The 57671-nt window shown below is 64.2% G+C and carries 47 protein-coding genes and 1 pseudogene (1 of these 48 running past the window's edge); 34 read left to right on the top strand and 14 right to left on the bottom strand.

Features of this window, described 5'->3' with window-relative positions; genetic code table 11:
- Positions 1 to 142 carry the 5' end (the start) of a hypothetical protein gene (locus AC1Q7H_RS31425; protein ID WP_492316461.1) on the bottom strand. The gene continues 398 nt to the left of window position 1, outside the view, so the window shows 142 of its 540 coding nt (coding positions 1–142); it begins with the start codon at positions 140 to 142; its stop codon lies off the left edge, out of view.
- A 698-nt stretch (positions 143 to 840) separates the two neighbouring features.
- On the opposite strand from AC1Q7H_RS31425, the gene AC1Q7H_RS31420 reads away from it, so the two are divergent.
- The 7 genes from AC1Q7H_RS31420 (at position 841) to AC1Q7H_RS31390 (ending at position 7553) form a co-directional block, all read left to right on the top strand.
- The gene (locus tag AC1Q7H_RS31420) at positions 841 to 1164 is read left to right on the top strand and encodes a DUF7696 family protein (RefSeq protein WP_479944758.1); all 324 of its coding nucleotides are present in this window, start codon (positions 841 to 843) and stop codon (positions 1162 to 1164) included.
- On the top strand, positions 1116 to 2441 hold the full coding sequence (locus AC1Q7H_RS31415) for a recombination directionality factor (protein WP_492316462.1): 1326 nt from the start codon (positions 1116 to 1118) through the stop codon (positions 2439 to 2441). The genes AC1Q7H_RS31420 and AC1Q7H_RS31415 overlap by 49 nt, the downstream gene beginning before the upstream one ends.
- A gap of 139 nt (positions 2442 to 2580) precedes the next feature.
- The gene (locus AC1Q7H_RS31410; protein ID WP_492316463.1) at positions 2581 to 4002 is read left to right on the top strand and encodes a metallophosphoesterase family protein; all 1422 of its coding nucleotides are present in this window, start codon (positions 2581 to 2583) and stop codon (positions 4000 to 4002) included.
- Between the two features lie 160 nt (positions 4003 to 4162).
- Positions 4163 to 4681 carry a hypothetical protein gene (locus AC1Q7H_RS31405; protein WP_492316464.1) on the top strand — a complete coding sequence of 173 codons (519 nt, stop codon included), beginning with the start codon at positions 4163 to 4165 and terminating at the stop codon, positions 4679 to 4681.
- Positions 4669 to 6993, top strand: a complete 2325-nt coding sequence (locus AC1Q7H_RS31400; protein WP_492316465.1) for an SMC family ATPase — start codon at positions 4669 to 4671, stop codon at positions 6991 to 6993. The genes AC1Q7H_RS31405 and AC1Q7H_RS31400 overlap by 13 nt, the downstream gene beginning before the upstream one ends.
- A gap of 83 nt (positions 6994 to 7076) precedes the next feature.
- The gene (locus AC1Q7H_RS31395; protein ID WP_492316466.1) at positions 7077 to 7352 is read left to right on the top strand and encodes a hypothetical protein; all 276 of its coding nucleotides are present in this window, start codon (positions 7077 to 7079) and stop codon (positions 7350 to 7352) included.
- Between the two features lie 9 nt (positions 7353 to 7361).
- Positions 7362 to 7553 carry a cell division protein ZapA gene (locus AC1Q7H_RS31390; protein WP_492316467.1) on the top strand — a complete coding sequence of 64 codons (192 nt, stop codon included), beginning with the start codon at positions 7362 to 7364 and terminating at the stop codon, positions 7551 to 7553.
- Positions 7554 to 7745: 192 nt separating this feature from the next.
- Here AC1Q7H_RS31390 and AC1Q7H_RS31385 read toward each other — a convergent pair whose 3' ends face one another.
- The 4 genes from AC1Q7H_RS31385 to AC1Q7H_RS31370 all read right to left on the bottom strand — a co-directional run bounded on the left by AC1Q7H_RS31385 (position 7746) and on the right by AC1Q7H_RS31370 (position 10423).
- Positions 7746 to 8177 carry an HU family DNA-binding protein gene (locus tag AC1Q7H_RS31385; protein WP_115213685.1) on the bottom strand — a complete coding sequence of 144 codons (432 nt, stop codon included), beginning with the start codon at positions 8175 to 8177 and terminating at the stop codon, positions 7746 to 7748.
- A gap of 109 nt (positions 8178 to 8286) precedes the next feature.
- The gene (locus tag AC1Q7H_RS31380) at positions 8287 to 9222 is read right to left on the bottom strand and encodes a tyrosine-type recombinase/integrase (protein WP_492316468.1); all 936 of its coding nucleotides are present in this window, start codon (positions 9220 to 9222) and stop codon (positions 8287 to 8289) included.
- Between the two features lie 104 nt (positions 9223 to 9326).
- Positions 9327 to 9659 carry a hypothetical protein gene (locus AC1Q7H_RS31375; protein ID WP_492316469.1) on the bottom strand — a complete coding sequence of 111 codons (333 nt, stop codon included), beginning with the start codon at positions 9657 to 9659 and terminating at the stop codon, positions 9327 to 9329.
- The gene (locus tag AC1Q7H_RS31370) at positions 9656 to 10423 is read right to left on the bottom strand and encodes a DUF6884 domain-containing protein (protein WP_492316470.1); all 768 of its coding nucleotides are present in this window, start codon (positions 10421 to 10423) and stop codon (positions 9656 to 9658) included. The genes AC1Q7H_RS31375 and AC1Q7H_RS31370 overlap by 4 nt, the downstream gene beginning before the upstream one ends.
- 75 nt (positions 10424 to 10498) lie before the next feature.
- Here AC1Q7H_RS31370 and AC1Q7H_RS31365 point away from each other — a divergent pair, with 75 nt between their 5' ends.
- The 7 genes from AC1Q7H_RS31365 to AC1Q7H_RS31335 all read left to right on the top strand — a co-directional run bounded on the left by AC1Q7H_RS31365 (position 10499) and on the right by AC1Q7H_RS31335 (position 14141).
- Complete coding sequence (locus AC1Q7H_RS31365; protein ID WP_492316503.1) at positions 10499 to 11320, top strand: DNA-binding protein; 822 nt, start codon at positions 10499 to 10501, stop codon at positions 11318 to 11320.
- 314 nt (positions 11321 to 11634) lie between these two features.
- The gene (locus tag AC1Q7H_RS31360; protein WP_492316471.1) at positions 11635 to 11892 is read left to right on the top strand and encodes a toxin HicA; all 258 of its coding nucleotides are present in this window, start codon (positions 11635 to 11637) and stop codon (positions 11890 to 11892) included.
- Complete coding sequence (locus tag AC1Q7H_RS31355; protein ID WP_492316472.1) at positions 11882 to 12211, top strand: type II toxin-antitoxin system HicB family antitoxin; 330 nt, start codon at positions 11882 to 11884, stop codon at positions 12209 to 12211. The genes AC1Q7H_RS31360 and AC1Q7H_RS31355 overlap by 11 nt, the downstream gene beginning before the upstream one ends.
- A gap of 325 nt (positions 12212 to 12536) precedes the next feature.
- Positions 12537 to 12785 carry a DUF4160 domain-containing protein gene (locus AC1Q7H_RS31350; RefSeq protein ID WP_115214734.1) on the top strand — a complete coding sequence of 83 codons (249 nt, stop codon included), beginning with the start codon at positions 12537 to 12539 and terminating at the stop codon, positions 12783 to 12785.
- Positions 12772 to 13197, top strand: a complete 426-nt coding sequence (locus tag AC1Q7H_RS31345) for a DUF2442 domain-containing protein (RefSeq protein ID WP_035868910.1) — start codon at positions 12772 to 12774, stop codon at positions 13195 to 13197. Before AC1Q7H_RS31350 ends, AC1Q7H_RS31345 begins: the two co-directional genes overlap by 14 nt.
- Before the next feature lie 376 nt (positions 13198 to 13573).
- On the top strand, positions 13574 to 13870 hold the full coding sequence (gene relB, locus AC1Q7H_RS31340; RefSeq protein WP_492316473.1) for a type II toxin-antitoxin system RelB family antitoxin: 297 nt from the start codon (positions 13574 to 13576) through the stop codon (positions 13868 to 13870).
- The gene (locus AC1Q7H_RS31335) at positions 13857 to 14141 is read left to right on the top strand and encodes a type II toxin-antitoxin system RelE/ParE family toxin (RefSeq protein ID WP_492316474.1); all 285 of its coding nucleotides are present in this window, start codon (positions 13857 to 13859) and stop codon (positions 14139 to 14141) included. The genes relB and AC1Q7H_RS31335 overlap by 14 nt, the downstream gene beginning before the upstream one ends.
- Positions 14142 to 14384: 243 nt before the next feature.
- On the opposite strand, the gene AC1Q7H_RS31330 is transcribed toward AC1Q7H_RS31335, so the two are convergent.
- Both AC1Q7H_RS31330 and AC1Q7H_RS31325 read right to left on the bottom strand, forming a co-directional pair.
- Positions 14385 to 16379: a GSU2403 family nucleotidyltransferase fold protein gene (locus AC1Q7H_RS31330; protein WP_492316475.1), complete on the bottom strand. Its 1995-nt coding sequence runs from the start codon at positions 16377 to 16379 to the stop codon at positions 14385 to 14387.
- A gap of 832 nt (positions 16380 to 17211) precedes the next feature.
- Complete coding sequence (locus AC1Q7H_RS31325) at positions 17212 to 17922, bottom strand: metallophosphoesterase family protein (RefSeq protein ID WP_492316476.1); 711 nt, start codon at positions 17920 to 17922, stop codon at positions 17212 to 17214.
- A 421-nt stretch (positions 17923 to 18343) separates the two neighbouring features.
- Between AC1Q7H_RS31325 and AC1Q7H_RS31320 the strand changes: the two genes are divergently transcribed.
- Positions 18344 to 18718 carry a PHA-granule associated protein 4 gene (locus tag AC1Q7H_RS31320; RefSeq protein ID WP_492316477.1) on the top strand — a complete coding sequence of 125 codons (375 nt, stop codon included), beginning with the start codon at positions 18344 to 18346 and terminating at the stop codon, positions 18716 to 18718.
- 226 nt (positions 18719 to 18944) lie between these two features.
- Positions 18945 to 19823, top strand: coding sequence for a hypothetical protein (locus tag AC1Q7H_RS31315; RefSeq protein ID WP_492316478.1), 879 nt, complete (start codon positions 18945 to 18947; stop codon positions 19821 to 19823).
- A 1544-nt stretch (positions 19824 to 21367) separates the two neighbouring features.
- Here the strand turns inward: AC1Q7H_RS31315 and AC1Q7H_RS31310 are convergent.
- From AC1Q7H_RS31310 to AC1Q7H_RS31300, 3 genes and pseudogenes are all read right to left on the bottom strand, one after another.
- Positions 21368 to 21558: pseudogene (locus AC1Q7H_RS31310) on the bottom strand (H-NS histone family protein).
- A gap of 715 nt (positions 21559 to 22273) precedes the next feature.
- Positions 22274 to 22462, bottom strand: coding sequence for a hypothetical protein (locus AC1Q7H_RS31305; RefSeq protein ID WP_492316479.1), 189 nt, complete (start codon positions 22460 to 22462; stop codon positions 22274 to 22276).
- Positions 22463 to 22854: 392 nt separating this feature from the next.
- Positions 22855 to 23160 carry an HNH endonuclease gene (locus AC1Q7H_RS31300; protein WP_492370395.1) on the bottom strand — a complete coding sequence of 102 codons (306 nt, stop codon included), beginning with the start codon at positions 23158 to 23160 and terminating at the stop codon, positions 22855 to 22857.
- Positions 23161 to 23681: 521 nt separating this feature from the next.
- On the opposite strand from AC1Q7H_RS31300, the gene AC1Q7H_RS31295 reads away from it, so the two are divergent.
- From AC1Q7H_RS31295 to AC1Q7H_RS31270, 6 genes are all read left to right on the top strand, one after another.
- Complete coding sequence (locus tag AC1Q7H_RS31295) at positions 23682 to 27347, top strand: ATP-binding protein (protein WP_492382124.1); 3666 nt, start codon at positions 23682 to 23684, stop codon at positions 27345 to 27347.
- Positions 27344 to 27991 carry a condensin complex protein MksE gene (locus AC1Q7H_RS31290; RefSeq protein ID WP_492316482.1) on the top strand — a complete coding sequence of 216 codons (648 nt, stop codon included), beginning with the start codon at positions 27344 to 27346 and terminating at the stop codon, positions 27989 to 27991. Before AC1Q7H_RS31295 ends, AC1Q7H_RS31290 begins: the two co-directional genes overlap by 4 nt.
- Positions 27984 to 29204, top strand: a complete 1221-nt coding sequence (locus AC1Q7H_RS31285; protein WP_492316483.1) for a hypothetical protein — start codon at positions 27984 to 27986, stop codon at positions 29202 to 29204. The genes AC1Q7H_RS31290 and AC1Q7H_RS31285 overlap by 8 nt, the downstream gene beginning before the upstream one ends.
- Entirely contained in the window at positions 29201 to 30028 is an 828-nt protein-coding gene (locus AC1Q7H_RS31280) for a DUF7281 domain-containing protein (RefSeq protein WP_492316484.1), read from the top strand. The genes AC1Q7H_RS31285 and AC1Q7H_RS31280 overlap by 4 nt, the downstream gene beginning before the upstream one ends.
- Before the next feature lie 335 nt (positions 30029 to 30363).
- A complete protein-coding gene (locus tag AC1Q7H_RS31275; RefSeq protein ID WP_492316485.1) occupies positions 30364 to 31407 on the top strand; it encodes a 5'-nucleotidase in 1044 nt (347 codons plus the stop codon).
- 154 nt (positions 31408 to 31561) lie between these two features.
- Complete coding sequence (locus tag AC1Q7H_RS31270) at positions 31562 to 31882, top strand: high-potential iron-sulfur protein (RefSeq protein ID WP_492316486.1); 321 nt, start codon at positions 31562 to 31564, stop codon at positions 31880 to 31882.
- 252 nt (positions 31883 to 32134) lie between these two features.
- Here AC1Q7H_RS31270 and AC1Q7H_RS31265 read toward each other — a convergent pair whose 3' ends face one another.
- Both AC1Q7H_RS31265 and AC1Q7H_RS31260 read right to left on the bottom strand, forming a co-directional pair.
- Complete coding sequence (locus AC1Q7H_RS31265; protein ID WP_492316487.1) at positions 32135 to 32677, bottom strand: hypothetical protein; 543 nt, start codon at positions 32675 to 32677, stop codon at positions 32135 to 32137.
- 642 nt (positions 32678 to 33319) lie between these two features.
- Positions 33320 to 33637: a hypothetical protein gene (locus tag AC1Q7H_RS31260; protein WP_492316488.1), complete on the bottom strand. Its 318-nt coding sequence runs from the start codon at positions 33635 to 33637 to the stop codon at positions 33320 to 33322.
- A gap of 296 nt (positions 33638 to 33933) precedes the next feature.
- Between AC1Q7H_RS31260 and AC1Q7H_RS31255 the strand changes: the two genes are divergently transcribed.
- Positions 33934 to 34950 (top strand): helix-turn-helix transcriptional regulator, encoded by a 1017-nt coding sequence (locus AC1Q7H_RS31255; RefSeq protein WP_492382123.1) that lies wholly within the window; start codon positions 33934 to 33936, stop codon positions 34948 to 34950.
- Between the two features lie 18 nt (positions 34951 to 34968).
- Here the strand turns inward: AC1Q7H_RS31255 and AC1Q7H_RS31250 are convergent, their stop codons facing one another.
- On the bottom strand, positions 34969 to 35754 hold the full coding sequence (locus AC1Q7H_RS31250) for a hypothetical protein (protein WP_492316490.1): 786 nt from the start codon (positions 35752 to 35754) through the stop codon (positions 34969 to 34971).
- A 126-nt stretch (positions 35755 to 35880) separates the two neighbouring features.
- Between AC1Q7H_RS31250 and AC1Q7H_RS31245 the strand changes: the two genes are divergently transcribed.
- Positions 35881 to 36090: a hypothetical protein gene (locus AC1Q7H_RS31245; protein WP_492316491.1), complete on the top strand. Its 210-nt coding sequence runs from the start codon at positions 35881 to 35883 to the stop codon at positions 36088 to 36090.
- 127 nt (positions 36091 to 36217) lie between these two features.
- On the opposite strand, the gene AC1Q7H_RS31240 is transcribed toward AC1Q7H_RS31245, so the two are convergent.
- Positions 36218 to 37849 (bottom strand): ATP-binding domain-containing protein, encoded by a 1632-nt coding sequence (locus tag AC1Q7H_RS31240; RefSeq protein WP_492316492.1) that lies wholly within the window; start codon positions 37847 to 37849, stop codon positions 36218 to 36220.
- Positions 37850 to 38001: 152 nt separating this feature from the next.
- On the opposite strand from AC1Q7H_RS31240, the gene AC1Q7H_RS31235 reads away from it, so the two are divergent.
- From AC1Q7H_RS31235 to AC1Q7H_RS31190, 10 genes are all read left to right on the top strand, one after another.
- A complete protein-coding gene (locus tag AC1Q7H_RS31235) occupies positions 38002 to 40095 on the top strand; it encodes an AAA family ATPase (protein ID WP_492316493.1) in 2094 nt (697 codons plus the stop codon).
- A gap of 58 nt (positions 40096 to 40153) precedes the next feature.
- Positions 40154 to 41650, top strand: a complete 1497-nt coding sequence (locus AC1Q7H_RS31230; protein WP_492316494.1) for a DUF2779 domain-containing protein — start codon at positions 40154 to 40156, stop codon at positions 41648 to 41650.
- A gap of 17 nt (positions 41651 to 41667) precedes the next feature.
- Positions 41668 to 42639: a helix-turn-helix transcriptional regulator gene (locus AC1Q7H_RS31225; RefSeq protein WP_492316495.1), complete on the top strand. Its 972-nt coding sequence runs from the start codon at positions 41668 to 41670 to the stop codon at positions 42637 to 42639.
- 123 nt (positions 42640 to 42762) lie between these two features.
- Positions 42763 to 43590, top strand: a complete 828-nt coding sequence (locus AC1Q7H_RS31220; RefSeq protein ID WP_492316496.1) for an SIR2 family NAD-dependent protein deacylase — start codon at positions 42763 to 42765, stop codon at positions 43588 to 43590.
- A 124-nt stretch (positions 43591 to 43714) separates the two neighbouring features.
- A complete protein-coding gene (locus tag AC1Q7H_RS31215; RefSeq protein WP_492316497.1) occupies positions 43715 to 46393 on the top strand; it encodes a PD-(D/E)XK nuclease family protein in 2679 nt (892 codons plus the stop codon).
- Positions 46390 to 49836, top strand: coding sequence for a UvrD-helicase domain-containing protein (locus AC1Q7H_RS31210; RefSeq protein ID WP_492316498.1), 3447 nt, complete (start codon positions 46390 to 46392; stop codon positions 49834 to 49836). Before AC1Q7H_RS31215 ends, AC1Q7H_RS31210 begins: the two co-directional genes overlap by 4 nt.
- 692 nt (positions 49837 to 50528) lie before the next feature.
- The gene (locus AC1Q7H_RS31205) at positions 50529 to 50675 is read left to right on the top strand and encodes a hypothetical protein (RefSeq protein WP_492316499.1); all 147 of its coding nucleotides are present in this window, start codon (positions 50529 to 50531) and stop codon (positions 50673 to 50675) included.
- A gap of 466 nt (positions 50676 to 51141) precedes the next feature.
- Complete coding sequence (locus tag AC1Q7H_RS31200) at positions 51142 to 52413, top strand: DUF6361 family protein (RefSeq protein WP_492316500.1); 1272 nt, start codon at positions 51142 to 51144, stop codon at positions 52411 to 52413.
- A complete protein-coding gene (locus tag AC1Q7H_RS31195; protein ID WP_492316501.1) occupies positions 52406 to 54283 on the top strand; it encodes a phospholipase D family protein in 1878 nt (625 codons plus the stop codon). Before AC1Q7H_RS31200 ends, AC1Q7H_RS31195 begins: the two co-directional genes overlap by 8 nt.
- Positions 54284 to 54291: 8 nt before the next feature.
- Positions 54292 to 57594: a helicase-related protein gene (locus tag AC1Q7H_RS31190; RefSeq protein WP_492382122.1), complete on the top strand. Its 3303-nt coding sequence runs from the start codon at positions 54292 to 54294 to the stop codon at positions 57592 to 57594.
- Positions 57595 to 57671: the final 77 nt, after the last annotated feature.

Below are 57671 nucleotides of genomic sequence, written 5' to 3'. Positions count from 1 at the left end.
GTGTGAACACCGACGAGAACGACACTTCGACCTTGGTCGCCGTCTCGGGAACGATGCGTGAGATGCGGTCTGCGCTGATGAGCCGCGTGATCGGCTTGAGGCCGGTGTCCGGTGCGGTGCGCTCGTTAGGAGCGGCCTGCACGGTGTCGGATGGGGATTGTGGTAGTTGGGCAGGGGCTATCCCTGGCTGCTCGGCGAAGTCCATGATCGTAGGTCTCTCTCTCTCTGCGGAGATTCTCTGTCAGGACACGGTACCGTTGCGCATCGTAAGGTATGCGATTTTCGCGAGGTTACGCGCTTTGCACGTTGACGCAATCCGTGCATAATGCTCTCACTTCTCGCGTCTCCGACGCATCGACCTGACTCCACCGCGAGTCCATTGCATTTCTCAAGTCGTGCCTTAGCGCATGCGCCGACCGGTTGGCTACCGGTGTGGACATTCCATTGTGATGAGCAATTTCGCCGTTTGCTCCCCATCTATCATCCGTAATACGCGTCCGTGACCAGTGCTGCTTCGGCATGCACTGTGGACACCGTTCGAGCCTGGGACCATGTGGGTCTCTCTCTCTTGGCCCCTCCTGGGCAGAACGGCCGTCGTCGGCTGATCCGTGATCCTGCGGTGAACCCTGTGTTCTAAATGGGCCGAAGTGCAGCGTGAACCTGCTGCACGAGGACGACTTTGCGTCCTTACATAGAGCCTGCGCGTTGTGCGCACCGCTCCCTGTTCGCCACGCCCCCGGAAGGGGCGTGGCAACGGGTTTTTCCTGCAAGCAAGCTCGCTTCCGCACGTTCGGAGCGGGCTTTTTTTGTTTGTAGGAACCCTCGAACAGGAACACAGCCATGCTGTCTGCCATCGATCAGAATTCCGAGATTCGTGCCGCGATCGCGGCCACGCTCGCCCGCCGCCGGCCCGATTACGTCGGACAACCGAATGCGTGGCTCAATTTGTGTGAAGCGGCCCATGTGGCCGGTCTAGCGGAACCCGCCCGAGCGGCGTTCCTTTCCAAAGTAACGACCCAGCGCGGGGCCGACATAGCCCTGCGCCTTCGGGAGCATGCTGCGTCCATCCGTGTCGCCGTCGTTCAGTATCTTGAACAACGTAGGAGCAACGCATCATGCAACGAGCCATTGGCTACACCGACTTCAACCAACCTCGCAGTCTGATCGAGGAACGGCCAGCACGGCCACCCATCATTGGCAAGATTCGCCCGGGCATCAAGGTGCTCACGAAGAGGGCCAAAGAGAATGATCAAGCGGTCAAGATCCACGACGCCGGGCTCGCACGCGGCGACTCGTTCGAGGCAATCGGCGAAGAGATCGAGCGCAGGACCAAACTGCGCAACGCGCTGGTGCCGAAGAACACCGCCTGGTTCACCTGCCGGGCTTCGGACTTCACCAATCCGGCCACTGCCGACGAAATTCTCCAGAAGTACGGCGAGGATCGCGGCGACGGCCTGAAGCTTTGGCGCTTCCCCGTCATCTTCGCGTTCGACGACTGGCTGGCGAACATGCCCAACCAGTTGAAGGTGTGGGGCACGCGTGGCCTCCAGTACTTCTCCGAGTACGGGACCGACGGCAAGCGGTATTGTAAGATGTACGCCGCACCGGAAGTCGACCAGCGAGCCCAGCGCGCCAAGCGCCTCTTTGGGGGGCGCACCATCATCCTGCGTCAGGACGACGCCATTCCCGATGGCGTGTGCGACCCGCACCAGTGCCCGCAATACCAGGAGCGAAAATGCAACCTGAGCGCGAACTTCCTCTTTGCGGTTCCCGACATTAAGGGCCTCGGCCTGATCGAGTTGCCGACCAATTCCATCTACGTGTTGCAGAAGGCGTATGCCGCGATGCAGACGGTGGCGTTGGCACGGGGCGGCCGTCTGGCCGGCCTGCAATTCTGGCTCTCGAAGAAGGCGGTCGAGATTACCCGCATCGGTGACGATGGCCTGCCAATGCGGCAGGAACAGATGCTCACTATGCTGGACGCGGAGATCGACATGGGCGCGCTGCTGGATGGCGCGGACCAGATGGCGCCGGCACTGGAGGCCGCAAGCCAGGCGGTTGCGCTGCTCGAAGGTGCAGCGGCTGCAGCTGCTTCGCCGCCAGTGACGCCGATCGCCGATGTCTCGGACGCGACGCCGTTGGCGCCTGAACCGGCGCCGATGGGGTTGCCAGCATCGGGCACTACGCTGATGTCGACCGAAACAGATCCCGAGGACCGTGAAAGCGTGCTGGCCGACCTGGCCGCTCGCCTTGGCATGGCGAAGGGGCAAGACAAGATGGACTTGCTGACCTTTGCGCGCATCGAGTACGGCCAGGGCTGGACCAAGCGGCTCAAGGACGTCGACAGCATGATCGGCGAGATGCAGACGGCGCTGGCCAACCCATTGGCCTTCCGCGAGCAGGTCCGTGCTCGCTTGCGCGAGGCTACGTCTTCGGTCTGACGACGTAGCAAGGTGAGCGGCGCGCAATGCGCCGTTCACGTTTTCTTTCACCGTAATCCCTTCACTTGTGGCCCATCCAGGCCACGTCTTTCCCTTCTGAGCGCCGCCACTGGCGCACATCACATTGGAGAATCACATCATGCTCAACGCGAGTGAGAGCCTGCTGCTGGCTCACTTTTCTGACTTGCATTACTCAACCGGCAATCTGGACGAGGCGGATCGCTGCTTCGGCTTTGCCGTCGAGCACGCGATCGCCGCGGGCAGTCGGGTCGGAATCATTTCGGGCGACTCGACCGATCATCGCTTGGACGCCCACACCCCGGCGCTGCGCGTGCTGGCCCAGCGTATCCGCCGGCTTTCGGAGCACATGCCGATAGTGATGCTGCAAGGCACCTTTTCCCACGAGCCGCCCGGCACATTGGATCTGTTTCGCCTCGTTGGCAGCCATTACCCCGTCTACATTGCTGACCGCATCCATCAGGTGGCGCTGTGCGAGGGCGAGTTCACTGCGTCGGCGGGCGCGCTGTTCACGCCGGCTGAGATCGACGCGCTGCTCGCCGATGGGGCGCCGGAGGTGATCTTCACCTGCGTGCCCACCGTCAACAAGGCCATGCTCGCCGCCGCTGTGGGGGCAACGGAGGCTGCGACCGCAGTCGGCGACCATCTGGCTGCCTACCTGCACGCTGCCGGCACCGTGAATCGGAAGCTCCGCGCCCGCGGAATCCGCACGATGGGCATTTCGCATGGCACCGTCAACGGCTGCCAGACGGAACATGGCGTGCCGATGGCCGGATTCGATCACGAATTCACCATCGGGTCGCTGTTCGATGCGCAATGCGACGGCTTCATGCTCGGCCACATCCACCGCGCCCAGCAATGGGACCGCGAGGGACGGCTGGTGGCGTATCCGGGTTCGATCGGGCGCTTTCACTACGGCGAGATCGGCGACAAGACCTACCTGCAATGGCATGTTTCGCCGGGACTGGCGGAAGCAACTCCGGTTGTGACGCCCGCCCGCGAGACGCTGTGCATCGACTTCGACGGCCCGCCCGACATGGACGAATTGGCCCGCGTTGCCGCCAGCGCGTCCGACAAGTTCGTGCGCATCCGCTGGGTGGTGGACGAAGAGCACCGTCAGGTGGTCGATCGCGACGCCATTGGCGCCTTGTTCGCCGCTGCGACTGAGGTGAAGCTGGAAGGCAGGGTCTTGCCCGCCGTGCGCAGCCGCGCCGAGGGCATCAGCCGCGCCGCCAGCCTGTCGGACAAGATCACGCGATGGGGCGAGTTGACGCACGTCGACACCAACCCGCTGCTGGATCGTCTGTCGATGCTGGAGCACGCGGAGCCGCAGGCCATCGCGGACCTGGTGCTGCAGCAACTGGATCGCGTCGGTGTGCCCTGTGTCGAGGCGCCCGCCGCGGCGCCGTTGTCACCGGAACCCGTGACGGCAGCCATGCCGGTACCGGTCGAGGTTCCAGCGCCTGTCATCGTGAAGCCGAGTGCTCCGCCACTGGCGATGGACTGGCTCACCGATGACCTGTTTGCGGAAGCTGCCGCCTAACCCTTGAACCTGGCCAAAGCCATGTTCCGAGAGCCCTCCGGGGCTGTCGAAACAAGGTTTCACCCGCGTCCTTCGGACGCATCGACTGTTGTTTCATCCCTTTGACCCCTGACGGGTGCTTCCCGTCCGGGAATGCACTCCGTCCACCCTGGAGTGCATCATGATGCTTTACCCTGCCGGCCCGGACTGGGCACATACGTTTCAAACCGACATGGCGGCGCCCGCCCTGGCCGCCCGCCTGGCGGACGCGCACGGCTTCACCCGCAGCACCCTGTTCCAGCCGTTCGGCGCAGGGCGCGGCACGGTGGTAGCGCAGCGCGAACACCTGCTGGTCCTCGCGGTGCACGCCGCCGATGGCCAGCACTGGTATGAGGTCACCCCCTCGCTGGAAATGCAGAACCTGCTCTGGTCGTTCTCCCATGGCTATGCCAGCCAGTGGAGCGCGCTGGAACTCAAGGCGCTGTGCGGCTGCACCGCGTGGCCGGACGTGATCGCGCTGGCCCGCCAGCAGTTCGCCGCCGCCGTGCGTTCCCTGGAGCGTGCGCTGGCCGGGCTGCCCGAGCGGGACGCGCCAGCGGTGGTCCCTGACATGCCGTCCTATGACGGCGATGTGATGGAGCTGCCCGGCGACTACCTGGCCTCGATGACCGGCATGGAGGTGTCCGAATGCGCCCACTGAAGCTGACCCTCTCGGGCTTTCATGGCGTGCGCGATGGCATGCGCCGTGACAGCGTGACGCTGGACCTGACCAGCCTGCCGCCCGGCCTGATTGCTCTGGTCGGCCCCAACGGGGCCGGCAAGACGACACTGATGGATAACCTCCATCCGTATCCGATCATGCCCAGCCACGCCTCGAAAATGTCCGCGGACGCCTTCTCATACTGGGATCACCTCTGCGGCACCCGTGGCGAGAAAGATCTGGAATGGGAGCACGCCGGCAAGCAGTACCGGTCGGCGTTCGCGTTCCGCAACCCGGGCAAGAGCCGCAAGGCCGAGTATTACTTGTTCGAGAGGGGGGCCAACGGTGACTGGGTGCCGCTGCAGTTGCCCGACGGCACGCTGTCGGATGGCAAGGCCGATACCTACAGCCGCTGCATCGAGTCGGTGATGGGGTCGCCCGAAGCCTTCTTCACCAGCGTGTTCTCGGCGCAGAACCGCCGCCCGATCGCAAGCTACCAGGCCAGCGAGATCAAGAAGCTGCTGGCCGAGCTGCTTGGCATCGACCACCTGCGCGACCTGTCGGCGAAAGCCGGCGAGGTGGCGAAGGGATTGGGGAGGCATCTGGATACCCTGCAGCGCGAACTGGTCGGCCTGTCCGCCCAGCGCGAGCGGGCCGCGCAGCTGGGCCGGGATATCGGTCTGACCGACGAGGCCCTGGCCGGGGTACGGCGCGAACGCGATGCACAAACCGCCGACGGCGCGAAGCTCCTCCAGGAGCGCGCGACGCTGGCGGCCAAGCAAAGTGCGAGCGCGGCTACCGAAGCGCGTCTGCGTGAACTCAAGCAACGGGAAACTGAACTGGGAGCACGCCGGCGGCAGTTGGACGTCGACCAGCGCGCCGTGGCCACCCGCACCGCGACGAGGCGGCGGGAGTTGGAGCAGCTGATCGCCAGCCGCAAGCTGGTACTGGCCGAAGGGCCAGCCATTCTCTCGGCCGGTGAGCAGCGCGACGTCCTGCAAATGACCATTGGCCAGAAGCAGGGCGACTTTGCCACGAAGCAGCAGGCCGTCAGCCATCTGGAAGGGCAGCACACGCAGCACGCCGCGCTTTCCAGCGAGTTGCAAGGGCTGGAAGCCCGCGGCAAGTCGGCGGCGCAGTATGCCGCCTCGTTGAAGGGCCAGGCCGATGTGATCGAAACGGTGCCATGCCGGGCCGATCCCATGCACGCCACCTGCCCGTTGCTCGCGCAAGCGCGCGACGCCAAGGGGAAGCTGGCCGAGCAGGTCATCCTCGTGCAGGACCTGCGGTCGAGCTACCAGGCGAAGCTGCAGGCGATGAAGCCCTTGTCGGAATCGGTGGCCGAATTGCCGGCGCAGCGTGCCGCCGTGGCGGCCCTGCAGGCGGCACTGGCCCGCGATCAGCAGGAGCTGCAACGGCTGACCGCCCTGGCGGCGAAGAAGCCCATGCTGGAGGTGGCACAGGAAGGGCTGGCGCAAGCCGAGCTCGATCTGGCTGCCCTGACCGACGAAGACGCTGCCAGCAAGACCCGGCATGACCGGGACGTCGCCGAAGCGGACTCGCAGTTGTTGGTCGTGCAGCGTGAGCTGTCGGGGCTGGCGACGGAAGACGTCACCGGCCTGCTGGCTGCCATGGATGTGCGTCTGCGCCAAAGCCGCGAGGCCGTGGTCGCGTTGGACGGACGGATCGAGGCATTGATCCGCCAGCAAACCAGCCTGGCCACCGAGCGCGAGCGCGTCGAGGCGCTGCTGTTCGGACTGCCTGCGGTACAGGGCAAGGCTGACCGGCTCTCCGACGAAATCGCGCAGTGGAAGCTGCTGGCGAAGGCGTTGGGCAACGACGGCGTGATCGCGTTGTCTATCGATGACGCCGGCCCGGCGCTCACGCGGATCGTCAATGACCTGCTGCTCGCCTGCTACGGGCCGCGATTCACCATCGCGATCCAGACACAGACGACACTGGCCAATGGCGACAAGCGCGAGGGGTTCGAGATCGAGGTGCATGACGCCGAGAGCGACAGCGCGAAGAACTTCGCTGTCATGTCCGGTGGGCAGAAGATCTGGATCAACGAGTGCCTGACCCGTGGAATTGCGCTCTACCGGGCGCAGGACTCCGGGCAGTCGTTCCATACGCTGTTCACCGACGAGGCGGACGGCCCGCTGGATCCCGAGCGCAAGCGCGCCTTCATGCGCATGAAGCGCGAGGTGCTGCGCCAGGGCGGGTATGAGCGGGAGTTCTTCATCTCGCACACGCCCGACCTGGTCGACGAAGCCGATGGCGTCATCGACGTGGTGGCGCTTGCTGCCGCGTAGCCCTACGTAGTTTTCCCTTTTCCTTCCGTTAATCAGAGGCCAGTTCCCGCAAGGGGCTGGCCTCGCATTTCTTCTATTCTTTTATGTCCAAGACCTATATTTCCGCGGCCGATGCCGCCAAGCTGCTGCCGCGCGGCAAGAAGGTGCACACCTTCTTTCGTGTGTTCGGCTGGATGGGCGCCACCGTCGAGCGATCGGCAGTGCTGGCGGCGTTCGAGAAGGCCAGGCAGGTCGAGGTCTCACCCGAGGCGGCGTACTTTGGCCATCAGCTGGCGGTGAAGCTGGACGGCATGCTGACCTACATCGACACCAACCAGCAGGCGCTGCGCAAGCTGGTGCCGCAGGCCGTTGCCGCGTGAGGATGGACCATGAACCTCATTGTTGGCATTGACATTGGCGGCCCCACATTTCATGGGACTTCCGGGCCGGCCGAAGCAGCAAGGCGTTTGCGCCAGCTGGCCAACGAGATCGAACGAAAGGTTCCTGATTTCTTAGCCTGTCGCGAGGGCCAGCGCCTTGCCGGCACGGAAGGCGCCATCGCATATCTCGCCGACCTGTAGCACTTCCATCACTCTACAACCCATAGGGGCCTGGCCCCTACCTGCCTGCCGCTGCGCAGGCTGGCTGGCGGCAGTCGGCCGCGATGCAATCCGCGCTCTTCTGAGTCAACCCTTCATGAACAAAAGCCCTGGAATCCTCACGGATTCCAGGGCTTTTCTGCTTTGTCCGACCCAGACGGGCGGGCCGCCGGCTTACAGCGCGGCGTCCTTCAGCTTCTTCAACGGGCGCACCTTCACCTTCACGCTGGCCGGTTTGGCGGCAAACCATTGATCCTGGCCGGTGAACGGGTTCTTGCCGAAGCGCTTCTTGGTGGCCGGCACCTGGATGGCCGCCACCTTGAACAGGCCCGGCAGGGTGAATTCGCCTGCGCCCTTCTTGTGAATTGCGCTCACGATGGTGTTCTCGAGGTGGGCGAGCACCGTCTGCACGGTCTTCTTGTCCAGTTCGGTCTGGGCGATCAGGTGTGCCAGCAGACTGGACTTGTTGAAGGTGTCCTTCAGCGGCTTAGCGACCGGTGCAGCCGCGGCAGCCTTTTTGGCCGGTGCGGCCTTCTTTGCCGGTGCAGCCTTCTTTGCAGCGGTCTTCGTTGCAGTCTTTGCTACTGGTTTTGCTTTCGTGGCCATAGTCGTAGATTTGGTTGAAATGCGCGCCTGCAGGCTGGATTCAGCAAGCAGCGCACCGGCGAAGCATAGCAAATGCTGCCGGGCACGCAAGGGCGGGTAACCGCTCCAGTTACAGCCTGATGTCTTCCTGCAACGGCGCGTCGTCCGCGATGGTGGCTGCGATCCGGTCACAGGTGCGGGGACTGGCGAGGCCGAGCATCGCGCTGACGTCGTCGCGTGCGTGGCCCGCCAGCAGCTGGCGCCGGCAGAAGGTATTACGCAGGATGCGCGGGCTCATGTCGGCGGCGCTGAAGTCGATCGCTTCCAGCGCGGCGCGCACGAGCACGCCCAGGGTCTTGACGGTCATGGCCTGGCCGTTGGTCTGCAACGAGAAGATGAGGTCGCCGGCGATGGGCAGCGTGGCGCGGCGTTCCTGCCATGCCGCGAGGATCGGCACGGCGAACGGCGCGAGGTGAACGGTGCGGGTGTCCCGGGCTCCGTGGGCCGGTACGCGCAGATAGGGCGGCGTGGCCTCTGGGTGCAGGTCGCCGACCACAGCCGCGCGCCCCTCGGCCACGGTAATCCCGGTACCGAGAAACAGGGCCACGATGGCCCGGCTGCGCAACTGTGAAAGGTCGTCGGCGGGAGCGGGTTGCACCCAGGCCTGGAGGCAGGCGTCGGCGGCTTCGGGCAGGAAGATTGGTTCTGGCTCGCGCTCAGGCCAGTGGGCTTCGCTCACCAGTGGCGCGGCCGGATTGGTCTGGCGCACGCCGATGGCGACCAGGTGCCGGCACAACCGATCCAGCAGCTTCAGGTAGCGCATGCGCGTGGCGACGCCGTGGCGCGCACCGGAAGGCGTGTGCCACAGCGCGGCGATGTGCTCGGGGCCGAAGCTGGCCAGTGTCATACCGCGCTCCAGCAGATGGCGGCGGAAGTGCTCGAACATGGCCCGGTGCTGAACGATCGAACGCGCCGAGAATGGGCGGCAATCCGCGCCGGCCGCCTCGCGTGCTTGCCAGTCGGCATAGGCGGCGGTGGGATTGGTGTGCCAGAGAGACGTGTCCATGGGGCTCAGTTATATACTGAATTTGACTTTCCCCACACCCCTGCCGCCTCGGACGAGGCGGGTATCGCTGGCAGCTGGGGGGCAGGGCGCGCATCGTTGGCACGTTAGACGCAAGGCCGGCCATAGCGGTTGCGGCGTGCACGCAGACGGGCTCGCGTGCACGCATAACGTGGGTACCGCGCATCCAGCATCTCGGCAATCTCCCGCAGGCTATCCCATTGCGTCGGACTGCACTCGAGCAAACTCCCATAGGCGCAGTAGCGCAGGATCTCGTGGAGCAGGGCGTAGCGCTTTGGCTCCGGGAAATGCAGATTGCCTTCCTTGGCCCACGCCTTGTAGCCGGCGTGCGTGAGGGCCAATAGCTGGCCAATTGTGCCATCGAGATTCTCGCTGAGTGCCTTCGCCTCCTGATGCAGCGCTTTTTCGAATTCACTCACGCGGCCTCCTGCAGCGAGTGAAGATCCGCCACGCCGACCCAGCGAGGGCCAATGCTGGTGCGACCGCGGATGATTTCCTCGACCTCCACGTCGGCGGTCGGTCCGGATGGGCCTTGGAACAAGGCAAGCACACGGGCCTTGACGGCGGGCAGGTAAGGGGCCGCCCGGTAGATCAGGCCAGTCACGGCACCGGCTTCGATCCAGCCGTAGCGCCGGTAGAGCGGCGTGCCATTGGGGTGATGACCCATCGGCTCGTTGAACCTCGGCGCAAGACCGTCGAGAAACGCGCCGAGTTGTGAGCGTTGCATGCCGATGCCGCCGGTCGTTTCCTGAATGGCCGGCAGCGTGGTGTTGTACTGGTGAGCGAGCGCGGCGCGCATGACACGGCGGTACTCCTTGCCGCCGGCCAGCAACACCTTGCCGACCTGGGCTGGCCAGTTCGCCGATCCCGCGAATGCCGGCAGATCGGCCAACATCGCGTCGGCACGCTGCGCGGTCATGCGCTGGTCGTAGGGATCGATCACTGCGTGCGGATCCAGGAAGCCGTGACGTGCGGAGAGGATCAGGACGTTCGGCCTAGCCTCCCGTCGAAGGCGCGCCCGATAGGATTCGTACATCACGCCTTGGTAGAGGTCAATGGCACGCGCCTGCCGGTCGAGCTTCGTGCCGGAACAGGCAAGTAGCAGTAGCGCCGACGCGCTGGCGGGATGGACGCGGCCCGACGAGGTCGGGAACAGGGAGAGCTGCGTGTGGTGGGAGAGCATTGGCATCGTTGTCGAAGGGATGCTTTCACTCTATCGGCACCAACGCGAAGTCAAGGAGCGACGCCCGAACGGTTGGTGCTCGATTTCGCGCTTTCGATTCCGCGTCCATTCCGGCCGGAAATCGAGCACCTCGGGTCGTTGCGGCCATGCGATGAGGTCGCCTACCCGTCTCGAGGTAGACCATTGGCCGCTCGCGGCCTTCCCAATACGATATTAACGGAGCGCGAGCAATACGAAATGGCACGTCCGGGCATCACATACGAGCAAGTGGCCGCGGTTGCCGAGGCGCTGGTCGCCCAACAACTAAAGCCAACGCTGACCGCTGTGTGCGAGCGGTTGGGCAGCGGCAGCATGAACACAATTCATCGGTACTGGTCGACCTGGCAGGAACAGCAGCAGAAGCGGCCACCACGCAAGCTCAGCGAACCGAATTCACGCCTCCTTGCCGCGCTGGGTGCCGAGTTGTCCAAAGTCGCCGAGGATGCGGCCGCCGAAGCGGAGGCCGCCCTGGCGCAGGCGATGAATGAGCTCGCCGCGATGGCAGCGAACGGCGAAGCGCTTGAAAAAGAGCGAGACGACCTGGCTCAGCAGCTCTTGGAAGTTACGACCGATCGCGATACCGTCGCGGGCAGGGCGAACGAGCAGGCCGACGAAATTGAGCGCCTGCAGCAAGGGGCGGCACGCCAACAGGAGGAGTTGGCGCGCGTACGGCGCGCGCTTGCACAAGCGGAACTGCGCCTGGAAGCAGTGTCTCGCCTGGAGGACGAACTGGTTGTGGTACGGGGTCAATTGGGGAGCGAGCAGTCTTTGCGCGAAGCGGCCGACAAGACCGCGGCCGTTGCCGAAGCCCAGCGCGCGGCAGAAGAAGCGCTCGCCAACGGGCTGAAGCGCGCTTGAGTAGCGCCGAGACGCGGGAAGGGCAAGCTCGCCAGGAACTGACGGAGGTGCACGCCGCGCATCAGTCGACGCGGGACAAGCTAATCGAAGCGGTCAGCCTGGCCGCTGAGGCACAGGCTGAGCTGAGAGCGGGGCGTGCTCACTTGGAGGCCAAGGGCGCGGAGACGGCCGCCGTTTGGCGTCAGCAACTGGACGAAGCGAGTGCGAACGCAACTGGGGCCGACGAAAGCAAACCGCCGGCGCGACCCCGTAGGCGGCGCTAACGGCGTCGTACTTTGATTGTCAAATGGTGGCACTATTGCTACCATCCCATCATGACAGACACCCGTAAGACCTTGGAGCAGATGCGCCGGGAGCCTGCCAATGTGCGGTTTTCGGACCTTATGAAGGTATGCGAAGCATATTTCGGTACCGCCCGACAAGCGGGCAGTAGCCATGCGGTGTTTAAAACCCCTTGGCCGGGCGACCCACGTGTGAACATTCAGAATGACAAGGGGAAAGCCAAGGCGTACCAGGTGCGCCAAGTGCTGAAAGCGATTGAGAAGCTGCAGGAGGGAAAAAATGCCGACTGACCACTACACGTACCGAGTAACTTGGTCGACCGAGGACGAGGAGCACGTCGGGCTATGCGCAGAGTTCCCTTCGTTGTCTTGGCTCGCCTCAACGCCTGAAGAGGCCTTAGTCGGTATCCGGCAGGTCGTTGCTGAAACCGTTGCCGACATGAAGTCAGGCGGCGAAGAAGTCCCAGTCCCGCTGGCGGACAAGCAATATAGCGGCGTCCTATCGTTGCGTATCCCGCCGGAGTTGCATCGTTCCTTGGCGACGCAGGCGGCGGAGCAAGGCGTCAGCATTAACCGTCTCGTCAGCGCTCGCCTGGCTGTTCTGGCATAGGGCCCCGGCGAAAGCAGCCTGGGCGCCACACTGCCGCTTGAGGGTATGGAAGTGATGTATACGACGCATTTCGCATAACAATCATTATGTTAAGTATGAGGCACATTTACGCATTGTACGTCGACTGGGCCGTTGGTTTGCGTAATTTTGTGCCTGGCCGCATGGGCTCGGCTGACGAGCGCTGCCGCAATCGAACCAGAGCCGGGCCTTAGCCCCTCCAGTGCCGTCCGCGTGCGAATCCGCGTATGGCGAACTAGTCATAGGCACCAGGCCGTTGTAAGATCACGGCAACTAATAACCCAAGCCGCTTAGGTTTGGTACAATCATGCCAACGGTCTTATCGATTTTCGGCCTGCGCGTGGTGATCTACCCCAACGACCATCGCCCGGCCCATGTCCACGTGATGGGCAAAGGCTGCGAAGCTGTCTTCAATCTGCACTGCCCGAAGGGGCCGCCAGAACTGCGCGAGAACTATGGCTTTTCGGCCAGGGACTTGGGGAAAATCGTCGACGCGCTGATCGCCCATCTGGCGGCGTTGTGCCGCGACTGGAGAGGCATCCATGGAAATTACTGACGACGTGCTGGCCGCTGCGAATGCGCGCGGCGCGGCCAAAAAGGCCTCCTTCCCGGCGGTGGTGTCGGTGCGCTATGACCGGCGCGTCTCGCGCGTGGTGATCGCGCTGGCATCCGGCCTTGAACTGGCGTTTTCGCCCAAGGCGGCGCAGGGTCTGGAGCACGCCCACCCGGCGGACCTGGCCGATGCCGAAATCAGCCCCTCGGGGCTTGGCATCCATTTCCCCCACCTGGACGCGGATCTGTATCTGCCGGCGCTGCTCGAAGGTTTTCTCGGCTCCAAGCGTTGGATGGCGTCAGAGCTGGGCAAACGCGGAGGTGCGGCCTCGACGGCTGCCAAGGCGGCGGCTGCGAGGGAAAACGGTAGGCTTGGCGGACGCCCCCGCAAAAGCAAGTTGCCTGCCGCCGCGTGAAACAAAGAGCGCCCCTGAAGCGCTTCAGCAGTGGCCAACCATGACGCACTATCGTTGCGATTAACCCGCGGCCGGCCGAAGTGAATGGTGGCTGGCGCCTGCGATTGCTCGAGGATGGCGAGGACGATCCGTTGGGAAAGGAACAAAATTGCTTCAATGGTCGGCCGGCGGAACAGTTTTCTGCAAAATTGTTCCTATCGCCTCGGCAACCGGCTACCTGACGGGCGACCAGCGGGAACAAAATTATGCAAACCAACGGCCGGACAATGACTCGCTGACGTGGCATGGCGTATGCGGATACCACGGTCCTGCGCTTACCACCTTGGTTGTATCTCAATTGAGATGCATAATGTAGGTCAAAGCATAGGAGATTTCCATGGCGCATACCTCAATGCTGCACATCCGCGTGGACGACGACCTTAAAGCCCTGGCCACGCAAAACCTCGCCAGCGTCGGGCTAACCGTGTCCGACGCAGTGCGCATCCTGTTGACACGGATCGCCAAGGAGGGCGGGCTGCCGCCAGGTCTGGCGACGGATCCCGAGACCTATGATGCTTGGTTCCGCGCCAAGGTCCAGCAAGCGCTGACCGACCCGGCCCCGCCGCTCCCGCATGACCAGGTCATGGACGACGTTCAGGCGCTGATCGACCGGAAACGCCGTGCGCGCGGTTGAATGGACGCAGTGGGCCAGAGCCGATCTTCTCGCCATCGTTGACTACATCTCGGATGAGAATCCGGATGCGGCCCAGAGCCTGAAGGACGACCTCGAAGCGAAAGCGGCACGGCTGCCGGAACACCCCGAGCTCTACCGATCCGGCCGCGTCGCGGGCACGCGCGAGATGGTCGTGGCGGCCAACTACCTGGTCGTGTACGCCGTGGATGCCACCACCATCCGGATCCTGCGGGTACTCCATGCCGCGCAGCAATGGCCGTCGCCCGGTTGAGCCAGGCGAGGACTGACCAAAAAATGGGTGCGCCGCCCTGCCGCGACGCGCCTTCGGCTTCGCCCTTGGCGAACCCACCAGCCTTTGCGTGACAGACCGCCTGAAACCTCCAAGCACTCACGCTGCCTGACGTCGCGTCCAGGACGCGCAAACACGGCGCGCGGGCTTCGACGCTGGTCGTCGCGGCAGCTCGTCGACTGCCTTTTTGAGATTGTTGCCGCGCGTTGTATGTGACTGCCGAACTCAGGGGCTAAGCACGAGTCCGTCGCCGAGCTTGGCCGCCAGAATCATCAAGTTCTGGCAGAACTTCCGCTTTTCCTCTGGCACCCCTGGCTGGTTGGCAATCCAACCCTTGAATGCGTAGAAGGACTCCGGGGAGATCGCGGTCAGGCGCTCCATGACGCCCGTATTGGTAAAGACGATTGTGCTGACCCGACCGCCACGCAGGAGCTTGGTCATCCCATATGACATGGCCGCCACACTGTCATCCGCAATCGTGGTCGACAGCGTCGCTTCCGCTGTGCTCGCTTGCACGGCGCCAATGATGTCGACCACGAAGCCGACTTCGCTTCGCCCGCGCACGCAGGCCCCCATCCTGGGGGCGAGGATGAAGGTCGGATCCACTGCCTGGAGTGCGGGCAGGATGACTGACTCTGCGATGGGCTTCGCCGTGACGAACTGCACGCGCTTGTTGTAGAGCCCGAGTCTGACGGCATCTTCGATGCGGCAGCCCGCGGCGGACGCATAGGCAAGGATCGCGTAGTTCCCAATCACCGAGATCGTCTCCGCGAAGCCCGCGCGGCGAAACGCCTCCAACAACTGAACCAGAATCTGTGGGGCATTGCCAGGCGCGTAGGCAGAAATCTCGGCTTCGGTTCGCGTCAGTTCCCGCCGTTTGGCCGCGGCGCGGCCTGGGCGGGTCTCCCCCAGCTCCTCCGCGCGCACGGCGGCCTCCCATTCCGCAAAGCGCTGACGTGCAACGCCCTGCTGGTCCAACTCAAGGCGCTCGAGATGGCGGACTTCGTAGCCGCCGCATTGGAACTTGCGACGCCCAGACGAGGAGGTCGCTGGCTCTGGGGCCTCCGCAAAGTCGTGAGCCGCTTCGCGGGTCCGTTCCGGTGAGGGAGCGGGCCTCGCCTGACGCTCTTGCGTTGCCGCCTTCTTCGCCGGCGCGGCCGGCCGCGGTTTGATGACCGGTTCGCGCCCGGCAAACCGGCGCAGGTGATCGAGTTGCTCGTCCGCGAACGGCCCCTTCGGCAGGGTCAAGACCACCTTCGCGATGGCGTCTCCCGTCCGGCCACTCTTGGCGTCACGCAGGCCCTTGCCGGCCAAGCGCAACGATTTGCCGCTGCCCGTATTCGGCGGGACGTCTACCTCGAAGGTGCGTCCCACGATCTCGATGGTGGTCTTGCCTCCGAGCCACGCCGTGATGCAATCGATCTGGATCTCGCAATGGACGTCGAGACCCTTCAGATAGGTAGACCCGGATTTCACCACCCGGATTTCGCAGAGTAGATCCCCGGCCGCGCCACCGAACTCACCTGGCATGCCGCCACCGACTGCACGGAGAACACGACCTGCCGGGGTATTCGCCGGCACTTGGATGTTGAAGCGCTTGGTCTGTTTGAATGCACCCTTCCCTTTGCACTCTCTGCATCGCCAATCGACTCCCGATCCCTTGCATCTGCTACAAGTGCGCTGCCCCCAGCCATCCGCAGACGGATACCACCCGTGGCCATCGCATTTTTCACACGCTACGGGAGAGCTCGCTTCCCCTGAGCCCCTGCAATACGGGCAGGTGTCTTCAACTTTGACCTCGACGGTTGCCTGGCCACCGCGGACCGCCGTGTCAGCGTCGATTGACGCCTTGCAGCGAATGTCCTCGCCTCGTACAGGTGGTGGTCTGGATTGACGGCGTCTCCGCTGGCGCTGGTGAAACGGCTGGCGAAAGAGGTCTTCGGAATTAGCGTCGTCTTCGTCCGGCCCGGCCCACCAGGGATTCCCGCTACGGGTCGCGCCATTGCCCAGGTCGTACTCCGCGCGCTTCTGAGCGTCGCCAAGGATGCGGTTAGCCCTCTCGATTTCCTTGAATTTCTCCTCGGCCTGCTTCTTTTCCAGGGCAGACTTGCCGTGCTGCCGGTCGGGATGAAATTTCATCGCGAGCCGCCTGTAGGCCGCTCGGATCTCCGCCTCGGTCGCGCGAGGTGAAACGCCGAGAGTGTTGTAGTAATCGATCATCACCGGCTATTCCGATTCACCTCGCTCATGGTCTGCGGGCCGGGACTGTGCTTCGGCAATCGAGACGGCGGACTGGCACAAAAAGATACCACTACCGATCCATCACGGCGGAAGCACGAAATGTACCGATTGCACCACTTAGCCGATCGCGGGTTCAACTCCGCGGGCGTGCGTGATTAGTTCGCCTCTTGCGTCCCGCTTGCAACGCCCTACTCCCGCGTTTATCGTCCGCAGCGCTTGTGAGTTCTCCGGCGAGCAGTGCATCCGACTCAAGGCGCAACGCCGAGCGCTCCAACAGATTCGAATTGTGGCGGCCCTGCAAGGTCGAGGATGCTCCACCGAGCGTGCAATGGTCTGCTGCGTGATCATTTTTCGCTGGCAAAAGAACTGCCGGGAAAAATGGCTCCTAATCCTGTGTTGCGCGATGTTTATATCGCCGTATCCTGCTCCGGTAGGTCCTGCTACCACCCGCGCCCGTCCCCTGGTGAGCGCGGGTTTTTTTCGCGAACAGTATGAACTGCGCGGCGCAGTCTGGATTGCCGTCAACGGCAACCTGGCGGATACTGAATGTGGGCGGCGCCGCAAGGTGTTACCCGATTTCTTCTTGGACGTTCTGCGGCTCTCCTCCATCGGAGCGTTTTTTGGTCGCGCTCACTATTTGGCAAGCGGCGCGTCCAACTTGCCGACGGCAGCCGCCGCTGCGCGGTCGAGCACCGGATCTGCCGGTGTCATTTCGACCTGCGGGCGGCCTGGCCTGCGTGCACAATCCGAAAGAGCGCTTGCCCGGCCCGCTGGCGCCCAACGGAGTTGCCAGTGAACCTCAACCGCCGGTCTAGCCTCCTTCGTCTTGATTTGGACAAGTCAGGACGCTGGGCAAGAACTCTCCCTCGATCGTGGCTACCGCGCACGCACCGAGACCGAAGATGCGGTACGGTCCTGTGTTCGGATAAGCCGTGGATTGGTGGTGATGGCCGTGGAAAGCGCGTTGCACGCCCATCGCTTCGATGAGCGCGTCAATCGCCTCGAACCCGTGTGGGTGACAAGCCGGAGCCTCGTGGCTGACCAGGACATCCGCATGCTGACTCAGTAGCGCGTTGTAGGTCTGCGGGAAGATCGTGCTGCGATGGCGCCGCGGCAGACCACCCCGCCAGTAATTCCCCTTCCCACATTTGGCCAGATAGTCAGTGGCGCTCTCTACGCGCGCTGCTTCGGGCGGCATCCAGACCTGGCCGCGAAAAATCCCTCCCAACCCGGCAATCCGAAGGCCTGCAATCGTGACCACCCGCCCATCCAGGTTCCGTTCGGCCAGGCCCGAGCCGAACAGGTTGTCGTAGTCGGCATCGCTGTCGGTGTCGTGATTGCCAGGAATCCACCAAACTTGCGTCAGGGGAAGGATGCTGGCGAGCTCTTCATCCAGTGGGCGCCTGGCCTGGATGTCGCCCGCGAGCACCACTGCCTTGGGGCGGTGACGGTGGACGCTTTCAATCAGCGGGGCGAACTCGCCATGGGGGTCGCCGCAAATGAATACGTGGCCTTCAGACATCGGTCTCGGATAGGTGACTTGGTTCGATGGAATCGACGGCGGTGAACCTGAACGGCCGGCGGGTGTAGGCCCGCCATGCGTCTCGGCCACGGTCCGGGTAAACGCGCCCCGTATGACCTCGTGCACCTGTGCATGGCCTATCGGGCGCGCTCCGTTTGCAAAGTGGCAGTCCGCTGTCACCCGATTATCTCTGAATGATCACCAATCTACCTGATCACCAGTCTGTCGAATGCGTAACCGCGACTGCGCCCGCGCAAGGCTACTTCATCCACCAGTACGGGTTCTTAAGTCAAAGCGGTACGCGGGACGACAGGACCTAACGAAGTAGACCGTTCCCCGCTTACAATGTTGCTATGCAATATGAATCTGGGCCGTAGAAGCGCGCGAATCGCCACAGGTCCTACGAGCAGGGGAGGCGGCAATGGCGACAGCTCTGGCTGCGACCAAAGGCGAAGCACTAAAGCTCCTGGAAACAGAGGGCGTCACGGTCGTGGATTTGGACTACGAATCAGGATGGCAGGATGCGATTGAGCTGGCCAGGCTGGGCGAAAAGCTTGGCATACGTGTCCAGTATCGCGGCCATGAGAGTATTGCCGTCAGCTCGCCCGCTGCACTCGTTGCCGGACTGAATCGTCCAAAGTTGACGTTCCGTCAGCGCAATCTTTACTGCCAATTTGAGCTCGGCATGCTACCAGTGGCTGACTTGGAGCGCCTGGAGGGAAAAGCGGAGAAGCTCGGAGACTACATCCTCGCTGGACATCTCACGAGGGATGTCGATGCTGTATGGACGGAATAACGCATTGCCATGCAGCCATCCTGAAGTCCAAAACAGAATCAGCGCCGCGCGTCGCGCCTTGATTTGCCTGGCCGCCCTCGGGTAGCGCTTATCTCGTAGAGATATGGTTGGCCGGTTGCGGATTGCCCGTAGTCGTGGCAGCCGCTACCATCCCTGAAGACTTGTTGTGCCCGGCGATGTCGGGCCGGTCCTGCAGGGGCGCAATCTGACTACCAACGGGAACGCCGTGACGAATCAGCTCGATCTTTTTGAAGATAGCCGCGATGTCATGCTTCGCAACGACGTGCTCACGGCGCTTGAGCAACGCAATGCCGCCGCCGGGCGTGAAGCACTGCAGCGCCTGGTCGTGGAATATCCAGACGACGCGCTTGTGCCGACCCTGGAGACACTTGTCTGTGTGTTGGAGGCTCCTGTCCAGGAACACTTCGCGACTCACACGGCGCTGCGCGACACCTGCGAAGCGTGGTGTTTGCCGAGCATGCCGGCGGCGCGCCGAGCATTCGGCGACGCACCGGGCATGGCTTGGTGCCTACCGCTGTGGCGTGCCGTCGCCCGGGCCGCCTCTCAATTGCCGTTTCACCGGGAGATGCCCGAATGGCATTCGGCACCCCTATGGATGCGCGCTGCGGAATGGACTGCGGCATGCGACAGCATCAAGCGAATCGGGTCATGGCGACGAATTCCAACTCCCCTCGCCTGGATGGCCGAGACGGTCTACCGGCTCCAGGGGCTTGACCCGGCATGGCCACTCTTGGCCGAGCTTGCCTGGCTATCCCCGAAGAAGCTCGGCGCGCTCATACAAACGCTCGGTGATTCGTCATTGCTGGCGCTGCGCCGGCGGTTCGATGCGAATTTCGACGGTGACGGCACAACCGAGGATCTTTGCTGGTTTCCCGCCTGGTCCTTGGCCGAAAAACCCGGACTTGCTGCCCTCTTACGCGCGTCCGAGCCCTCGACGGGCACATCACCCGAAAAGGGATTGCGGATCATGCTGGAGTTGTTGACCCTTGAGCGCCAGGGCCGCCAGCATGATTTGCTGGAACGGCGAAAGGACTTACGCGGCCTGCACGCGGGCCTCTTCGAGGCCTACATCCGTACGCGGTAACGTCTCGGGCTTTTCGCGTTTGCACGCACTCGCAGGGCACAAAAAAATGCTCTCCACCTCGCGGAAGAGAGCGCGCGCGGCGTTGACATCCGTGTCCTGGGGACGGCAGTGATCGGCAATTTCAAGCGCCTGCGCAGCCAACACGGGTTGTCACATGACCACGCTGAAGTTGCTCCCGCCACCAGTAATCATGTTGGCGCGCCAACCGACCGGTCGGTCATTCTTGCTCAACGAGACAGCGCTTGGGTCGCTTGCCAAACCTCGCAACGCAAAAAGGAATAGAGAATCTCTGAACTGATGCATGGCCTGCTCCACGCGTCGCGCAGCGGCACGAAGGCCCACATTATCAGGAGAACAAAGAAGGCGTTCATGGCCTGAACCTTAGACAAGCCCCATTCCACGCTTCCCAGCGCCTACCCTCGAGGGTAGCCTGAAGTCGGGCGGATGCGGACAGGACTCTGGCCGAGCCTAAAGTACTTAACGTATCCCTGCCCGATCCGGTAATTCGGCCGCCCGTGGTTGCAGGCGGCGCCTTGCGGTACCGATCGCCATCGATTTCCGCAACCACGCCAACTAGATCTTCCCGAGGGTTGAAACTCTTTTGGATCTTACTGGCGTCTCGACCATCCTGGACGTGTTGGGCTTCGCTTGTGTTCACTACGACCAGTCTGACCTTACTCCTCGCCGTGTAGGGGTCATCGTACCTTTTGTGCAAAAAGTGGCGGTAATCAGCCGGAGAGCCGCCTGCAGCATGGCTTTGCTCCTTCCCGCCTTTCGCACGAGCAGCGATATTGCAACCCCTTGATTCGTAATGACTTTGGGGGCCAGACCGCCAGATTTCACACGAAAGGTACGATCCCCCTTGTAGCGCTCGGACTGCATCAGCGCTCAACGTCAGCCCGAGACTGGCCGCCGACCACCCGAAGCACGTTACCCTCTGGCGTAACCTGCCGCGGAATGTCGTTGTATGTCAGCCTGCCCGGCCTTGCCTTTGTAGCCGGCCGTAACGGTGATATTTTCGCCACTCGACGCGTCCGGCTGCTTGTTGCAGGAGGACCCACACGACTATTCTTCGGTTTGCGTGCCGATGGCTTCAGGTGTTTCGTGGCGGAACTGCGCGCCTCCGGTGGGTTCCATACTTCTATGTAGCGCTCGCCGGCAAACGCCGATGTTGCAAGTACCATCGTTACCAGGCCGTAGAGCAGATTCTTGGCCAATATCGTCTCCGCGTTGTGTTTTAGCGACCGTAGCAAGTCAGCTTCTGGTCGCGGCGTATTCTCGCACGCCGGGCTGCGAGCCAACTCGGATGTTAGCCGAACGCGACAGCCTGTTCGTGCACGGACCTGGGACAGTCAGATTGACCCGAGGCTGAGCGCCGGCGAGCGCGGTTGGTAGCTGGCAGTACGTTCGCGGAGGCGCGCAGGCCGACCGCGCGTCAGATTGGCGAGTAATGCACGTTAGCCCCCGAACCGCAGGTTGTCGCCGCCGGTGTAAATCAGTACGACCCCAGACGGGAGCCGCTGTTGAAGCTGGATAGCCCGCGGCTACCCGACCCTAAAAAACTCCACACTCTGCCTCACATTGACTGCCCGCCGCAGCCAGTCGGGCATGTCGCCCTGCCCGTCCCAAAACTCTGCCCCGCGGCGTTGCGGTAGCAGACCACTGGCGCCGGGGCGGGTGGCGGCGGTGGCGGAGAGGCCATCCCTCCCCCTACGGGCCGGTCGGGTTGCGACATTGGTAGGTAGTCTGACCAACGGCCCTCGTGGTAATGGTCAGCACGGCAAGCATCAGACGTTTAAGCCTGGGCGAAATAATTTCAGGCAGTGGATGTGGCTTTGACAAAGCGAAAGACGTACCGATCTCCATCGATTTCCGCAACCATGCCAATCAGATCTTCCCGGGGACTGAAACTTTTTTGGACCTTGCTGGCGTCTCGGCCATCCTGGACGTGTTGGGTCTCGCTCGTGTTCGCTACGACGAGTCTGACCTTTTTTCCCTCCGTGTGGGCACGAGCCACATTGTTGCGAAACTCGGCGTTGCCGGGGCCTCTCCAGCGATCAAAGGAATCTGCGTACTCGGCCGTACCGTTCGGTCCCCTTCGATAGTGATGAGCCCACAAGCTAACCACGAGCGAGCCGTCTGGCGCCCATGCTGAAACAGACCATTGGACGTTCCGCAGTTTGGCGCCGTATCTGGCAAATGCTTCCTGAATTCCAAGTTGGGACATGTCAACACCACTAGGGAGGTGGTAGTCTGTCCGCCAGGCAGAGCGGGCGCACTACAACTTGCGTAATCACTTAAGATCGGGCCGGGGCATCGCTTTGTTGGAAGGGGGCAACACGGACAGTCCCCGGATGCCTGGCTTGCTCGGCAGGGGCAGACTGGCCAGACTGTCCAATCCGCAATTTCCGACGTCCGCCTCGCTTTGAGCTTGCCTGCCTCCAACCCGGCTACACCTTTCGCTCGCCAACAGCCCTCGCCCGCCGCTCTTGCTCGCGCCGCTTCAATTCGGCCTCATAGCCGCTTGCCAGCGCATCGGCACTCACGGCGCCCTTACCTTCGCCACGCCAAAAGCGAAGCAGGCGCAGTAGCTCGGTATCGCTTAGTTCACGCGGATCGGATTCCACAGGCTCTGTCATGACGGCCTCTTCTACTCGGGGGCGGGAATGTGCCGGCTCCAGGCAGTGCGGGACGCCTGGTGGCGCGTTGGTGCATAGGCAGATGGTAGCGCAATCCGGCAGCGGCAGGTCGGCCCTGGCGAGCGTGAGTAGACGGACAGCGCCAGGCAGGAAGGCCGCGGTTAGGCTACCGTTGGAAGGCGCAGAGGGCGTCCAGCGCATCTGACGAATTCCTAGGTACATATCCCAACGTGCCGTGGATAGCGCAAAGATAAAAGGGCCACCAGCACGCCGTTCCTGTCGTTCGGAGAGCGGTGGATGACCGCGACGGGTCGACAATCGAAGTCCGTACCCGCGCGTCTGCGCTGCACTTACTTTGCTCTGTGTAATTGCATTTCCTGATTGATGGCCACTCAATGTCTGATACGGGGGGCAGTGGCGGCGGGCACCGGTCGGCCCGAACGCAACAATTTTTCAAACACCCAGGCGGCGTGCCAACGCCTCTGACTCATGAGTCGCTCAATATGCTGCTTGTGATGGACCGCGTCCCGCGCGGCCTTGCGCTGGTGTCGCTTGTTGTTGCAGTACCGACAGGCGGCCACGATGTTGCTTTGGGAGTCGCCGCCGCCGTCAACCCGGGCCTGCAGATGTTCGGCAGTGCATTGAAGGTGTCGAGCCTGGCGACTGGAGAGATCGAAGGTCGCAGCGAACGCCTCCATGGATCGCTGCCACATTGGACAGTGGCAATAGAAGCAAAGGCCGGATTGGCGACGGAAGGCGTGAGCGCGCAGACGCGCGAGAGTCAAGGGCATGAGCGGTCCCGTTCAGGAAGATTTCGGAAACATCGAAACCCGCTCGCCCTTAGGGGGCATATACGGGGACCAGCCAAGTAGCTCGTGCTGGCACCACATCAGCTCCCATAAGGAGACTGACGGGATAGAGTTTAGTCGCAATTTTTCCCAAGTTACAAGGGGAAGACGCGCCCGTCTTGCAAGATTGCAACACAGATCCTCAGCTGACAGCTCAGGTATGCGCACTACGCCTTGGGATCTCGCTTGCAGTCGCGGCTCTGGCACACTAAACATTCGCGCTTGCCAGGGTTGCTTAGCCCTGAGAATGTTGGTAGCGATAAGGGCCAAAGCTAGCCGTGTTGGGCGGCCGGTTAGCTAAATCGCGCGCGCACCGCGCTAACTAGAACAAGGACGATCCTCTCGTGTATCGCGTCAGACGGATGTACCTGGTGAATGCCGGGACCAACAAGAATAAGCCCTCGCGTCGAATCGCGGACGTCGATCCCCGGGATGGCGCTGCTGTTGTCGGGCCGAACGGCGTAGGCAAGACCACGACGCTGCGTCTGAACCCGCTGTTTTACGGCCACCTTCCCAGTCAGATCATTCAAGCCGGCCATGGCCAGAAATCCATGCCGCGCTTCGTCTTCCCGACTCCTGAAAGTGCGGTCGTCTTCGAGTATCAGCGCGGCCCGTCGGAGTCCACCGACCTGCGTCTGGCTGTACTTCGTGCCAGGCGGGACAACCCGGATGCACTCGAATACCGCCTATATGAAAGCGCGTTTAACCGTGATCTCTTTGTAGATGGCGCTGGCAACTTCATGGACGACGCCGGCTCTATCGCCGCGGCCGCAACCCTAGGTGTCAATTTCACGCCGAAGCTGACGACCTCCGAGTACCGGTCGATCATCCTGAATCTGCGTGGCAATACAAAGGATTCTCAAAAACTCCGCCTGCTCGCTCGCGAATATTCCTTCACTCCAAAAGCGATGCCGAACCTTGATCGGCTTGTGGCCGCTGTGGTGAAGGAACACGTCAGCTTCAGTGATCTGATTCAGGTAGCGGTGGGCATGGTGAACGAAGAGATCGGTAGCGCCAGCGCGACCGATCGCAACAAACTGCTGCTGAAACAGACGAAGTCTGACATCACTGATTGGATCAAAAACCGCCGGGCTTGCGAGGAATCGCACAAGCTCACGCCGTCTGTCGAGGAACTCGAGCGTTGCATCGATCGGTACTACGGCGAAGAGAACGACATCCGCCTGCTCTCCTGTGAAGTGAACGCCTTACACAATCACAAGTCCGACATGCTGCGAGACGCGACAGCCCGCCGGGACGACGCGGACGAGCAGCGCCGACGGACCGAGGCAGAAGAGCAGTTAGCGCACGAACGCCTTGCCTCGTCCCTCGAAACGACCCAGACCAATCGCCGCAAAGCTGAGCAGGACTTCCGCGATCAGGAGTCCATGAAGAAGCGTTTCGATGACGGCAAGGTCGAGCATTGGTTCCAACAGCAGGAGAATGCCCCCCTGCTGAAAGCAGAGCGCGCCAACATCATGCACCAGCGGAACATCTATGCCGCTGAGGCTGCCTCGATCGACGCCGAGATCAATGCGGCCAAGGAACAAGTGACGATCGCGCGCGAAACCTCCCTTGAGGCCATCGACACCGAGTGGAAGCAAGCGGTCGAGCGTCGCAGCATCCGGATTGACAGCCTGAACACGCAAATGAAGGAGGCGATTGGGTCGGCGCGCGAGCGCCATACGGAACAGGCGTCTAAGGCTGAGGCAGCCATCCGAGCCAGCGAGGTCGCTTTGACTCGCGCTCGGACCCTTTCGGAACGCATAGAAGGGCCGGCCGACCTGTGTGAGGTCGTTTCTACCCTGCGGGACGAAGTTGACGCCCTAAACGGTGAAGTCAGCCAGGCGCGCAGGACCGAGGTCGAGCGAAGCCGCGAACACGCAGCCGCTTGCCGCGCCTTCGATGATCTCGATCGTGAGGTTGATGCCGCCCAGAGCCAAGTCGCCGGCATTAAGGACCAGATCGCAAGCCTTGAGCGAAGCCTGGAACCCGAGGAAGGCACGGTCCACGCGGCATTGCGCCAGCATCCCCGTGAAGATTGGGAAAACCTCGCCAAGCTCATCTCGCCCACACATCTGACGCGGACAGACCTCAGTCCGACCTTCGACGCCACCAAAGACGCCCTCACTGCGTTTGGTTGGTCTGTCGATCTCGACAAGATCGCCGTCCCCTCGTGGGCAAATGAGGAGGACACCCGTGCCGAGATCCTGGCTACCCAACAGCGGCTGGACGTCACCCAGCGACACTTCGACGAACTGAAAGGCAGGCGCGATACTACCTCTGCCCGGGTAACGAGTGCACACAACCAACTCCTTCTCGCCCAAAGTCAGGTTTCCCTCGTTGAGAAAAACCGGACCACGAAGTCGCAGAGCCTTGACCGCGCAAAGCTTGCTTTGGAACAGGCAAAGAAAGAGGAGCGCGAACGCTTCGCCGCTGATGTCAAGCAGCTTTCCAAAGAACTCTCGGACTTGGAAGCGGGTCGCGCCGCCCAGTCCAAGGCTGCCAAGGAAGAACTGAGCAAGATTGAGACGCGCTTCGGCAAGCAGCTTTGGGATGGCAATGTCGCCGCCAAGAAGGAAACCACTGAATTCGAGGACAAGCGACTTGCCATCAAGGAACTAGCTCAGGTCCATCTGCGCGACCTCGACGCCCAACGAAGGCAACGCTTGCGCGAAAAAGACCTCGATCCCGCAAAGATCGATGCGTGGGACATCCGTCGACAGAAAATTGACAGCGAACTTCGACAAATCGAGGACAACGCCACGCTCGTCGATCAATGGCGCGACTGGCTCAAAGCGAACGGCCCCGCCGAGCTCATCAGGCTTGAAGGCGAGTTGCAAGCCGCCGAGTCCGCACTTTCAGCGGCCTCTGGCGCTCTCAAGGAGCATGAAGCCCACGCCATGCGTGCGGCAGAAAGCCACCGGGTCCAGCAAGCAACCCTTGAGAAGCAGATTACCGACCTCGCCGAGCAATGCCGCAAGCTTCAGGCGCTTGCCGATGAATTGCCTGCGCCGATGCGCACGGACGTTTCGTTCGACGCGAACATGCCTTCGTCGCAGTTGATCAACAATGTCGACAGCGCGCGCAGCAAACTCGCCGCCACCAATCGTCGAATTGGTGAGCTGCATCAAATGGTCTACAACCGCCTGACCGCTGGCGAGAATAACGTGAAGGAATTTGTCGAAAAGTCGGTTTCGGAAGCGACCGAACGCATCGACAAGGCGCATGCGCTCGTGAAGTGTCACAGGAACATCCCTGGCGAGATCGTTAGCAACTTGAACAACACCCTGCGGGTCATTCTCGACACGATCGAACGCTTCCACGGGGCAATCCAAAGCTTCGAGACCGAGATCAAGCGGTTTAACCGCGAACTCGGCAAGGGCCTGCGGTCGGTACAGCCCTTTGAGCGCATCAAGGACCTCGAAATTGAGATGGTCACTGACTTCAGCGATCTGGGCTTCATGGAACGGCTTAAGAAGGTCAGCCAGTTCGCCAAGGAGACGCACTTCACGCTCGGCCGCGCAGGGCAGCGCCGCGAGGTCCCTGATGTCGGGGCGGAAATCGTGCTGCAAGAGTTTGCCAACACGATCGCCACCGGTGGCCGCCTTGAGGTCGATCTTGCCTCCCACATCCGCATCCGCGGAAAGGTCATGGAGAACGGCGTGGAAAAGTCGTTCCAACGTGAATCGGAGCTCGAGAATGTATCGTCGAACGGCCTCACGTCGATCATCCTTATCACCCTGCTGATTGGCATGCTCAACATGATTCGCGGCAGCGACCAGGTCTACGTCACCTGGGTGACCGATGAGGTGGGCAAATTTGACGGCCCGAACTTCATTGCGCTGATGGACATGCTGCGCGACAACCGCATTGACGTCATCACCGCCTCCCCTGACCTGAACCCACGGCACTACCGCAAGTTCGCCCAACGGTACCGCCTCGAAGACATGGGGGTCATCCGCATGTTCGCTCCGCCTAAGCTTCCGGCGGCCATTGAAGAGAGGGTCCCCGCCAACGCGTCTGGAGAGATGCTGTGATCGATGTCGTCCTGAAGACCATTCTCGCGGGCGAGTTCGTCTGCTCCGTCGCGCACGAGTCCGAGTACAACTACCTCTCTGATCCCGACATCCGAGCGCGCGTCGAGGCAAACCTCAACGATCTGGGGTGCCGCCTGGCGCGCACCAACCCTGACGATGGCGCCTACTACATGGCTCCGCGCGACGTCACCACGCTCGCCGTCACCAAGATCAAGGAGGAGTTGCGGCGCTTCCGGGATGTCTATGGCCCGGCGGTGCTGTTGCTGGATCTCATCCGTCAAACCAACTCCACCGAGATCGCCCTGAGCCCGGGCGATGTGATTCGCCTCGCCACGATGGAGGAATTGATTATAGAGAGCGCGTCGCTCGAGAACCAACTCAACAATCTCAGCGGCGTCATCAAGAGCTTCAACCCCCGTCAATCCATCCGTGAGAACTTCCGGCGCGTTCTCGAGCAACTGCGCGAGGACGGCTATGTGACGCTCTTCAACCCCAATGCGGACATCTATAAGATCACGGGGAAGATCGAGTACCTCTACCAAGTCATCGAATTCATCTCGGAGAACGAGGCGATTCAGGCCGAACGTATCGATGACGAGATCGGCGACGAGCAGCAGACCATCGATGGGGTCAGCAATGCGTGAGTCCAACGACCAGATCGCCAAGCTGCTCCGGGCGCTCCACCAGAACGATGACCTAGTGGCTGAGGCGTTTGAGGCCGCTGTCGAGCTCGGCGATCGTCAGCGCAACAATCGGATCGACAACCTGGCCAACCTGAAGGCACTGAAGCCTCAGGAAGAAGGCGTCTACCGATTGAATCCGCGTCTGCGGGAATTCATCGCTGACTATCTCGTCAGTTACCGGGCCTATCAGACGCTTACGCGACTTTCCGGCAGCATCCATCAAGCGCGGACGATCTGGCGCGAGATGCGTATGCGGGAGGATGGTGGTGACGCCGACGACCGGAACTCCCTGTTGGAGCAGTTCATCGACACGGTCATCGACATTTCCTACTCGATCGAGCGCAACCTGTCGCTGCTCCACGCGCTCGTTTCGACGCAGTATGGCGATGTCACCAGCTTCCAAGCGAAGCTGCGCCAGAACAAGTACTACATCAACGAAATCAGTGAGTCGTTGAATGAGATGGCGCAGGTGAGCAACCTGTTCACCGAGATCGAAACCGAAGCTCTCAACGCAGGCATGATGGAGGTCAGAAGCGTCGTTCGTAAGCGCCTGACAAGCCGCCTCCTGATGTGGACCTCCCAAATCAAGGACGTTCAGGCCACCATCAATCGTTCGCTGTTCCGAGCCAGGGTTCTGGAGCAACGTGTCCGTAAGCTCAGCCGCGTATCGCATTGGCTTCGTCAGAACAAGAACTCGTCGGGCTTCGAGATCTCGCTTGATGGCGCCCCACCCGAGCTGTTCCGGTCTGAGCCCATTGCCGTGAAGGCGCACATTGACGTTCGCGACACAAGCGAAGCCGGACGCGCCGCCCTGCTGGACGCTCTGCGCCGGTTGCCACCGCGTCCGGTTCCACTTCCGGTCGAAGCGCGCCCCGCCCCGCTCGCCATCATCGAAGAAGATGTCACTCCAGAGCCTCCTTCGCTGGAACCGCATGACGTCATGCTGGAGGCGCTGGTTGGCGAACTTCGAAGCACGTCGGGGGCGATCTCGTTGCGCCGCTGGACGGAACAACAGCGTGAGGCCGTCGGCCTACCCGTCGAGGACTGGCTGTTGTACGCGTCCATTCAATTGGAGGAGGAAGGCGTTCCACTTACCTTCGTTTCGGACGCGGGCGTCACTGACCGATTTGCAAACGAGATCTCCAACGATGTCATCGCGCAAGGTATCGCATGATTTTTGATGCCACGCAGATCACCTTTCTCCAGCGCCTCGTCGCCGATCGTCCCGCCTCTCGTCGCTCCGAGATGGCCGCATACTTTGCCAGAGAGTACAGCGTTGGGCACCTCGCCGGTCGTTCCATCGTCTACGTCGAGAGCGATTGGTTGTTGGCTGCGAAGCTACTTGAAAATCGCGGGATCCCTCTCGAGCGCGGAGACGGCGAGATGCGGCGCGCAGACACCGCACAATACGTCGGCTTGTCCGAAAAGTCGTTTGGAGCAAGGCCGCATGCGGCGTCTGTCGCGGTGCGAACGGCTTTCGGACGATGTCTGCTCGATAGTATCCTAACCGAGGTACCTGATGGCGCTTACCTGGTCCTGCGTCCCGAGGACGCGTTACGGGTGGAATGTGAACAGATACTTGTGGTGGAAAACCTCGAGACTTTCCGATACCTCAGTCGGTACCGGTGGATTGATTACCGGTGGAAAGCCACTCTGGCGATCTACCGGGGCGACACGACATTCAATTCGGCGGATGCGGCCCAAGTCATCGAAAAGCGGAAGGAGCCCGTGATGGCATTCACCGATTTCGATCCTGCGGGGCTGGCCATCGCTGACCGTCTGCCCCGCCTTTCGCGCCTGGTTTTGCCCGCCGAGAACTGGTTGCGGGATCAGACGATCAAGGCAAAGCGGGGCGACCTCTTCCTGAACCAGATCGATCAGTATGCCGGCAGGCTTTCCGCTTCCTCCCACCCCGATTTACAGCGGGCGTACCGGTTGCTTGTCGAGCTAAAAAGAGGCTTCAACCAAGAGTGGATGGAAGCGGCGCCTTCGATGTAGTCGACCAATCTTCCGCAAGCGCGCGGCAGGCGCTGACTTACCGGTTCCTCGGCAAAAGACGACCGTTGAATGTCCGCGGGATCCATCGTCACAACCCAATATTTTCACCATCGTGAAAGTACTGATTGGGAATCCGGGACCGAGGGCCAGCGCGCCGACGGCCGACTTGAGCTGGTGGCGGCGCGGACAGACATCCGCCCTTCCCCCGATAACGTAGCCCCCCAATAGTCGGACAAGAGAGCTGGATCGGGCGTTATGTTAAACGCGAAGTTGCCTACGACGACGATGGGGCACGTATGTTAGCCCTCCACGTAGGCCGCCATTTATACTTTGGCATGGCCTACGATCTCACAGACAAGCTTGTAATTGGTATCTCCTCCCGGGCGTTATTCGATCTGGAGTTGGAGAACGGCATCTATCAGGCAGAAGGCGTGGCGGCGTATTCCGCCTACCAGCGGGCGCATGAGGATGAACCGCTTTCCCCCGGCACGGCATTCCCGCTTGTGCGAGCGTTGTTGGAACTCAATGCGGCAATTCCTGGCAGGCGGCTGGTGGAAGTGGTTGTGATCTCGCGCAACTCTCCGGATACCGGCTTGCGCGCTTTTAATGCCATTGAAGCTAGCAAACTGGACATCACGCGGGCGGCCTTCACTGGAGGTGAATCAATTGCGCGCTACCTGCAGGCATTCAAGGTGGACCTGTTCCTGTCCCGCGATGCGTCAGATGTGCAGGCCGCCATCGACGGGGGTGTAGCCGCGGCTCAGCTCTATGATGTGCCCCCGACCTACCAAGCACCGGCAAAGCAAATCCGAATCGCCTTCGATGGCGATGCGGTGCTGTTCTCCGCCGAGTCTGAACGCATCTACAAGCAGAAAGGCCTGGACGCGTTTATCAGGCACGAACGCAAGAATCGCCACAAGGCGATGACGGAAGGACCGTTTGCCAAACTACTGCTTCGGCTCGCGGAGATCCAGCAACACTTTCCGCCGAGACAGTGCCCGGTCCGCATTGCCATTGTTACCGCGCGCAACAGCCCCGCGCATACGCGGGTGATTCACACGCTGCGAGCATGGAACGTGGCCATCGACGAAGCGTTTTTTCTCGGAGGTCTCCCAAAGGACCAAATTCTTCAGGCTTTTGGCGCCCATATGTTCTTTGATGACCAGGAATACCATGTGGAACTCGCTGCGACCGTGGTGCCCTCCGGACGGGTTCCCTACAAGGGTGGTCAATTGGTTTTGGACAAATCGTTGCCAAAGGCCGTGCAAAGTAAGCGATCAATGGTGCCCCGCACCTCTACCGCTAAAGGCAAGGCCATGAATGCTGTAGACAAGCCACTCAAGAAGAGGAAGTCCTCAGTGACCGGTACTACCGAATAGGTTTTCCATTGCATGCCAGAGTTGGCGACCTGCCGCGGGCGCCAGGCCATTTCGCTGCGGTTTGACGACATTGCCTCTCCCCCGCAATCCGCAGTAACCTCTGTCCCATACGGCAGGCACATGCCGCCCGCCGCCCCACGGAGAAACCCCCGCCATGCCGCGCAGACGACAGTTCCTTGGCTACCTTCCGCTCGCGCTGACTACCGGGATGGTTGCCGCAGTGATCCTTGGGAGTCGGCCGGCCCGCGCCGCGGCCATGCTGGGCGAGCAGGAGCCGCAAGCGCTCAAGGTCGGCCACAAGGCCGATTCCTCCAAGGTCGACCCACAGAAATACCCTAGCCACAAGCCATCCCAGACCTGCGCCAACTGCAAGCTTTATCAGGGTGACGAGGGTAGCGCTGGCGGCGGTTGTGCGCTGTTCGGCAGCAAAGATGTCGCGGCGAAGGGATGGTGCAGCGCTTGGGAGCAGGGCTGACATCGTGCCTTGCACGCTTTCGCCCGCCGTAGCCAGTCCGTTATCTCACCCTGCCCGTCCTAGCTCATCCTCCGGCGTTGCGGTAGCAGACTGGTGTCGGCGGAAGGTAAGGGGCGGCGGATCAAAGCGTCCCGCCGCCTCCCGTTCCTCCATGCCTAGCCGGTCTAGCTCGACGACATCACGCCACGCCTTGGGGTAGTCGAGCTCCAGCTCATCCGCATCGCGACGCCCGATAATATGCAGAGCATCCTTTCAGCCTTGATAGCCCTGCCACGCCACTTCAATGCGCCACAACGGCACGCCAGTGCCGAGGTAGCAGCGCACAGCGTCAATTACTTCCTCGTAGGTCTGGCTGTCGTATTTTGACCACGCCGCATCGCGGTACCGTCTCCATCGGGCTGCATTTGGTCGATCCCGTTCCGCCAAGGCCTTGAGCAACTCTCGATCGATGGGCGGATGTATTGCGGCTACGCGAGGGTGAGCGTGGTAGACGGTATTGACCAGACCGACTTTCAGATAAACATTAATGAGTTTGGCTGCTATACCGTGAGTCAGCGAAAGCCCCTCTTCCTGTGCGGCCACGATAACGGCCTCCCGCCAGTCCTTATGGGCGGCATCCATCTCCTCAGGAGGCGGGAGCTTTTCCGGGCCGGCCAGCAGGTCGCGAAGCCCGACAGCTTCCAGCACTGCTTTACCTTGCCTGACTTCAAATCGGCTGCCTTTAGATGTGCTCGCCGCTCGGCTGGCTGCCCAAGCGGCCACGCGATGTACATGCTCAATGATGTCGTAGGGCATTACTGATTTTCAGAATAAAAAGCGTCAAAAGATTCTTCATCTGAGAGGAGACAGATCTCTTCGATAATTACTCCTTGTCTGGCCATCAATCGTTATCGACAGAGTCTCCGAGGAAATTGATAGCACATCGGTCATAACTCTTGGCAGATTCCGCCCTGCTGGATTAGCGTTGGCCGCAAGCAGAGAAGTGCCCTTAACAACAACAGGGCGCCACAGGTCGCGGCCCTCAATGCCAGCCCGGTCGAGTCGTCGACGATCGCACCCGCTATAACCAGCGGTATCAGCTCTAAGTGCGTACTCCGCCGAATCTGAACCCCCTCTCCGCCGCAAACAGCGGCACCTGCTCCAACGCAAACTGGCCCCCCGGATTGGGAGCGACCGCAGGCTGTCTCTATATAGGTGCGTAATCCACACGGAAAAACATACCAAGGCGATACTATAGCCTGTCCATCCTTTTCCGGCACAATTATATAAACCGCCTTCCAGGTCGATCTCGCTAATCCGATCTTCGAATCCCCGGAACCAATCAAGCTGCGCCGTCTCCACGACCGTAGCTTTAATCTCGAACGCGCCCTCCGGTTCCTCTACTCTCTGCTCCGGCGACAAAGGCGACCCAATCAGATCAGCCTGACTGCGTTGTCGTTATGAAACTAGGCTGGATACGCGTTCCCTCTCCAAACCCAAGCCGCCCATGCCATCGTATTTCTGCAGATCAATATCTTTCGGAAGCTCGAACGTCAAGGTCGACGTCTGCACCGAGATAAGGCGATGTAATGCGAGGCTACGCTCGTTTTCGTAGCCATCTAAGCGGCATACTAGATAGAAGCGGGGGCCTTGCACATGCTCAAGGGCATTACCGTTGTCTGCTTGCATTGCATTCTTATAGCAACCTCCAGCCTCCGGCCCGTCCCGTTGTTCTTTCCTAGCCATCGCGTCAATGGGATCGATTTGTTGATGCATGCGTTGAAATGATTCGATATGGTATAGGTGCCAACCGTTAGGGGTCGGTCTTTGCAGGCTCGCCGCAGATTACCCCTGCTACGACTATCCCAAAACCCACTTGTATAAACGTTGTATTGGCCGCGCAATGAAGGCTGGGGAGCGGTGACCGGAGCCCCAAGCAGGCCAGGCACGGCATCTGCGCATTTTGTGCGCGGATCCGCTACGATAGCGCGTCCGAACAAAAGTAATAACGGAAGTTCCAGATGGTGACCTCGGCTAAGTGGCCCCGCCTCGAAGGCGATATCCTGTCCTGCATGCCTTCGGCAGCCGAAATGCCGATCTCGTCAGGCGAGCTCATCCACAGCCTGCAGGCGCTCTACCGGCATCAGCCACCACAACGCGACACCATCCTACGCGCGCTCGAGCGCATGGAAAACGAAGGGCTGGTGGCCAAGTCCGGGCGCTCGCGCGACCGGGTCTGGTGGCGCACCGGCAAGAAGGCTCTGTCGGATACAGCGCGCCGCCCGTCCTTGGAACTCGCCATCGCGCTGCTGACGCTGCAGCGGCATGCACCCAACCACCTGCCCAGCCATGTCGTCAGCGAGCTCGAGGCATATTTCGCCGGCGCCGCGAAAGTACTGCAGGAAAGTCCGGTGGACCCGGCACTCGTGGACGCACGCGCCTGGGCAACCAAGACGGTGCGCATCGATGCGGGCTACCCCTTGCGCTCGCCGCCGATCCGCGAGGACATCCTGAATGCGATCCGGCGCGCCCTGTATGCCACCAGGGTTCTAACGGTCTGCTACCGCAATTCCCGGCTTGACAGTGACGCCCCCGCCGAATACCCGGTTGTACCGCTGGCGCTGGTCGAACGCGGGCCGGTGCTCTACCTAGTGGCCAGCCGCCGCGGCAGCGATGGCAGGTTCAAGCGCTATCAGCTTCGGCTGGACCGCTTCGTTTCCGCCGCGTGCACGGACGAGCCCGGCGAACCGGACCCGGACTTCGACCTCGACGCCTACGTTCGCCACAACCAGTATTTCTCGTTCTTTCCCGAGGCGCCGGTACGCGTCGAGCTGCGCGTGCGGGAGGACGGCGAGATCAAAAACCTGTTCCGCGAGCAGAAGCTGGCCGAGGACCAGGAGATCGTCGAGGAAGATGGCGGCTTCCGGCTGACCGCGACGGTGATCCCGTCGGTTGAATTCCGCAATCTGCTGATGGAACGCGCGGCGCGTGTGGAGATCCTCTCTCCGGCCGGCCTTCGCAAGGAGATCGCCGAGAATCTCAGGCAGGCCTGCGCTGCCTACGCCGACAGCGTAGGCCCGGCGGCCTGAGCCGCCTCTCAGCGATGGCTACAGGGCCGGCACGGCAGTGGCCGGCCACGGGTATGCGATGGCGATGTCGGCGCTCAGGTCGAGCGAGCCGGAATGCCTGCGGAACGCGCGGATGCGCTGGAGTAGCTGCGGGTTGAACGAATCCACGTGATCCATCACATGCGTCTGCGCGGCCACCAGCAAGCGGGCCGGGGCCGCGCAGGAGCGGTTGACCGCCGCCCACAGCACGGAAACGACGCGCCGCGAGAGCGCCTCACGGTCCCGCTCCTGTTCCCGGGTCAGGATGCACAACGCATTCATGGCCGCCAGCTCATGGAAGCCAGAACGCTTGACCGCATCCGCCGCCAGCAGCGGCTCGATTGCGGTGCGCGCCACGATGCCCAGCGCCGCCGCCAAGCTGCGCTCGCCCGCCAGCACCCAGCACCCCACGCGCTCGACCGGCAGATGCTGAGCCGAGCCCAGCACCACGGCAATCTCGCTGGTGCCGCGCCGGCGCGCGCGCCGCATGGCATCCACCGGCCCCATCGCATTCCAGCGCGCGCCGCCGAACACGCCGCTCAGGCGCGTGGCATCGACCAGGTGGATGACCAGGTCGGGACGCGGCCTGGCCCGCTCGTCCGCCGTCCAGGCCAGGCGGCCGTCCAGCGAAGGTAGGTCCATCATCAGGCCGGCAACCTCCTGCTCGGAGAAGCCCCAGCGCTGCAACAGCACGCGCTGCGGCCTGGTCTGCGGGGTAGTATGCAGTTGGATTGGCGGGGTAGCGCCGGTGACGGACGCGGTACTAGCAATCGTGACGACTTGCATGGCTTGCCCTCCTGGTGGCTGAGTCTGCTGAGGAGTGCAGTGTCGCCACGCATCTGCGCATCCGATGCGCGGATACGGCATCAACATGCATCCTGTTCCGAGCCCAACGCCAGAAAGGAGAACAGCATGCACCGCCAGACCCTGAGGGATGCCCGCGCCCACGTCATCGGCTACATCGACACGGATACCCGTGGCATCCAGACCGCGCGCGACAGCCACCTGCATCTGCTCGGGCGCTACGAGCCGCAGCACGATGTCACGCGCGACGCCCACGCCCGGCTGGTCGGCAGCGGCAACCAGCTCGCCGCGCTGGTTGCCGCCACAGGCGGGCGCTGAAGGGTGCGCGGAATCGCGCGGGCAGGCGAGGCCTCCTTCCGCCCGGCAGCCATCCATGAACAGGACCAACGACACCGTGCGGGCCGTGAAGGCGGCCGCCATCGCCGCCCGCGCATTGCATCGCCAATTACAAGCGCTCGTACAACAACCCCGCCGCCCGCTCCGACAACACCAGCACCAGTTTCATGGTCGCCCGCGTGGCGCCCACGAACAGGCGCCGGATTTCCTTCTCGCCCAGCGTCTCGAAATCGATCTCGGCGAACACGATGGCCGGCGCGGACTGCCCCTTGAAGCGGAACACCGATTCCGCCAGCACATCGCCATCGGAATAGACCGGCTGGCCCAGCGCATCGTAGCTGCCGCTGAAGGCACGCAGGCGGTTCTGCCCAAGCTGGTCATAGCAGAGCAGCCGCGAGTTCTCGCGGCCTCGGTAGCTCAGCAGCACCACGTCCCCGGAACGGAAGCCGTCCGAATAGCACAGGCGCAGGCCATCCTTCACGCTGTCGAGCAGCGCCTCGTCCTTATAGACCAGGAATTCCACCTCGCCGCCCGCGATCGGCGCGGTCGCCTCGATTTCCACCTCCGGCGGCAGCAGCGGCTGCAGCAGCCTCACCACCGGCCGGGGGCTGCGGAAGTTGCTACGCGCGCGCAGCCGCACCCAGCCAGGCAGCTCGGCCGGCGGATGGCCGTACAGGTTCTGCATCGGATCCTCCAGCCAGATCATGCGCGCGCCGGGCGCGGCGTGGCGCAGCACCAGGTCGCGCCAAGCCGGGGCGAAATCCTGCCCCTCGTCCACGATCACCGTGTCGAACACGAATTCGCCCGGCACCGGCAGCGCCTCGACCGCCGCCACCAGCCGCGTGAACGCATCCGGCACGGAGAAATCCGGCACGGCGCCGTGGTGTCTGAGCAAGAGGTCGCACAGCATGTGGAACGTGCAAGCCAGTCCGCCGGCCGGCGCGATGCGCGCGAAATGATCGGCCAGCGGCCGGTTGAAGCAGACATAGAGCGGACGCTGCCCGCGCGCAATGGCATCGCGATACTCTGCCAGGGCGAGCTGCGTTTTGCCCGACCCCGCAGTACCCGTCACGCGCAGCCGGAAGGGCTCGAGATCGAGCTGACGCGCCCAGTGCGACAGGCCGCCCGACACTCGCGTCACCAGTGTGCGCGCCTGCCCGATCAGCGCGCTCACGTCCGTCTCGAGCTGGATCGTGTCGCACAGGAAGCGATGCACCCGCTCCGCGGCGGCGTCCACCTCGCCCGCCGGCAGGATCGCCTGGATGATGTGGCAGAGCTGTGCGCGCCGGCCTGCATCCACGATGCGCTGGGGCGACAGGCCTGCCGTCACTGGGTTGCGCACCGTATAGTCCGGGCAATACAGCAGATGCTCGATGAACACTGGCTGCCCGTTCAGGCTGCGCATCAGCTTGCCGCGCAGGCCATCCGCGGTGCGGCCCATCTGCACCGAGACCAGCCGCGAGCGGGTGCCGTAGTGCTTGACCAGGCCCTCCGGCGTCTCATCCAGGAATCCGCTCTTCTGCTCGATGATGATGAGCAGCTGGCCGGCGCGGTTCACTACGACGAAATCGATCTCCCCGTAGATCGCATGTGCGTGGGCCACATTGGTCCAGTGCACAGAATGGTAGACCGTGTAGCCGTCGGGCAGCCCGACGGCCAGCACCGCGAGCGTTTCGAGTTCGCGCTGGAGCGGACCGCTCGCCTCCATGGTCTCCCAGCCATCCGGAATCACGCGTGCCACTGGATCTCCCCTTCCCTTTGCAAAGCGTACGAGCATACCGCACCGGCCATGACATGTGGCGCGCCCGCGCCCATTCCCGCCGCGCCCGTCGGCATGCGACACAATTTGACGCATCCTCTGGCCACAATGGCGGCATTCGACAGGAGAAACCCATGATTCCGCGCCGCCGGCCGTCCCGCTACTCCCGCATGCCGATCGACCTACCGCCCATGGTACGTCTGTGGCTGCTTCGCCTGCTGGTGCCGCTCGGCGGCCATCAGGAGTTCGTGCAGCGCGCCGGCTTCAGCAATGACACGCTGGCCCAGCTGCTGGGGCTGGGCGCCTGGCTCGAGCCGGACTGCGACGAGTTCCATGCCAAGGCGGTGCGGGCCGCGCTGCGCAAGCAGCACCAGGAGGCCGAGGCCGAGTACCGCGACGCCGGGCTGCCCGCCTGCCTCGCCCACAATATTGCTCGGCTGGCGGAGCTGGTAGGCCTGTCGGACGTCGACTGTCGCATCCTGGCCTTCGCCGTGATGCTGAAAAACGAGCGCCTGCTGGACGATACCGCCGACCTGCTGGGCCAGCTCTCCTCGACCAAGGTGCCGCACGTGCTGGCCGCCCTGCTCGACCTGCCCGATGAGCAGGTCCGCGACGCGCTGCGCACCCAGGGCGTGCTGGCGCAGTCCGGCCTGGTGGCAGTCGACCGCGGCAGCAGTTCCACGCTGAGCAACAAACTGGAGCTGCTCTCCGACAGCTTCGCCGACCATATCGTGTCGTCCGACGCCGACCCCATCGCCCTGCTGCGCGACACCGTGGCGCAGGCGGAGCCCGCGCAGCTCACGCTCGATGACTACGCGCACCTAGCGGATACGCTCGCGGTGATGCGGCCTTACCTTCGCCACGCGCTGGCGTCGGGCCGCAAGGGCGTCAACATCTTCGTGCATGGCGCGCCCGGCACCGGCAAGAGCCAGCTCGCCAAGGCACTGGCAGCGGACCTGGGCAGCGAGTTGTTCGAGGTGGCCAGCGAGGACGACGACGGCGACCCCATCAACGGCGAGCGGAGGCTGCGCGCCTTCCGCGCCGCGCAGAGCTTCTTCGGCCAGCGCCGCGCGCTGATCCTGTTCGATGAGGTGGAAGACGTCTTTGACGACGGCGAGGCCCTGTTCGGACGCAAGAGCACCGCACAATCGCGCAAGGCTTGGATCAACCGCATGCTCGAGGCGAACCCGGTGCCCACCGTGTGGCTGTCCAACTCCGGGCGGCTCGATGCCGCCTTCATCCGGCGCTTCGACATGGTCTTCGAGCTGCCGGTGCCGCCCCGGCGGCAGCGTGCCCGCATCATCGAGGACGCCTGCGGCGACCTGCTGGACGCGCCCGCCGTGCAGCGGCTGGCCGAGTCCGAGGCGCTGGCGCCGGCGGTGGTGACGCGCGCGGCCGCGGTGGTGCGCGCCATCCACGCAGACCTCGGCACCCAGGGCGCGGCCAGCGCCATGACGCTGCTGATCGGCAACACGCTTGAAGCCCAGGGACATTCGCCCCTGGACCGGACCACCGGCGACCGGCTGCCGGAAACCTATGACCCCGCTCTCCTCCACACCGACGCCGACCTGCAGGAGATCGGCTCCGGGCTGGTGCGCACCGGCGGCGGCCGGCTGTGCCTGTACGGGCCGCCCGGCACCGGCAAGACCGCCTATGGCCGCTGGCTGGCCGGGCAGATGGGCGTGCCGCTGCACGTGAAGCGGGCCTCCGACCTGATGTCGAAATGGGTGGGAGAGAATGAGCAGAACATCGCCAGCGCGTTCCGCCAGGCGGCACAGGACGGCGCGGTCTTGCTCATCGACGAGGTGGACAGCTTCCTGCAGGACAGGCGCGGCGCCAGGAGCGGCTGGGAGGTGACGCTGGTCAACGAAATGCTCACGCAGATGGAATCGTTCCCGGGCGTGTTCGTGGCCTCGACCAACCTGGTCGAGGGCCTGGACCAGGCGGCGTTGCGGCGATTCGACCTCAAAGTCCGCTTCGATTACCTGAAGCCGGCTCAAGCCTGGGCATTGCTGTGCCGTCAATGCAGTGTGCTCGCACTGGAAGCCCCGGCGGAGGACCTGCAACTCCGCCTAGCACGCCTGGGCAAGCTGACCCCCGGCGACTTTGTCGCGGCCGCGCGCCAGCACCGCTTCCGGCCGCTCGGATCCCCCGCGGCGCTCATCGCCGCCCTCGAGGCCGAGTGCGCCGTCAAGGAAGGCGCCAGGGGCACGCTGGGCTTCCTGTGAGAGCAGCCGAAGCATGGAATAATCCGCCTGCCCCGTGCAGGCTTGAACAGAACAGACGATGCGCTCACTATCGAAGTCGAAGCTGATGGCCTTCCGGCAATGCCCGAAGCGGCTCTGGCTGGAGATCCACCGCCCGGCGCTGCGCCGCCAATCGGCCGCGACCGAGGCGAGCTTCGCGATCGGGCACCAAGTAGGCGAGATCGCGCGCCAGCTCTATGATCCGCAACAGGCCGGCGCGCTGGTCGATGCCCAGCGCGAGGGCTTCGAGGCCGCCTTCGCGATCAGCCGGCGACTGCTGGGCAGCGAGCCGGCGCGGCTGGTCTTCGAGGCCGGCTTCCGCGCCGCCGGCGCGCTCGCGTTTGCTGACGTGATGCTGCCCGCCGGCAGCGGAGCGCGGCGCAGCTGGCGCATGGTCGAGGTCAAGTCGACAACCAGCGTGAAGGACTACCAGCGCGACGACACGGCCGTGCAGGCCTACGTCGCGCAGCGTGCCGGCGTGCCACTGAGCGCCGTCGCGCTGGCTCACATCGACAGCCAGTGGGTCTATCCCGGTGGCGGCGACTACCGCGGCCTGCTGGTCGAGCAGGACCTGTCTGAACAGGCCTTCGCGCGAGCTGGCGAGGTCGAGACGTGGATCGCCCAGGCCCAGGAAGTCGCGAGTCAGCCGGACGAACCGGCCATGAAGACCAGCCGGCATTGCGGCGAGCCCTACGAATGCGGCTTCCTCGCCTATTGCCAGGGCCAGGAGCCGCAAGCGGAGTATCCTGTGCAGTGGCTGCCACGCGTGCGCACCCGCGCGCTCAAGGCACTGATCGAGGAGGACGGCGTGACCGACATGTGCGACGTGCCGGACGCCTTGCTCATCGAACGCCAGCAGCGCGTGAAGGCCCAGACTCTGTCCGGCCAGGCTTGGTTCGACGCCGTCGGCGCGGCCGCGGACCTAGCGGAGCACGGCCTGCCCGCCCTGTTCCTGGATTTCGAGACCGTCCAGTTCGCAGTGCCACGCTGGGTCGGTACGCGACCTTACCAGCAGATCCCATTCCAGTTCAGCCTGCACCAGCTGTCGCGCAGCGGCGAACTGGCGCATTCCTCGTTCCTCGACCTCTCCGGCGACGACCCGTCCCGCCCGTTCGCGCGGGCGCTGATCGACCGCTGCGGCCAGCCCGGCCCCGTCTTCGTTTACAACGCGGCCTTCGAGAAAACACGCATCCGCGAGTTGGCCGAGCGCTTTCCCGAGCTGGCGGCCCCACTGCTGGCCATCAATGAGCGCGTGGTCGATCTGCTGCCGGTGGCTGAGCGTCGCTACTACCATCCGGGCCAGGCGGGTAGCTGGAGCATCAAGCGCGTGCTGCCGGCCATCGCGCCGGACCTGCGCTACGACGCGCTCGAAGGCGTCCAGGACGGCGGCATGGCGATGAGCGCCTACCAGGAAGTCACCCATCCGGGTACGGCGCCCGAACGCAAGACGGAACTGCGGATGCAGTTGGAGGAATACTGTCACCTCGACAGCCTTGCTATGGTCCGGCTCTGGCAACACTTCACCGGCAACGAGTGACCCGCACACTGAACCGCATGCCGAAACGTTCCGATACGACCGAAACCGTCCTGCTCGCGCTGGAACTGCTGCGCCGCATTCCGCGCGGGCGCAAGGTATCAGCACCCGAGTTGCACGAACAACTCAGCAACACGCCGCACGCACGCGACCTGCGCACCATCCAGCGTCAGCTCGAACTGCTCAGCGAGCACTTCGAGATCGAGCGCGACGAGCGCAGTAAGCCCTACGGCTACCGCTGGAAGGAACGCGCCAACGGCCTCGCGCTGCCGGTGCTCAGCGAGCAGGAGTCCATCATGCTGGCGCTGGCGGAGCAGCACCTGCGCAACCTGCTGCCCGCCAGCCTGATGAAATCCATGGACGGTTTCTTCCAGCAGGCACACGCCAACCTTGGCAACGGGCCCGGCGGCAAGCGCGGGCGCGAATGGTTGTCCAAGGTCCGGGTGGTCAGCACCACGCAGCCGCTGCTGCCCCCAAAGATCCGGCCGGGCGTGTTCGAGGCGGTCAGCAACGCGCTGTACGGCAACTCCTGGCTGGACGTGGACTACAAGAACGCGGCCGGCCAGCACAAGGCCGCACGCGTGATGCCGCTCGGCCTGGCCCAGCAAGGCGCGCGGCTGTACTTGGTGTGCCGCTTTGAAGGCTACGACAACGAGCGCACCCTGGCACTACACCGCATCGGCGGCGCGCAGGTCTCGCCGCACACCTTCGAGCGCCCAAGGGACTTCGACCTGGAGAAATACGATGCCGACGGCCGCTTCGGCTTCGGCGACGGCAAACGCATTCGCTTGACCTTTCGCATCGACAAGGACACCGGGCTGCACCTGCTCGAATCGCCGCTGTCGGCGGATCAGCAGGTCACCGACCTCGGCGCGCAGTTCGAGATCTGCGCCACAGTGGTCGAGACGGCGCAGCTCGAGTGGTGGCTGCGCGGCTTCGGGGACCAGGTGCGCGGCATCCGCCGCAGTCCGTGCACAGGGGAGCTGACATGATCGCACCGAAACACCAGTCAGTCTTCGACGCTATGGTCGCCCACCCGGACCACCTGCCCTGGGCGCGTGTGGCGATTCACCAAACTGAAACCCATGCTTGCGGCGCGCTTTAGGAATGAACGCATGAAAGCCGAAGACGACAACATCGAACTGGCCGCCGACTGGATCCGCCATGCGCGCGCGCTGCTGATCACCGCCGGCGCGGGCATGGGGGTGGACTCCGGCCTGCCGGATTTCCGCGGGCCCGAAGGCTTCTGGCGCGCCTATCCCGCGCTGGGTGAGGCCGGCCTGCGCTTCGAGGACATCGCGGCGCCGCACGCCTTCAAGGCCAACCCGAAGCTGGCTTGGGGCTTCTACGGCCACCGGCTGGCGCTTTACCGCCGCACGGTGCCGCACGCCGGCTTCGGCATCCTGCGCCGCTGGGGCGAATCCATGCCCGATGGCTACCGGGTCTTCACCTCGAACGTCGACGGACATTTCCAGCGCGCGGGCTTCGACGCGGCCAAGGTGCACGAATGCCACGGCTCGATCCATGTACTGCAATGCTCGATGCCCTGCGGCGAGCACACCCGGAGCGCCGACGACTTCGCGCCCGAAGTGGACGAGGCGCAGTGCCGGTTGCGCAACGCGCCCCCGCACTGCCCGCGCTGCGGAAGCATGGCGCGGCCCAATATTCTGATGTTCGACGACTACTCGTGGGTCGAGGAGCCCACGGCGTTGTCGCGTATCAGGCTCGGCGCTTGGACGCAGGGACGCGGCGGCATCGTGGTCATCGAGCTTGGCGCCGGCACCGACATCGCCACCGCACGGCGCTTCGGCGAGCGCCACGCGGCGCGCTTCATCCGCATCAATGCGCGCCAAGCCGGCGTGCGCGACATGCGCTCGGGCGTGGGGCTGCAGGGCACGGCGCTGGGCGTGCTGACAGCGCTCGACCAGGCCATCGGCGGCTGACGCGTAGCAAAACCTCCCCACCCGCGCAGGGGGTTTCCGGATGGGGGAATTTCATGAATCATCGCGGGCGCGGGGGCGCGCAGAAGCTCGCCAGGCCGCGCCTAGCGCAATGCAGGAGGGAAGGATGCTGAAGCAAGCCTATCGGCAGACAGTGATCGTGCAGGGCCGACTGGCCGCGCGCGAGTGGCGGCTCAGGGCGGCGCGCGAGCGCAACCACGGTCTGCAGATCATGGCCCTGGAGCACATGGCAGCGCGCCTGGCCGGCGGCTTCCTCTCGCCGGTGGACGATGACAGCCTGCGCGCCGCCATCCAGGCCGCGCTGCCGTGCACGCCGCTGGGCGAGCTGGACGGCATCAAGGAACTGCCCGGCTTGGTGGACGCCGCCGCCGATACGCTGCGCAAGGCCTGGCGTGCCGGCATCGACCTACAGGCGCGCGCCGGCAGCCATACCCGGCTCGATTCCATGGCCAGGCTGGAGGCCGCGGTGCTGGCCCGTCTGCCCGCCGGCATGAAGCGGCCGGCCGAACTGGCGCAGGCCGCCATGGCTCGCATCGCCCACGTGCCGGCACTCTTCGGCCCCATCGCACTCACCGGGCTTCCCGACGTGCCGCCCTGCTGGCGCGCGCTGCTTGCCACCATGGCCACCCGCACGCCAGTGCGCTGGCTGGCCGGCCCGCATATGGTCCCGGAATGGCTCGACGGCACCGCGCTGCACATCGAGTGCACGACGTCGGCGCAGCCTGCCGTTACCGTGGCCAGCGCCTCCACGGCGTATCACGAGGCGATCGAAGCGATGCGCTGGGCGCGCGCCCTGCTCGCCTCCGGCCGGGCCAAGCCCGCCGAGATCGCCATCGCCGCGGTGACGCCGGCGGAGTACGACGACCACTTTCTCGCGTTGCGCGCCGACGCCAACCTCGACCTGCACTTCGTGCACGGCATCAAGGTGACCGCCAGCCGCGACGGGCAGACCGCCGCCGCGCTGGCCGACATCCTGGTTCGCGGCCTGTCGCAGACGCGCATGCGCCGGCTCGCCGCGCTGCGTTCCGGCGAAAGCGGCGCCAGGGGTCTGTTCGAAACCCTGCCGGCGGGGTGGACGCGCATCCTCCCCGCCGACGCCCCGCTGGCCTCGGTCCCGGCTTGGGAGCGCCTGCTGGCGCGCATCACGCCTGAACAGTGGCCCGATGGCATCGACCACGCCCCCGAGTTGCGCGCCATCGTCACGCTGCTGGACCAGGGCATCGGCGTTGCCACCGAGATTGGCGAGGCCGTGCTCGATGGCCGCGCACGCACAATCTGGCGCAAGGCGCTGCTGGCCGGCCCCGCCGCCTCGATTGACGCCACGCTGGAGAGCCTGAAGCAGGACGACGGCCTCGAAGCCTGCGTGTCCGTGGCCTGGATGCCGGCCAGCGAACTGGCCGCGGCGCCGCGCCGCTTCGTGCGCCTGCTCGGGCTGAACTCCTCGCGATGGCCGCGCGGCCTGTCCGAGGACCGTCTGCTGTCCGACCACATCGTGCCGGCCACGGAGCTGGATCCGTTCCCGGTGACGACAGCGGACCGGCACAGCTTCCATGCCATCCTCGCCACTACCGCCGACGAAGTTGTGCTGTCGCGCGCGCGCCGCGACGGTGAAGGCCGCGTGATGGGCCGCAGCGCGCTGCTACACGGCCTGCCGCCCGAGACCTACCTGCGCCGCAATGCCGTGCCGGCGCATGCCTTCAGCGAGACCGACCGCCTGCTCGCGCGCCCCGCCGAGTACCGCGCCACGGAGCAGGCCCGGTCGGCCATCGACTGCTGGCGCGACTGGCACCGCCCCGAACTCACGCCCCACGACGGGCTGGTGCGCGCCGACCATCCGGTGCTGCAGGCCGTGCTTGCCCGCCCGCAATCGGCCAGCTCGCTGCAGCGCCTGCTGCGCAACCCGCTCGGCTTCGTCTGGCAGTACGGCATGCGCTGGCGCACGCCGGAGGCCGGCACCGAGCCCATCGTGCTCGACGCGCTGGCCTTCGGAAACCTGGTCCACTCGGTGCTGGACCACGCCTTGCAGATGCTGGAAGCCGATGGCGGCTTGGCGCACGCCAATGCCGCGCAGGTTGCCGCGGCGGTGCGCGGCGGCGTGCAGGCCGCCTCAGTCGCGTGGGAAGCCGCGCAGGCCGTGCCGCCGCGCGTGATCTGGCAGCGCACGCTCGATGACGTGCGGATATTGGCCGAGAGCGCGCTGGCGTGGGGCGGCCCTGACATGCCTGACGCGCGCGCCTACGGCGAAGTGCCGTTCGGTGGCGCCGAGCCGCGCGCCGGCGCGACCACCGCCCTGCCGTGGGATGCTGCCGCACGCGTCGAGATTCCCGGCACCGGCTTCCATGTCACCGGCTATATCGACCGCCTGGACATCTCGGGCGACGGCCGCCGCGCCGTGGTGCGCGACTACAAGACCGGCCGCCCGCTGAAGGAGGACGCCCGCTTCGACGGCGGCCGCGAACTGCAGCGCTGCCTGTACGCCTTCGCCGTCAAGGCGCTGCTCGGTGACGAGGTAGAGATCACGGCCTCGCTGCTGTACCCGCGCGAGCCGGCCGAACGCGTTCTCGATGCGCCCGGTGACGCCCTGGCACAGATCACCGGTTACTTAGCCGCGGCGCGCGGCAGCCTGCTGGCCGGTGCCGCCGTGATGGGCAAGGACACCGCCGGCACCTACGACGATCTCGCCTTCGCCCTGCCCGCCAACTCCGCCGCCACGTACTGCAAACGCAAATACGCCGCCGCCCTCGCGCAGCTCGGCGCAGCCGCCGACGTCTGGGAAGCCCAATGATGAACACCAGCACCATGCCTCTCGAAGACAACCACGCCCGCCGCACTGCCATCGCCGATCATCACCGCTCCCTGCTGGTGGAAGCCGGCGCGGGATCGGGCAAGACCGCCGTGATGGCCGGCCGTATCGCCATGATGCTGGCCGAGGGCATCGCCCCGCGCCATATCGCCGCAGTGACCTTCACCGAGCTGGCCGCCAGCGAGCTGGTGATCCGCGTGCGCGAGTTCGTTGCCGAGCTCAGCGCCGGGCACATCCCTCCCGAACTGCGCGCCGCCCTTCCTGACGGGCTCGCCGGGCACCACCACGCCAACCTGCAGGCCGCGAGCGCCGCCATCGATGAGATCACGTGCTCGACCATCCACGGCTTCTGCCAGCGCCTGATCAAGCCCTATCCGGTGGAAGCCGACATTGACCCCGGCGCCGGTATCATGGACCGCGACCAGAGCAGCCTGGCCTTCGACGACATCGTCGAAGACTGGCTGCGCGCGCAACTCGACGGCGCGCAGGGCGGCCTGCTGGCGGAACTGGTGCTCTACGATGCGGAAGCCACGGTGGCACTGGTGCGCGGCATCGCCGCCGCGCTGCGCGCGCACCGCCACGCCATAGCGCCGGCCGCGCAGGCGCTGCCGCCGCTGATCGCCGCATTCCGGCAAGCGGCGGACGCGTTCGCCGCCTTCCTCGCAGACACCGACGCCAAGGATGACGACACCACCGCCATGTCCGCGCTGCTGTCGGAGGCCGCGGACGCGCTCGCCTTCCCATACAGCCCGGAGCGTCCCGCCGACCTCGCGCACTTGCTCGCAATTCGGCTGCAAGCAGACACCCCGCTGTGCAAGAAGGACGGCGATTTTCGCGCGTATCGCCGCGCCACCGCCTGGCGCACGGCGGCCCGCGAGGTGGGCATGCCCGCCTCGCACGGCGACGCCCTGTGTGCGCAGGTCACGCCGCGCTACGCCGTCTGCTGTGTCGCGTGGCAGTCGCTGCAGGAACAGGTCGCCAGCCATGTGCTGGCCGCGCTGATCGATGCCGTGCAGCCTGTGCTGGCGCGCTTTCGCGAATACAAGCGCGCCGCCGCGCTGCTCGATTTCGACGACCTGATCTTCGCCGCGCGCGACCTGCTGCGCGAGCACGACACCGTGCGCCGCGCGCTCGCCGCCCGCTACCGCCACGTGCTGGTCGACGAATTTCAAGACACCGACCCGCTGCAGTCCGAGATCTTCTGGCGCCTATGCGGCGAGCCGCCAGCAGGCGGCGGCGCGGCCGACTGGACCCGCTTCCGCATCCGCCCCGGCGCGCTGTTCCTGGTGGGCGACCCCAAGCAAGCAATCTACCGTTTCCGCGGCGCCGACGTGGCGGCCTACGTGCAGGCGCGCGACGCCTTCGCCGCGCAGGACGGCGACAGCGTGCTGGCAATCTCCACCAACTTCCGTTCGCGCGCGCCGATCCTGGCATACGTCAACGCGCGCTTTGAGGCAATCCTCTCCGGCGGCGGTCAGCCCGGCTTCACCGCGCTTACGCCATTCCACACCGTCGACGACGACCAGCCGCGCGTGCTGGCGCTGGACGTGGCGGTGACCGGCGCGGACGGTAAGATCGCCGCCGAGCATATGCGCGACGCCGAGGCCGACGCGGTCGCGGCGTTGTGCGCGCGCATGATCGGCCAGCATGAGATCGCCGACCGCAAGACCGGCGAGACCCGCAAATGCCGGCCCGGCGACATTGCCCTGCTTGCGCCCTCCGGCAGCGACCTGTGGCGCTATGATGCCGCGCTCGAGCAGCGCGGCGTGCCGGTCGCCACGCAGGCCGGCAAGGGCTTCTACCAGCGCCAGGAGATCCAGGACCTGATCGCGCTGACCCGCGTGCTAGCCGACACGCGCGACACCCTGGCGCTCGGCGCGCTGCTGCGCGGGCCGCTGGTGGGCCTGACCGAAGAAGCCCTGCTCGACATCGTGTGGCACCTGCCGCGCGCCGAGGACGCGCCCGAGCGCCTGCCGCGCTTGGACCTGCGCGTGGAAAGCAAGGACATCGCCCACGGCCTCGCGCGCGACATCATCGGAAAGCTGCAGCTGCTGCGCCGCAAAGCCAACGCCACTACGCCGTACGACCTGATCTCGCAGGCCATCGATGCGCTGAACGTGCGCGCCATCCTGCTCGAGCGCCACCACGGCCAAGCCGAGCGCGCGTTGGCCAACGTCGACCTCTATCTCAACCTGTCTCGCGCCTACGCCGTGCGCGGCCTGCGCGCCTTCGCCGATGCCATGAGCGCCGCGTGGAGCGATGCCTCGCGCGCCAGCGAAGGCCGTCCCGACGCGCAGGAAGAGGCCGTGGCGCTCTACACGATGCACGCCGCCAAGGGACTGGAATGGCCCATCGTGGTGCCGGTCAATACCATGACGCAGGTGGTCGCTGCCGACAGCACCGTGGCCGACCGCGCCAGCGGGCACTTCTACTGCCAGGTCTACGGCCTCAAGCCGGCCGGCTACGACGCCGCGCGCGACGCCGAGAAAGCCGAACTCGAACGCGAACGCATCCGCCTCTGGTACGTGGCCGCCACGCGCGCCCGCGAACTGCTGGTGCTCCCCAGGCTTGACGCTGCCGCCAGCGGCAGCGCGTGGATCAACCTGCTCGACCTGTCGCTGCCTGCGCTCGACCCGCTCAAGCTGGACGAACTGCCCGAAGGGACGCCAGCCGGCGCGGCCACCGTGGAAAACGGGCAGACTCGGCAGGCGTTCGGCGACGAAGCCCTGGCCATCGTGCGCCAGCAGACCCGCCTCACGTGGCTGGCGCCGAGCCGCGACGAAAGCGCCAGCGGCCCGCTGCTGCGGCAGGAGACACCCGCTATCCTGCTTGCCCCGGAGAACGGCGACATCGGCAATGCCGCCCAGGCCGTCAGCCCCGCCGCCTATCCGGTGGTGCAGGGCGGACGCGAGCGCGGTCTCGTCATCCACAAGCTGCTCGAGGAGATCCTCACCGGCGAGACCGACGAAGCCGCGGCGGCGCTCACCACGCGCGCAGCGGACCTCGTGCGCATGCTCGGCCGCGAACCCGGCTGCGATCCGGCCGCCGGCCTCGCGCCTGCCGAGATGGCGGACTGCGTGTTGCGCACGCTGGCCCTGCCCGAGATCACTGCGCTGCGGCCCGGCCTTTCGCCCGAGTTCCCGGTCTACGCCTCGACCATGGCGGACAACCAGGAAAGCGCCACCATCGGCATCGCCGACGCGGCCACCTTCGCCGACGACGGCACGCCCCAGGTCATCGTGGATTGGAAGAGCGATGTGCAGCCCGATCCTGCCACCCTCGACCACTATCGCGCGCAGGTGCGTAGCTACCTCGACATGACCGGCGCGCAGCGAGGGTTGATCGTGCTGGTGACGTCAGGGTTGGTGATTCCGGTGGCGCCGAACCATATGCAGCGCGCTGTCGACGCGCCGCACGCTGTGTAGGCCGGAACTGGCAGGTGACATGCGGTTGCTATCCCGGATTTTTCAAGATCCTCTTGCGAAAGATGAACAGACAGCCGCATTACCCGCACCGATAACCGTCTGGCTATGGGGCTGTCGCCCGCCCGGGGCGGCGCGACAAACGATTGGCAGCTATCCGTGTCGGTCATGCTCATCGTCTATCACTCCCACGAGTCACTGTGAACGTATCCTGAGCGGCTTCCAAATGTATTGCGACCTTCCGCCTCTTCCCCCAGCGGGCGCGTGCCGGCTTGCAACATCATGATCATAGGCGCGCTCCTGCCGTTCCACGCCGCGCTCGACCCGCCGCAGCAAGCCGAGGGAAGCTTTGATCCGCTGCGATCCGGACGGTCTTGGTCGACCAGGCTCGACGCCGGTTGCGGTTGGTGTTGTCGGAAAGAGTGGCTGAGGCGTTGCTGGAGAAAATCTAAAGCCGGCTTCCGAAAGAATCTGCGCAGAAAATGCGCAGATCGCGGGGCAGTATCCAGTCTGTCACCAAGGACAAAGACACGCTTGGCCATACCGCCGCGCCCCGTCAAACTCGTATGCACCCAGTGCCAGCGCCGGCACGTCACAGCGCCAAGGCTTTCGCATTGCGTTGCTCCCGATGGAGCAATTAGCCCTCATCTTGAAAGAAGGCGTTTGCCAGGTAACCTCTACACAGGCCATCCTCCATGACCAGAAACATCCTCGCCGCTATCGGCCTCGCCGTGGTTGCCAAGAAGGGCTTCGAGTTCTATTGCCACTATCAGGCGTTGAAGCGCGAAGCCGATCTTTGGCGCAACGCGACCCATCGCGAATCCCGTGATGAAGCACGTTGATCCTGACAGTGGGGTCAAGGCCGCGTGCGTGTTGCCGATATCCAAGCATCGACGACGCGCGGCCCTTCGGGTCTCATCCACCGGCAGACGCCACCTTGATCCAGAGAACGTTCGATGTCCATTGATCTTGACAAGCCAGAAGCGATTTACAAAGCGGTTACCAAAGAAGTTCGCCGTGTCCCGAATTCCCTTGACGGTGCCACTGGCGACGAGAACCTGTCCCAGAAAAGAGGAGGCCGCCAGCGCGGACCATCGTTCTTGTCAATCGTCATTTTTTCGGGCCCGCAACCCTAGCGGATTGCTATTCTGGCGGGAATCCTGCCGGTGCCCCCTACCAAAGGGGTATGCGGTCACGCCTCAGGTTGACAATAGATCGGATCTAATAGCTGCTTCGCGGTGGGCCTGCCGTCCCGCACAAGATAAGAAAGAATTGGCCGTTGACACGGCATTCATAAGGACATAGCCGGTGAACGCGATCCGATGGCTGGACTTTTCGTCGGCCGAACGCGAGGACGTATTGAATTTGCTGGCCGCGCAGCAAGACAAGTCGACCCAGGACGAGCTAGGGGTGGGATTGGTTCGCGACGCGATCGCCGACCATTTGTTTCCGCCACTCAATACCATCCAGACGCGTGCCAAGTACTTCCTGTTTGTGCCTTGGATCCTTCGGGCCCTTGAACGAGGGAGCGTCGGTGCCGAGCGCCTGGCTGGAACGCTGCGCAATCGTGAAATCAAACTCATAGGCGCCCTACTGGACGCCGCAGACAAGAAGGGCTTGATCGGCGCCGAAAGTCGCGAACAGACCAAGCGACTGCCCTCCAGCATCTACTGGACCGGCGTGCGGCGGATGGGAATTTATACAGGCGGCGTCTCGCTTGCCGAGTATCTTGCCGAGCTACCTGACACCCGCGCGATTAGGAAAAATCGCGAGCTCGATGCGGAGTACGCCGAAGCGGAAGACAGCCCGGGCGCGGGTCTTGGTTGGGATACCGGCCTGCCCGCCGACGAAGCGGATTTCCTGACGCAGACGGATTTCGCGCTCCAACCGCAACACGCTCGCTATCTTAAGGAAAAGATCCTCGCTATGCCGACCGCAACGGGCCGTAGCTGCCTGCTGCAATGGATGGTCTGTCACCTGGACACGCAAGCCGTGGCGGACTTGGATGAGCCCTGGAGCTTGCTTCATGCCAGCGCCACGCGCCCGGCACTGCCGGAACACATGCATCGCGAACTCACGCATGCCCGCAACTTTTCGCTGTGCGCGCGCGTGCTGACGGCGGTCTATTTCCGGCTGTTGGCCGTCAGCCGCCGGGATCAGGACACCACCGTTGTCGACGACATCCTGTGGGACAGCCTGCAGGCGCTGGGCACAACGTCAGATGAGCTGGCGGCGTGGTACGAAGACCTGCCCGCCTTCTGGCTATGGGTGCACCGCTCCAACTCGCGCCTGCAGCGGGATCGACCCTTCATCGAGGAATGGCTCGAGGTTCTCGCGGGCCACGGCTTTGCACCACATAGCGCGGGTGCGCTGATTACTGCGCCTCTGCATCGCTGGATCCAGCAACGTGAACGCCGGCTGAAAGGCGACCTAGCCCGGATGAGCAACCCGCCCGTTCTGCAACGCTGGAAGGCACCGGATGCGCTCGCCCCCATGGACTTCCGCTGGCGCACCGCCAAGCAGATCGTGCATGACATTCTCCAGGGCCTCCAGCATCCGGAGGTGCCGACGCATGCTTGAACCCAATGATCGCGGACTGCTGTCCGATCAGCTCACACCTCCACCCGGCTTCCACTGCACGGATGCGCTGGCCTGCACATACTCGCTGGACTTGGCGGCACTTGCCGGCATTCCGCTGGCGTTCCTCCAGATAGATCCGCAAGGATTGGGCGACGACACCGCCGCACGCATCGCCGCGATTAGCGCGGTGCGGGAATGGTCTGAACGCCTGACCGTGGTGTGCCAAGCCGGCGCCATCCACGTGCCTGCAGAATGGCGAGACAGCTATCTCTGGCTCGAGGCCGCGGTGATGCAGGTCAGCCCCCGCCGAGATCGGGCCGTGTTTCACCCCAAGCTGTGGCTGTTGCGCTTCGAGCGGGACGACGACGTCCGTTACCGCTTGCTCGTGCTGTCGCGCAACCTGACCTATGACCGCTCGTGGGATGTGATCGCCCGGCTCGATGGGGTGTTGACGCGCCGGCAGAACAAGATCCGAGCCAATGCACCGCTGATCCAGTTTGTTCAGGCGCTCGGCAGCGAGGAACTGCCTGTGGTGGGAACGCCGGCCGAGCGGCACCTGGCGCGCCGCGATCGTTTTGCCGAGGAATTGGGGACCGTCAAGTTTACGTCCGAGCACGACGGCGTCGAGAGCTGGGCGTTCTGGCCCATCGGCATCGCCCAGCACCGCTACGACCTTAACCAGTTGTTCACGGGCCCGCACAGTCCCTTCCATCCCTGGGTCGAATCCGCCGCGCGCCGCACCGGCCGCCGCATGCTGGTGGTCTCGCCTTTCCTCTCCGAAGGCTTGCTCAAGGCATTGGCGCAAGCGCCCTTCCCCATCGGACTGCTGGCGCGCCAGGACGCCCTGGACGATAACGCCGGCTACCTGCCCGTTGCCTGGTGCGAGGATGCGCCGCCTCGCGTGCACGAATTCCTCGACGGGCTGGCCTGCGAAGGCGCACCCCTTAGCGGCCTACACGCCAAGCTCTGGGTAGCCGACGATGGCTGGGACGCGCACGTGTGGCTGGGCTCCGCCAATGCCACCGAGGCGGCATTCACCCGAAATGTCGAGTTCCTGCTGCAATTGTCGGGACCGCGGAAGCACTTTGGCGTCGAGGCGATCAGCGGGCCGGACGGCTTGGGGCCGTTGACCGCCCCGTACATCAGGCAGGAGGCCGAGCCTGACGCTGAGGCCGTCGCCTTGCGCCAGCGGCAGCGCGAACTCGGATGGAAGTTGACCGAGTTGATCGCGAAGGGCCGCCTGCAGGCGCACGTCGACGCAAACGACGACCTGCACTGGGACCTGTCGCTCTCCGTTGTCGGCGCAGCAACGCTGCGGCTAGGCGACGACACCATTCAATGGCGAGCCTGGCCCATCACGCTGCCGGCAGATCGCGCAGCCGTCGGCACGGCCGAGGGGGTGACATTCCGCGGCCTGGCGCTGCACGAGCTGTCGCTGTTCTGGTCGATTGCGCTGAGCGTGCCAGGCGAACTGCGGGCGGAAGCCACGGTCCGGCTGGAACCCTCCGGCATCATGCCGTCGTTCCAATCGCGCGAATCGGCCGCGGTGTCACGCCACCTGAACAACCCGGGGAGCCTAGCGCTCTACCTGGAGTATTTGCTGGCGGGCGGAGATCTGGAACTGGGCCGCCGCCTGCGTCGCCGGCGCCAGCGCGATAGCCGCGCAGAGACGAACGCCCCCTCTGGTCCGCCACTGTTCGAGACGCTGCTACATGCACTGGCGCACCAGCCAGATGCCCTGGGTGGCGTCGTGGATCTCATCGAAAGCGCCGACGAGGGCGCCAGCGGCCTGCGCCAGGACCCTGGCTTCCAGCAGATATGGGCCGCCTTCCGCCAAGCCCAGCAGCTCCTCGCCAACTCAAGCGAATAACACCAGCCATGAACGATTCTCTTGACTGGGAAGACATTGAGCGCAAGGCTCTCGCCAAACTCAAGCCTTTCCAGTGCCGCACCGTCGATTGGGCATTCCATCGCCTATTCCTCGCTGACGAAGCGGCCAGTGGCCGCTTCCTAGTGGCCGACGAAGTCGGCCTGGGCAAGACCATGGTTGCACGCGGCGTGCTGGCCAAGACGCTGCGACACTTGGCGGACAAGGTCGAGCGCATCGATGTGGTCTACATCTGCTCCAACGCCGACATTGCCCGCCAGAACTTGGCCCGCTTGAGCATCCCGGGTATTGGCGATGATGGCTTCCAGTCGCAGGGGCGGCTGACCCTGATGCCGTTGATCCCGCGCGACCGGCATGGCAATCCGGTCCGCGAGACCGCGCTGCCGAAACGGGGCTTGAACTTCCAGGCTCTGACGCCCGGCACTTCGCTGGATTTCCGCAACGAGCCGGGCCAAGCCCTGGAGCGGGCACTGCTTGCCGTGATGGTCGCCAAGGCCATCCCCAAGGTCAGCAAGACGCAGTGGCGCAACCTCTTTACCCAGCAGGTCGGGCATCGCCGGTTCAGCGAACTGATCGACGACGTTCCCACACGATATGCCATCGACGCCACGCTCGAGGCAAAGTTCATCGAGCTCATCCACGCGCCTTGCGGGGATGGCTCGGGCTTCCGCGAGCGCCTGGAGCATCTCGCTTCACGCTTCCCCCGGCAACGCGTGTTCCGCGCGCGCGACCCGGACCAGGAGCAGGCCGCACAACTAATCGCCGACCTGCGGCGGGCCCTTGCCAGCGTGTGCATCCGCGCACTGGAACCGGACCTGCTGATTCTCGACGAGTTCCAGCGCTTCCAGCACCTGCTCGACACCAACGACCCGAACGCCGATCTCGCCCGTCAGCTGTTCGACTTCAGGCAAGACGACCACGCCGCACGCGTGCTGCTGCTGTCGGCCACGCCCTATCGCATGTGCTCAGTGGGTGAGGCGCCGGGCGAAGCCCCGCCCTACGACGAGTTCCTTGCGACGATTTCCTTCCTGACGCGTGCCGATGAGGCCCAGCTGGCCTCGCTCGAAGAAAAGCTGGCCGCATTCAACGACGCCCTGCGCACGCTGGACCCCGCGAATCCCGTGCCCGTACTGGCGCTGCGCCAGGCGATCCAGACACAGCTGGCCGGGGTGATGTCGCGCACCGACCGGACACCCACGAGCCGCCAGCGCGATGCGATGGTTGTTGCGCCATACCGTCCGGCCTATCCGGATGCCGGGCAGATGCTGGGCTATGTCCGACTACAAGCCGTCGCACGTTTGCTGGAGCAGCCCAACCTGATCGAGTACTGGCGTTCCGCCCCGGCGCCACTGAGTTTTCTAAGCGGCTATAAGTTGCGCGACCAGCTACGAGAGGCCCTGGAGCGCCAGGAGCCAGGGCTGATCGAGGCGTTGGCCGCGCCCGGCATCTTTCTCAGCACGGAAGCCGCAGCCGGCAGTGCTCCGGAGTCAGGCCATGCCCGCACAGCGGCGCTGGCGCATGAGCTCATCGACGCGGGGATGCACCGGCTGCTTTGGCTGCCCCCGGCACGCCCCTGCTACGCACTGGACGGCCCGTTTGCCGGGATCGGCGATGCGGCGCGCACCAAGCGCCTGATCTTTTCCAGCTGGCGCATGGTGCCGCGGGCCGTTTCAACGGTGCTCGACGGCCTTTTCGCCAATGCCCTGAGCCGTGAGTACGGCATGGTGGAAGCAGATCGGCGCAGCGAGGCCAACAGCGACTACATCCTGGGCTATCCGTGCTCCACGCTCGCCGAACTCGGGCAGCCCGATGCGCTGGCGCATGCCTGCCACGAGGACGGGCTCGTGCCCTCGGTCGGGAACCTCGCGCGACGCATCGCTACGGCGGTGCAGGCCCTGATGGATGCCGTGCAGCAGTGCTACGGCAATGCCCCATCCGGGAACGAGGATCATGACTGGTATTGGCTCGGCCCTGTGCTGGCCGACCACTTGTCCATGGCGCAGCAGGACAGCGGGACTGCTAGGAACCCGGAGTTCCTGCCACTGGATATGACGCTGCTCGATGACATGCGCGAAGACAGCAGCACCTGGCAAACTGCCCTGCACCAGGCCAGGATCGAGCGTTGGCACGCCGCCTTGGACCGCAGCAAGCCGCTCGGCCGCATGCCGGCGGACCTAATCGACATTCTCAGCCGCGCCGCCATTGCCGGCCCGGCCGTATGCGCCGTGCGCGCCTTGGCGCCCACCGGCAGCGACGTCTGGAACCCTGCGGTCCGCCAGGCCGCCTCGGCCACCGCTGCCGCCGTGCTGCACTACCTCGATCATGAGCAGTCCGTGCGCTTGCTGAGCGGCCTGTATCCCGAGGAACGCAGTTTCTGGACGCGCGCCCTGCGCTACTGTGGGGACGGCTGCCTGCCAGCCGTGCTGGACGAATACATGGCAGTCCTGCGCGACGACCAGCCGCTGGACCCGGCGCTGGATCCGACCTGCATCACTGCGTTGTTCCAGCGCCTCGAACACATCGAGGTCGCGCTCAGGCTCAAGCCTGCCGTGCTTCGCCCAGAAGTCCTGGCGCAAGATGAAGCGGGGCGCTACCATCTGGAGCAGTCCGCACGCACGCTGCGCCACGCCCGCCCCTTGCTGGAGGATCGCAAAGGCACCGAGGGCGACGACCCCGCGCCCATGGCGCAGCTGCGCAGCGCGTTCAATTCGCCATTCCTGCCGTTCGTGCTCAGCAGCACTTCCATCGGACAAGAAGGACTGGACTTCCACTGGTACTGCCACACCATCGTGCATTGGAACCTGCCCGGCAGCCCAGTCGATTTCGAGCAGCGCGATGGGCGCATCCATCGCTACCGCAACCATGCGGTGCGCCGCAATCTCGCCCGCGACTGGGGTGGTGCCGCGCTCAGCCATGCAACAGGAGCGCACACCTGGGAATGGATGTTCGACCAAGCCAGCCGCGCCGTCGCCGTCAGCGGCACCGACGCCGGCGGCATGCGTCCAGCCTGGATCTACCAGCACGGCGACACCCAGTCCGGGCATCCTCCGCCGCTGTGGATGACCAGCCACCAGGGCGGCCCGGCCAGTATCGAACGCCACGTGCCCACCATCCCTCACAGTCGCGACGCCGAGCGCCTGCAGCGCATGACGCAGGCCGTGGGCTGCTATCGGATGGTCTTCGCGCAGCCGCGCCAAGACGATCTGCTTGCCCACTTGCAGCGCAGCCACGCGCCTGAGATTCTTGCCAGGGTGGCGGAGGAAGTGGTTATCGACCTGAGGCCGCCTGCTTAACAGGCTGCTGAAATACCGGCAGCGGATGTCCGCGCGACGACTAGCTGAAGCGTTAATCTGAGGACTCCATACAACCC

It is taken from the genome of Cupriavidus sp. GW823-FHT06D04 (assembly GCF_058795055.1).
The sequence above is the reverse complement of the archived record's forward strand: the minus strand, read 5'-3'. Positions and strand labels throughout refer to the sequence as shown.

Excerpts from the sequence above, each read along its gene's own strand:
- AC1Q7H_RS31345 (WP_035868910.1), top strand. The coding sequence starts at position 12,772 with ATGGAAATTACTGACGACGTGCTGGCCGCTGCGAATGCGCGCGGCGCG.
- AC1Q7H_RS31420 (WP_479944758.1), top strand. The coding sequence starts at position 841 with ATGCTGTCTGCCATCGATCAGAATTCCGAGATTCGTGCCGCGATCGCG.
- AC1Q7H_RS31225 (WP_492316495.1), top strand. The coding sequence starts at position 41,668 with ATGCCGAAACGTTCCGATACGACCGAAACCGTCCTGCTCGCGCTGGAA.
- AC1Q7H_RS31235 (WP_492316493.1), top strand. The coding sequence starts at position 38,002 with ATGATTCCGCGCCGCCGGCCGTCCCGCTACTCCCGCATGCCGATCGAC.
- AC1Q7H_RS31220 (WP_492316496.1), top strand. The coding sequence starts at position 42,763 with ATGAAAGCCGAAGACGACAACATCGAACTGGCCGCCGACTGGATCCGC.
- AC1Q7H_RS31190 (WP_492382122.1), top strand. The coding sequence starts at position 54,292 with ATGAACGATTCTCTTGACTGGGAAGACATTGAGCGCAAGGCTCTCGCC.
- AC1Q7H_RS31245 (WP_492316491.1), top strand. The coding sequence starts at position 35,881 with ATGCACCGCCAGACCCTGAGGGATGCCCGCGCCCACGTCATCGGCTAC.
- AC1Q7H_RS31380 (WP_492316468.1), bottom strand. The coding sequence starts at position 9,222 with ATGGACACGTCTCTCTGGCACACCAATCCCACCGCCGCCTATGCCGAC.
- AC1Q7H_RS31360 (WP_492316471.1), top strand. The coding sequence starts at position 11,635 with ATGACAGACACCCGTAAGACCTTGGAGCAGATGCGCCGGGAGCCTGCC.
- AC1Q7H_RS31265 (WP_492316487.1), bottom strand. The coding sequence starts at position 32,677 with ATGCCCTACGACATCATTGAGCATGTACATCGCGTGGCCGCTTGGGCA.
- AC1Q7H_RS31230 (WP_492316494.1), top strand. The coding sequence starts at position 40,154 with ATGCGCTCACTATCGAAGTCGAAGCTGATGGCCTTCCGGCAATGCCCG.
- AC1Q7H_RS31195 (WP_492316501.1), top strand. The coding sequence starts at position 52,406 with ATGCTTGAACCCAATGATCGCGGACTGCTGTCCGATCAGCTCACACCT.
- AC1Q7H_RS31390 (WP_492316467.1), top strand. The coding sequence starts at position 7,362 with ATGAACCTCATTGTTGGCATTGACATTGGCGGCCCCACATTTCATGGG.
- AC1Q7H_RS31215 (WP_492316497.1), top strand. The coding sequence starts at position 43,715 with ATGCTGAAGCAAGCCTATCGGCAGACAGTGATCGTGCAGGGCCGACTG.
- relB (WP_492316473.1), top strand. The coding sequence starts at position 13,574 with ATGGCGCATACCTCAATGCTGCACATCCGCGTGGACGACGACCTTAAA.
- AC1Q7H_RS31320 (WP_492316477.1), top strand. The coding sequence starts at position 18,344 with ATGGCGACAGCTCTGGCTGCGACCAAAGGCGAAGCACTAAAGCTCCTG.
- AC1Q7H_RS31260 (WP_492316488.1), bottom strand. The coding sequence starts at position 33,637 with ATGCATCAACAAATCGATCCCATTGACGCGATGGCTAGGAAAGAACAA.
- AC1Q7H_RS31415 (WP_492316462.1), top strand. The coding sequence starts at position 1,116 with ATGCAACGAGCCATTGGCTACACCGACTTCAACCAACCTCGCAGTCTG.
- AC1Q7H_RS31205 (WP_492316499.1), top strand. The coding sequence starts at position 50,529 with ATGACCAGAAACATCCTCGCCGCTATCGGCCTCGCCGTGGTTGCCAAG.
- AC1Q7H_RS31255 (WP_492382123.1), top strand. The coding sequence starts at position 33,934 with ATGCCTTCGGCAGCCGAAATGCCGATCTCGTCAGGCGAGCTCATCCAC.
- AC1Q7H_RS31325 (WP_492316476.1), bottom strand. The coding sequence starts at position 17,922 with ATGTCTGAAGGCCACGTATTCATTTGCGGCGACCCCCATGGCGAGTTC.
- AC1Q7H_RS31330 (WP_492316475.1), bottom strand. The coding sequence starts at position 16,379 with ATGATCGATTACTACAACACTCTCGGCGTTTCACCTCGCGCGACCGAG.
- AC1Q7H_RS31370 (WP_492316470.1), bottom strand. The coding sequence starts at position 10,423 with ATGCTCTCCCACCACACGCAGCTCTCCCTGTTCCCGACCTCGTCGGGC.
- AC1Q7H_RS31405 (WP_492316464.1), top strand. The coding sequence starts at position 4,163 with ATGATGCTTTACCCTGCCGGCCCGGACTGGGCACATACGTTTCAAACC.
- AC1Q7H_RS31250 (WP_492316490.1), bottom strand. The coding sequence starts at position 35,754 with ATGCAAGTCGTCACGATTGCTAGTACCGCGTCCGTCACCGGCGCTACC.
- AC1Q7H_RS31300 (WP_492370395.1), bottom strand. The coding sequence starts at position 23,160 with ATGGAGGCGTTCGCTGCGACCTTCGATCTCTCCAGTCGCCAGGCTCGA.
- AC1Q7H_RS31210 (WP_492316498.1), top strand. The coding sequence starts at position 46,390 with ATGATGAACACCAGCACCATGCCTCTCGAAGACAACCACGCCCGCCGC.
- AC1Q7H_RS31385 (WP_115213685.1), bottom strand. The coding sequence starts at position 8,177 with ATGGCCACGAAAGCAAAACCAGTAGCAAAGACTGCAACGAAGACCGCT.
- AC1Q7H_RS31275 (WP_492316485.1), top strand. The coding sequence starts at position 30,364 with ATGGCCTACGATCTCACAGACAAGCTTGTAATTGGTATCTCCTCCCGG.
- AC1Q7H_RS31410 (WP_492316463.1), top strand. The coding sequence starts at position 2,581 with ATGCTCAACGCGAGTGAGAGCCTGCTGCTGGCTCACTTTTCTGACTTG.
- AC1Q7H_RS31270 (WP_492316486.1), top strand. The coding sequence starts at position 31,562 with ATGCCGCGCAGACGACAGTTCCTTGGCTACCTTCCGCTCGCGCTGACT.
- AC1Q7H_RS31400 (WP_492316465.1), top strand. The coding sequence starts at position 4,669 with ATGCGCCCACTGAAGCTGACCCTCTCGGGCTTTCATGGCGTGCGCGAT.
- AC1Q7H_RS31350 (WP_115214734.1), top strand. The coding sequence starts at position 12,537 with ATGCCAACGGTCTTATCGATTTTCGGCCTGCGCGTGGTGATCTACCCC.
- AC1Q7H_RS31395 (WP_492316466.1), top strand. The coding sequence starts at position 7,077 with ATGTCCAAGACCTATATTTCCGCGGCCGATGCCGCCAAGCTGCTGCCG.
- AC1Q7H_RS31355 (WP_492316472.1), top strand. The coding sequence starts at position 11,882 with ATGCCGACTGACCACTACACGTACCGAGTAACTTGGTCGACCGAGGAC.
- AC1Q7H_RS31285 (WP_492316483.1), top strand. The coding sequence starts at position 27,984 with ATGCGTGAGTCCAACGACCAGATCGCCAAGCTGCTCCGGGCGCTCCAC.
- AC1Q7H_RS31305 (WP_492316479.1), bottom strand. The coding sequence starts at position 22,462 with ATGACAGAGCCTGTGGAATCCGATCCGCGTGAACTAAGCGATACCGAG.
- AC1Q7H_RS31280 (WP_492316484.1), top strand. The coding sequence starts at position 29,201 with ATGATTTTTGATGCCACGCAGATCACCTTTCTCCAGCGCCTCGTCGCC.